The organism is Streptomyces sp. NPDC030814, from assembly GCF_055572155.1.
Genome location: NZ_JBVIDX010000008.1, coordinates 1 through 57,671 on the forward strand (window position 1 = coordinate 1; position 57,671 = coordinate 57,671).

General features: G+C 69.7%; 36 protein-coding genes and 2 pseudogenes (1 of these 38 running past the window's edge). 16 read left to right on the forward strand and 22 right to left on the reverse strand.

Going from position 1 to position 57,671, the window contains the following annotated elements; translation table 11 throughout:
* Nucleotides 1-4,771 (reverse strand): beta-ketoacyl synthase N-terminal-like domain-containing protein (locus ACZ43N_RS18535; RefSeq protein WP_468098652.1); only part of this gene is annotated, 4,771 nt, incomplete at its 3' end.
* 392 nt (nt 4,772-5,163) lie between these two features.
* On the opposite strand from ACZ43N_RS18535, the gene ACZ43N_RS18540 reads away from it, so the two are divergent.
* Nucleotides 5,164-5,451, forward strand: coding sequence for a hypothetical protein (locus ACZ43N_RS18540; RefSeq protein WP_468098653.1), 288 nt, complete (start codon nt 5,164-5,166; stop codon nt 5,449-5,451).
* Between the two features lie 104 nt (nt 5,452-5,555).
* Here the strand turns inward: ACZ43N_RS18540 and ACZ43N_RS18545 are convergent, their stop codons facing one another.
* The 12 genes and pseudogenes from ACZ43N_RS18545 to ACZ43N_RS18600 form a co-directional block, all read right to left on the reverse strand.
* On the reverse strand, nt 5,556-6,134 hold the full coding sequence (locus ACZ43N_RS18545) for a helix-turn-helix transcriptional regulator (protein ID WP_468098655.1): 579 nt from the start codon (nt 6,132-6,134) through the stop codon (nt 5,556-5,558).
* 1,481 nt (nt 6,135-7,615) lie between these two features.
* A pseudogene (locus tag ACZ43N_RS18550) lies at nt 7,616-8,237 on the reverse strand (pirin family protein); the annotation flags it as partial.
* A gap of 133 nt (nt 8,238-8,370) precedes the next feature.
* Nucleotides 8,371-9,696: a ricin-type beta-trefoil lectin domain protein gene (locus ACZ43N_RS18555; RefSeq protein ID WP_468098656.1), complete on the reverse strand. Its 1,326-nt coding sequence runs from the start codon at nt 9,694-9,696 to the stop codon at nt 8,371-8,373.
* Nucleotides 9,693-12,608 carry a glycosyl hydrolase family 95 catalytic domain-containing protein gene (locus ACZ43N_RS18560; protein WP_468098657.1) on the reverse strand — a complete coding sequence of 972 codons (2,916 nt, stop codon included), beginning with the start codon at nt 12,606-12,608 and terminating at the stop codon, nt 9,693-9,695. The genes ACZ43N_RS18555 and ACZ43N_RS18560 overlap by 4 nt, the downstream gene beginning before the upstream one ends.
* Nucleotides 12,609-13,462: 854 nt before the next feature.
* Nucleotides 13,463-13,711: pseudogene (locus ACZ43N_RS18565) on the reverse strand (non-reducing end alpha-L-arabinofuranosidase family hydrolase); the annotation flags it as partial.
* 117 nt (nt 13,712-13,828) lie between these two features.
* The gene (locus ACZ43N_RS18570; RefSeq protein WP_468098658.1) at nt 13,829-14,161 is read right to left on the reverse strand and encodes an endo-1,4-beta-xylanase; all 333 of its coding nucleotides are present in this window, start codon (nt 14,159-14,161) and stop codon (nt 13,829-13,831) included.
* Between the two features lie 372 nt (nt 14,162-14,533).
* Nucleotides 14,534-15,433 carry an RNA polymerase sigma factor gene (locus tag ACZ43N_RS18575; RefSeq protein WP_468098659.1) on the reverse strand — a complete coding sequence of 300 codons (900 nt, stop codon included), beginning with the start codon at nt 15,431-15,433 and terminating at the stop codon, nt 14,534-14,536.
* Nucleotides 15,434-15,477: 44 nt separating this feature from the next.
* Entirely contained in the window at nt 15,478-15,792 is a 315-nt protein-coding gene (locus ACZ43N_RS18580; RefSeq protein WP_468098660.1) for an SDR family oxidoreductase, read from the reverse strand.
* Nucleotides 15,789-16,991, reverse strand: a complete 1,203-nt coding sequence (locus ACZ43N_RS18585) for a mandelate racemase/muconate lactonizing enzyme family protein (RefSeq protein ID WP_468098661.1) — start codon at nt 16,989-16,991, stop codon at nt 15,789-15,791. The genes ACZ43N_RS18580 and ACZ43N_RS18585 overlap by 4 nt, the downstream gene beginning before the upstream one ends.
* Before the next feature lie 3 nt (nt 16,992-16,994).
* On the reverse strand, nt 16,995-17,822 hold the full coding sequence (locus ACZ43N_RS18590; RefSeq protein ID WP_468098663.1) for a carbohydrate ABC transporter permease: 828 nt from the start codon (nt 17,820-17,822) through the stop codon (nt 16,995-16,997).
* Nucleotides 17,822-18,622 (reverse strand): carbohydrate ABC transporter permease, encoded by an 801-nt coding sequence (locus ACZ43N_RS18595; protein WP_468099045.1) that lies wholly within the window; start codon nt 18,620-18,622, stop codon nt 17,822-17,824. Before ACZ43N_RS18595 ends, ACZ43N_RS18590 begins: the two co-directional genes overlap by 1 nt.
* Before the next feature lie 184 nt (nt 18,623-18,806).
* Nucleotides 18,807-20,078 carry an ABC transporter substrate-binding protein gene (locus ACZ43N_RS18600; protein WP_468098665.1) on the reverse strand — a complete coding sequence of 424 codons (1,272 nt, stop codon included), beginning with the start codon at nt 20,076-20,078 and terminating at the stop codon, nt 18,807-18,809.
* A gap of 159 nt (nt 20,079-20,237) precedes the next feature.
* On the opposite strand from ACZ43N_RS18600, the gene ACZ43N_RS18605 reads away from it, so the two are divergent.
* Complete coding sequence (locus tag ACZ43N_RS18605) at nt 20,238-21,008, forward strand: FadR/GntR family transcriptional regulator (protein ID WP_468098666.1); 771 nt, start codon at nt 20,238-20,240, stop codon at nt 21,006-21,008.
* A 682-nt stretch (nt 21,009-21,690) separates the two neighbouring features.
* On the opposite strand, the gene ACZ43N_RS18610 is transcribed toward ACZ43N_RS18605, so the two are convergent.
* Nucleotides 21,691-23,856 (reverse strand): RICIN domain-containing protein, encoded by a 2,166-nt coding sequence (locus ACZ43N_RS18610; protein ID WP_468098668.1) that lies wholly within the window; start codon nt 23,854-23,856, stop codon nt 21,691-21,693.
* Between ACZ43N_RS18610 and ACZ43N_RS18615 the strand changes: the two genes are divergently transcribed.
* Nucleotides 23,855-24,142 (forward strand): hypothetical protein, encoded by a 288-nt coding sequence (locus ACZ43N_RS18615; RefSeq protein WP_468098670.1) that lies wholly within the window; start codon nt 23,855-23,857, stop codon nt 24,140-24,142. The two genes, ACZ43N_RS18610 and ACZ43N_RS18615, sit on opposite strands and share 2 nt — an antisense overlap.
* Before the next feature lie 179 nt (nt 24,143-24,321).
* On the opposite strand, the gene ACZ43N_RS18620 is transcribed toward ACZ43N_RS18615, so the two are convergent.
* From ACZ43N_RS18620 to ACZ43N_RS18640, 5 genes are read right to left on the reverse strand one after another with little or no spacing between them, the layout of a single operon-like run.
* Entirely contained in the window at nt 24,322-25,200 is an 879-nt protein-coding gene (locus ACZ43N_RS18620) for a sugar phosphate isomerase/epimerase family protein (protein WP_468098672.1), read from the reverse strand.
* 4 nt (nt 25,201-25,204) lie between these two features.
* Nucleotides 25,205-26,377: a substrate-binding domain-containing protein gene (locus tag ACZ43N_RS18625; protein WP_468098673.1), complete on the reverse strand. Its 1,173-nt coding sequence runs from the start codon at nt 26,375-26,377 to the stop codon at nt 25,205-25,207.
* A gap of 22 nt (nt 26,378-26,399) precedes the next feature.
* Nucleotides 26,400-27,371, reverse strand: a complete 972-nt coding sequence (locus ACZ43N_RS18630) for an ABC transporter permease (RefSeq protein WP_468098675.1) — start codon at nt 27,369-27,371, stop codon at nt 26,400-26,402.
* A gap of 1 nt (nt 27,372) precedes the next feature.
* Nucleotides 27,373-28,344, reverse strand: coding sequence for an ABC transporter permease (locus ACZ43N_RS18635; protein ID WP_468098676.1), 972 nt, complete (start codon nt 28,342-28,344; stop codon nt 27,373-27,375).
* On the reverse strand, nt 28,341-29,852 hold the full coding sequence (locus tag ACZ43N_RS18640; RefSeq protein WP_468098678.1) for a sugar ABC transporter ATP-binding protein: 1,512 nt from the start codon (nt 29,850-29,852) through the stop codon (nt 28,341-28,343). Before ACZ43N_RS18640 ends, ACZ43N_RS18635 begins: the two co-directional genes overlap by 4 nt.
* 661 nt (nt 29,853-30,513) lie before the next feature.
* Between ACZ43N_RS18640 and ACZ43N_RS18645 the strand changes: the two genes are divergently transcribed.
* The 3 genes from ACZ43N_RS18645 to ACZ43N_RS18655 all read left to right on the forward strand — a co-directional run bounded on the left by ACZ43N_RS18645 (nt 30,514) and on the right by ACZ43N_RS18655 (nt 37,024).
* The gene (locus ACZ43N_RS18645; RefSeq protein ID WP_468098680.1) at nt 30,514-34,068 is read left to right on the forward strand and encodes a ThuA domain-containing protein; all 3,555 of its coding nucleotides are present in this window, start codon (nt 30,514-30,516) and stop codon (nt 34,066-34,068) included.
* Between the two features lie 75 nt (nt 34,069-34,143).
* Entirely contained in the window at nt 34,144-35,646 is a 1,503-nt protein-coding gene (locus tag ACZ43N_RS18650) for an arabinofuranosidase catalytic domain-containing protein (RefSeq protein WP_468098682.1), read from the forward strand.
* A 28-nt stretch (nt 35,647-35,674) separates the two neighbouring features.
* On the forward strand, nt 35,675-37,024 hold the full coding sequence (locus ACZ43N_RS18655) for a ricin-type beta-trefoil lectin domain protein (protein WP_468098684.1): 1,350 nt from the start codon (nt 35,675-35,677) through the stop codon (nt 37,022-37,024).
* A gap of 661 nt (nt 37,025-37,685) precedes the next feature.
* Here the strand turns inward: ACZ43N_RS18655 and ACZ43N_RS18660 are convergent.
* The gene (locus ACZ43N_RS18660) at nt 37,686-39,398 is read right to left on the reverse strand and encodes a lectin (RefSeq protein WP_468098685.1); all 1,713 of its coding nucleotides are present in this window, start codon (nt 39,396-39,398) and stop codon (nt 37,686-37,688) included.
* Nucleotides 39,399-39,427: 29 nt separating this feature from the next.
* Nucleotides 39,428-42,265: a carbohydrate-binding protein gene (locus tag ACZ43N_RS18665; RefSeq protein WP_468098686.1), complete on the reverse strand. Its 2,838-nt coding sequence runs from the start codon at nt 42,263-42,265 to the stop codon at nt 39,428-39,430.
* 1,068 nt (nt 42,266-43,333) lie between these two features.
* On the opposite strand from ACZ43N_RS18665, the gene ACZ43N_RS18670 reads away from it, so the two are divergent.
* From ACZ43N_RS18670 to ACZ43N_RS18700, 7 genes are all read left to right on the forward strand, one after another.
* Entirely contained in the window at nt 43,334-43,510 is a 177-nt protein-coding gene (locus ACZ43N_RS18670; RefSeq protein WP_468098687.1) for a hypothetical protein, read from the forward strand.
* 173 nt (nt 43,511-43,683) lie between these two features.
* Nucleotides 43,684-44,040, forward strand: a complete 357-nt coding sequence (locus tag ACZ43N_RS18675) for a hypothetical protein (protein WP_468098689.1) — start codon at nt 43,684-43,686, stop codon at nt 44,038-44,040.
* A complete protein-coding gene (locus tag ACZ43N_RS18680) occupies nt 44,034-45,542 on the forward strand; it encodes a hypothetical protein (protein WP_468098690.1) in 1,509 nt (502 codons plus the stop codon). Before ACZ43N_RS18675 ends, ACZ43N_RS18680 begins: the two co-directional genes overlap by 7 nt.
* Complete coding sequence (adfB, locus tag ACZ43N_RS18685) at nt 45,527-45,808, forward strand: actinodefensin-associated protein B (RefSeq protein ID WP_468098692.1); 282 nt, start codon at nt 45,527-45,529, stop codon at nt 45,806-45,808. Before ACZ43N_RS18680 ends, adfB begins: the two co-directional genes overlap by 16 nt.
* Before the next feature lie 6 nt (nt 45,809-45,814).
* On the forward strand, nt 45,815-46,603 hold the full coding sequence (locus ACZ43N_RS18690; RefSeq protein ID WP_468098694.1) for a hypothetical protein: 789 nt from the start codon (nt 45,815-45,817) through the stop codon (nt 46,601-46,603).
* Nucleotides 46,604-46,655: 52 nt separating this feature from the next.
* Nucleotides 46,656-48,803, forward strand: coding sequence for an alpha/beta hydrolase family protein (locus ACZ43N_RS18695; RefSeq protein WP_468098695.1), 2,148 nt, complete (start codon nt 46,656-46,658; stop codon nt 48,801-48,803).
* Between the two features lie 1,215 nt (nt 48,804-50,018).
* Nucleotides 50,019-50,858, forward strand: coding sequence for an ATP-binding cassette domain-containing protein (locus tag ACZ43N_RS18700; protein WP_468099046.1), 840 nt, complete (start codon nt 50,019-50,021; stop codon nt 50,856-50,858).
* A gap of 18 nt (nt 50,859-50,876) precedes the next feature.
* On the opposite strand, the gene ACZ43N_RS18705 is transcribed toward ACZ43N_RS18700, so the two are convergent.
* Nucleotides 50,877-51,815, reverse strand: a complete 939-nt coding sequence (locus ACZ43N_RS18705; protein WP_468098697.1) for an ArsR/SmtB family transcription factor — start codon at nt 51,813-51,815, stop codon at nt 50,877-50,879.
* A gap of 563 nt (nt 51,816-52,378) precedes the next feature.
* On the opposite strand from ACZ43N_RS18705, the gene ACZ43N_RS18710 reads away from it, so the two are divergent.
* The 3 genes from ACZ43N_RS18710 to ACZ43N_RS18720 all read left to right on the forward strand — a co-directional run.
* Complete coding sequence (locus ACZ43N_RS18710; protein ID WP_468098699.1) at nt 52,379-56,218, forward strand: nSTAND1 domain-containing NTPase; 3,840 nt, start codon at nt 52,379-52,381, stop codon at nt 56,216-56,218.
* A gap of 539 nt (nt 56,219-56,757) precedes the next feature.
* Entirely contained in the window at nt 56,758-57,114 is a 357-nt protein-coding gene (locus tag ACZ43N_RS18715; RefSeq protein ID WP_468098701.1) for a hypothetical protein, read from the forward strand.
* 437 nt (nt 57,115-57,551) lie between these two features.
* Nucleotides 57,552-57,671, forward strand: partial view of an FAD-dependent monooxygenase gene (locus ACZ43N_RS18720; protein ID WP_468098702.1) — the start only. It continues 1,038 nt past the right edge of the window; the window shows 120 of its 1,158 coding nt (coding positions 1-120); its start codon is at nt 57,552-57,554; the stop codon falls past the right edge of the window.

Consider the following 57,671-nt stretch of genomic DNA (forward strand, 5'->3'; position numbering starts at 1 on the left):
ACGCCTCCATCGACGCCGCGAACACCGGCGAGGCATCCCACAACTCACGCCCCATACCAACCCACTGCGCACCCTGACCCGGGAACACGAACACCGTGCCGTCGCCAGTGCGAGCAGCCCGTCCCCTCACCACGCACGACGGCGTCACACCGTCGTCCGCCGCCAGCGCGCCGGTCCCAAGGACCAGATCGTCCTGTTCCACTCCCAGGACCACAGCCCGGTTCTCCAACGCCGTACGCGTCGCCGCCAACGACCACGCCACATCCACCGGCCGGACATCCCCACCGACCGACTCCACGAACGACGCAAGACGCCCCGCCTGACCCGCGAGCGCGTCCCCACCACGACCCGAGACGACCCACGGCAACACACCGCCCGCCACGAACACCGGCGCCACATCCTCATGCCCGGGCTCAGCCTCCGGCACCACCACCGCCGGAGCCTCCTCCAACACCACATGCGCGTTCGTCCCACTGATCCCGAACGACGACACACCGGCCCGGCGCGGACGCCCCTCGGCCCGCGGCCACTCCGCCGCCTCCGTCAGCAACGACACCGACCCCGCCGACCAGTCGACATGCGGAGTCGGCTCGTCGACATGCAGCGTCCGCGGAAGGACGCCGTGCTGCATGGCCAGCACCATCTTCATCACGCCGACCACACCCGCGGCGGCCTGGGTGTGACCGATGTTGGACTTCAACGAGCCCAGCCGCAGAGGGCGTTCCGGGTCCCGGTCCTGTCCGTAGGTGGCGAGGAGCGCCTGCGCCTCGATCGGGTCGCCCAGCGTCGTCCCCGTTCCGTGCGCCTCCACCGCGTCCACGAGATCAGCACTCAGCCGGGCGTTGGCCAACGCCGCCCGGATCACCCGCTCCTGCGAAGGACCGTTGGGCGCGGTCAGACCATTGCTCGCACCGTCCTGGTTGATCGCCGACCCACGCACCACAGCCAACACCGGATGACCATTGCGCCGCGCGTCCGACAGCCGCTCCAGCAACAGCACACCCACACCCTCGCCCCAGCCGGTGCCGTCCGCACCCGCCGCGAACGGCTTGCAACGACCGTCCGGCGCAAGACCCCGCTGCCTGCTGAACTCCACGAAAATGCCGGGCTCTGCCATCACGGTCGCGCCTCCGGCCAGCGCGAACGAGCACTCACCGGAGCGCAGCGCCTGGACCGCCAGATGCAGCGCGACCAGCGATGACGAGCACGCCGTGTCCACCGTCACCGCCTGTCCGCGCAGGCCGAGGACGTAGGCGATCCGACCGCTGGCCACGCTGCAGGAGGTACCGGTCAGGAGATAGCCGTCGACGGACTCGGGGGCTCGGTGCAGTCCGGGACCGTACTCCTGCTGCATGAGTCCGACGAACACTCCGCCGTCGCGCTCACGGACCGTCTCAGGGTCGATTCCCGCTCGTTCCAATGCCTCCCAGGAGGCTTCCAGCAGCAGCCGCTGCTGCGGGTCCATGGCGACGGCCTCACGCGGCGAGATACCGAAGAACCCGGGGTCGAAGTCACCGGCGTCGTAGAGGAACGACCCGGAGCGCGCGTAGGTGGTCCCGTGCTGCTCAGGGTCGGGGTCGTACAGTTCGCCCAGGTCCCATCCCCGGTCGGCAGGGAAACCGGAGATCGTGTCACCACCGGCGGCGAGCAGTTCCCACAGCTCTTCCGGTGTGCGGATGTCACCAGGCAGACGGCAGGCCATGGCCACGATGGCGATGGGGTCGTCGTCCAAGGCCGGCACAGAGTCCGCAACAGGCCGCGGAGCCGATTCGCCGCCTCCGTGGAACTGTTCGCCCACATGGCGGGCGAGTGCCTGAGGAGTGGGGTGATCGAAGAGCACAGAGGCCGGCAGGGAGAGTCCCGTGTCCGCCACCAGCCGGTTGCGCAGCTCGACCGAGGTCGCGGAGTCGAAGCCGAGCGCCTTGAAAGTAAGGGCCGAGTCGACCTCACCGGCGGTGGCATGCCCGAGCACGGCGGCAGCGTGGGCACGGATCCGCTGCAACCAGTCATTGGGGCGCCCGGGCAGAGGTACGACGTTTTCGTTCGACTCGCCAAGTTCCCCGTGAGTATGAGTGGGACGACGGGTTGTACCACCGTCGAACCAGTAGCGCCGGCGCTGGAAGGCGTAGGTCGGCAGCGGGATGGTGCGGGCGTCCTGGCCGGCCAGGACCGCCGTCCAGTCGACCGGAACACCCCGCACCCACGCCTCCGCCAGCGAGGTCAGGAAACGGTGAGCGTCACCCTTGTCACGGCGCAGAGTGCCCGTCACGACCGCGTCCGGGGCGGCCTCCTGGACCGCCATCCCCAGCACCGGATGCGAACTGACCTCGACGAACGCCCCATAGCCCTGCTCCACCAGGCCCTTGACCGCGTCCGCGAAACGCACCCGCTGACGCAGATTCCGATACCAGTACCCCCCATCCAGACGCACCGTGTCCACGAACCCGGCCTCGGTCGTCGAGAAGAACGGCACCTCACCCGACCGCGGAACCACCGGCCCCAGAACCCGCGCCAACTCGTCCTCGATCGCCTCCACATGCCAGGTGTGCGAGGCGTAGTCCACCGGAACACGACGCGCCCGGATACCGCTGTCCTCGCAGTGCGCCACCAGCTCATCCAGCGCATCCGCGTCCCCGGCCACCACCACCGAACCCGGACCATTCACCGCAGCAACATCAACCCGACCCACCCACTCCCCGAGCAGCTCCTCAACCTCGGCGAGCGCCAGCGGCACCGAGACCATGCCGCCACGTCCGGCGATCGCCCTGATCGCCCGCGAACGCAACGCCACCACCCGCGCCCCGTCCTCCAACGACAGACCACCCGCCACCACCGCCGCAGCGATCTCCCCCTGCGAATGACCCACCACCACCGACGGCACCACACCACACGCACGCCACACCGCCGCCAACGACACCATCACCGCCCACGACACCGGCTGCACCACATCCACCTCAGCCAGCTCAGAACCACCCCGCACGACATCGCTCAACGACCACCCCACAAACGGAGCGAGCGCCGCCTCACACGCCTCCATCGACGCCGCGAACACCGGCGAGGCATCCCACAACTCACGCCCCATACCAACCCACTGCGCACCCTGACCCGGGAACACGAACACCACCCGGTCAGCCCCGACCGCCACCGAACCCCGCACCACACCGGAACCGGCCACCTCACCAGCGGCCACCACACCCAGCCCGGCAACAAGCTCGCCCGACTCACCACCCAGCACCACGGCCCGGTTCTCGAACGCCGTACGCGTCGCCGCCAACGACCACGCCACATCCACCGGCCGGACATCCCCACCGACCACGGTCAGACGACCGGCCTGACCCGCAAGCGCGTCCCCACCACGACCCGAGACCACCCACGGCACCACACCACCCGCCACGAACACCGGCGCCACATCCTCATGCCCGGACTCAGCCCCCGGCACCACCACCGCCGGAGCCTCCTCCACCACCACATGCGCGTTCGTGCCGCCCATCCCGAAGGCACTCACTCCTGCGATGAGGGGCAGGTCGGGGCGGGGCCACGGGCCGGTGCTGTCCTGAACGCGGAGCCGGAGAGCGTCGAGAGGGATGTTCGGGTTGGGTGTCCGGTAGTTCAGGCTGGGCGGAAGTTCGCGGTGCTGAAGTGCCAGTACGGTCTTGACCAGGCCGGCGATTCCGGCCGCGCCCTCGAGGTGGCCGACGTTCGTCTTCAGGGAGCCCACGCGCAGGGGCTCGTCGGAGGGCCGCCCCTCGCCGAGTGCCGCGCCGAGGGCGGCCGCCTCGACAGGGTCTCCGACCGGCGTCCCGGTGCCGTGGAGTTCAACGTACTGGATGTCGTACGCGGCCGTCCCTGCGTTGCGCAGGGCTCGACGGATGACGTCTTCCTGGGCTCGCGCGTCGGGAGCGGTGAGCGTGTCACCACCGCCGTCGTTGTTGACGGCGCTGCCGCGGATGACGGCGCGGATGGGGTCGCCGTCGGCGAGGGCCCGGTCGAGTGGCTTCAGTACGACGAGACCGCCGCCCTCGCCCCGGACGAACCCGTTGGCGCGGGCGTCGAAGGTGTAGCAACGGCCGTCGGGCGAGAGGGCGCCGAAGCGGTGAGGGTAGAGACTGCTCTCCGGGGCGAGTTGCAGGTTGACGCCGCCCGCGATGGCGATGTCGCTGTCACCGCTGCGCAGGCTTTCGCAGGCGAGGTGGACGGCCACGAGCGAGGACGACTGCGCCGAATCGAGTGTGAGACTGGGGCCGCGCAGGCCGAAGAGGTAGGAGAGCCGGTTGGCGACGAGGGCGCGGTGCGTGCCGGTGAAGGACTGGTGGGTGACCGCTTCGGGTCCGAGCGCGTGGAGCAGGGTGGCGTAGTCGTCGTGTGCTGCCCCGATGAACACGCCCGCGCTGGTGGAGCGGGCTTGTTCGGGCAGGATGCGGGCATCCTCCAGGGCTTCCCAGGCGAGTTCGAGGACGAGGCGCTGCTGGGGGTCCGTGGCGTCCGCCTCGCGTGGCGAGAGACCGAAGAAACCGGCGTCGAAGCAGTCGACCTCGTCGAGGAACCCGCCCCAGCGAGGTACGCCGTCCCCGGACGCGTCCTCGGTGGAGGCAGCGGCAAGGAGCGGGCGATCGGCGGGAGTCGGATGCACGGCGCTGTCGCCGTCGCGCAGCAGGCGCCACAAGCCGTCGGGGGAGGACGCGCCCGGCAGTCGGCAGGCCAGGCCGACGATGGCGATGGGCCGCTGGGGCGCGGCGTTGAGCCCGTACCGTGTGCGTTCTGACTCGCTCATTCCACTCCACCAGCTTGTTGGCCCAGCACGTGTGGACCGCAGTCGACGGGTACGGCATGCGTACGGCGCACGGCGTAGCCGGCGGCCCGCGCCGGCCGGTCAGGGGTCGGACGGCGGATCACGGAGCGCCGGGTTACTCACGCTAGGGGCGCATGGACTAGGGCGGCCCCTAGATTCATGCCCGACCGCGGGATGCGAGGGCCGCGCAGGGGCGGTGTGTTTCGGGAAACGCCCAGACATGGGCGGGGGTACGGCCTCCGGTGTTGCGCGCACCGGGGTTCTCCCCTCTGAATGGGCAGCACCGCCCGCAAGGGGGCGGCGGCGATGTGTCCGGTCTCGGGTCGGCGTACGCGACGGATCTTCGGCCGGTCCGGAGGAGGCGGAGGGATTTCATGACGAACGCGGAACTCGCGGACCTGCGTGACGCCCTGGTCAGGCTGCGTGGCAGCCTGGATTCGCTGCGGCTGGCGAACGGTGATTCACCGTACGTCCGCAGACTGATGAACGATCTCGACCGGTTCCAGCTGGACATGGAGGATGTCACCGGGGCCGGGGTTCGGTCGTCGGTGCTGCACGGGAGCAGGCGTGGGCGGGAGGTCGTGCAGATCAGCGACGGCCCGTATGTGCATATGGCGTGGCAGGACGCCGACGACGAGGGTGTCGGCGGTCACCGCCGCTGAGTGGGGCGGGCGCGCCGTCGGTGACCTCACCGGGGCCGCGGGCGCCAGGCTCCGGACTCCCCAGGCGGGCCTGGGGATCCGGTGGCGGCACGCGGCGCCGGGGGTCACTTCACGTAGTCGGGCACGACACGGGGCGGCCAACTACCGACCGTGAGGACGCCCGTGGAGTAGGCGCGGGAGACGAGCGCGGCGCGGTTGGGTGCCTTGAAACGGCGCAGCATCAGACCGACGTGGTACTCCACGCCCTGTCGGCTGAGGTAGAGGCGCGAGGCGAGCTGGATGGTCGAGGCGCCGGTGGCGACGCCCTCCAGGATGCAGGCGTCCAGGGCGGTGAGCACCGGCGTCGGTTTGGCGGGTCGCTCCGCGGCCTCGGCCGGCTCGTCCTCCGGACTCATCAGGACGACGACACCTGACAGGTCGTCCCCCTCTCCCTTGACGGCTATGCCGGTGATCTCCGCGGAGAAGACCCGGTCGTGCCCGCGCATGGCGACCACGCGCTCGACGAAGCGGCTGCCGTGGCCGTTCGAGAGGCGGGTGAAGTGCTTGGGCAGGACGTTGCGTGCGCTCGGGTGCAGGACGTCGTAGATGCTGCGTCCGCAGATCTCCGTGGAGGGCCGGGCGACGTGCCGGAAGAAGTCGGCGTTCGCCGCTTCGATCTTGAGGCCGGCGTCCAGACTCGCCATGCCGGTGACGTGAGGCGGGGCACTGTGCCGCCGGTCTCCTCCGCGTGTATTGCGCGATGCTTCGGGAAGGCCACTGACCATTGCCGACCTGTCGGCGTAGGGGAGCATGGAATTCCTCTCCTGAACGTCAACGGGAAATGCTTTTTAACAGCGGAAGGCAGAGCAGAAAGCCGCTGCGACGAATTTTCCATTCTTTTTCTGCACCGCTGCCGGTGACATTAGGTCGACCGTGTGTAAGGAGTCAACGATGGTCGGGGGCGACGGCGAAATACTGCGGTGCCCCCGTACGGCGGGTTCGGTCATCGCGCGTAGCTTCGTTCGGTGGACCGGTTCGGTACGGTCAAGCCCGCACCGCACGGGCGCAGCATGCACACCCGCAGCCCGTGTTGCGCGGGTGTGGCGGGGATGTGTCACGGACGGAAAGGGTGCGCCTGACGCAACACTGCCGTCTGCACTTTCAGCCGAAGAGTGGACAAGCGTAACGTGACCGCCCACATGCGACGACGTCGACCTGCGCCGGCCTCCGACGGCGAAGATAACGACCTGGTAACGACAAGACGCATATGGTTTGATGGCAAAGCATCGGGGAACCGCATCGCCCCACACGGGTCGGGGGCGGGGCTTCCACCCGACTCCAACGCCATTCCGGAAAACAGGAGACGCACGCTGCGTCAGCTCGTGCGAGGCGGCAACAAACACCACTGCGGGGACAAACACGGAGCAGACGAGTACGTCTTCGGTATCACCGTCACGGACCCCTGAAAATGTCTTTTACACGCACGCCTGCGCCCGGTTGACGCCCGGTCGGGCCGGCCAGGGTTGGGCGAACCGCTCCGTACGGACACCTGGGGCCGGGCAGTGAGTGAGGTTCGGACATCGACCGAGCGCAGGCCCTGCAGCACGACGAGACGGCCACGCGTGAGCTTCGCGGGCTGAGACTCGCCTCTTGACGACCCCAGCACACCCGAGCGACCCGGCGAGAAGATCGCCTCAGAGGGCATCTCAAGGACCCTGCCGCGTCTACGAGCACACCGCCCCGGCGCGGCAACCTCGATACGACCGACTCCTCACCACGCCGGGCATCGGCCTCGGACATCAGGTTGCGGGCGACCGCGACCGCGTTGATCGCTGCCGGCGGCGTGGGGACGCTGTCCTTCCGCAACGGCTGACTCGACCGACAGCCTGGCGGCCACCGGCCCCGAGACCACCGGACCTGCGAACATCCAGGCACGCACCGAAACCGGGAGGGGATCCCCGCACGCCGACCTGACGACGCGTCATCCAACGGCCAACTCGGCGCGGGGCGGGAAAGAGTTCTGCCGTGCCGCCCACGGACTGTCACACCGTGGGATCACCCAACCGCACCGCCTTGAGCCAACCGGACTGTTCGGACGCCTTCCGACAGACATCCGGAGGAGGGCAGGAATGACGACCCGACCGCCTTCCGCCGACGACCACCGACGCACGGGCGTTCCCGCGGGTCAGCGCACCCTTCCCCGCGCATTCAACGGCACCGGCGGCAGTTCCGGCGCGGGCAGTGGAGCCCCGTCGTAGCCCTTCACCTCCCCGAACCGGGAGCCCTCCATCCAGTCCCGGCGAGCCTGTTCGATCTCCTCCCGAGTTCGCCCGATCCGGTTCCAGAACATGATCAGCTCCTCCTCGAAGGGCTCGCCGCCGAGGAGCATGAGGGACGCGTCGGGGTCGGCGCGGAGGGGGAGTTCGGTGCCGCCGCAGCCGCCAGCCGAGGTAGAGCAGGGAGCCGCAGACGACGGGCACCCCGTCGACGTGGGCCTCGCCCGACATGGAGAGGACCGCGTACTCGAAGTCGGGTTCGGGGGGAGGCGGAGGTCGGCGCCCCGGGTGAGGGTGAGGTCGGCGCCGACGATCGGCGTGAACGTGGTGCCGGGTGACGTGGCGCCGTCGAGCGAGGCCCAGGGTGAGCGTGGCGCTCGGGCCGGGCGCGGTGACGACCGGCAGTTCGGCGTGGTGCTCGAAGCGCGGGTCGGCGTGCCGGTGCCCGTCCAGCAGGGCGACCCACAGCTGGGCACCGTGCAGGATGCGGGCGTGTGGCCCGGGGCTCTCCTCCGAGTGGCTGATTCGACGGCACCCGCCACCCCCACGACATCTCCGCCGGCACCGGACCGGGCTCCCGCGACGACCGCCATCCCCGGCGAAAGGCCGGGCCCACTGGAGATGAAGGCGGCCGCGACCACTGCGGCCGCCTTCACACCTCCGCTTACGCTCGGGCCCAGCGTTGGTTGACACCGGTGTGGCAGCTCCACACGATCACCGCAGCGCCGTTGGCGGTGCTGCCGCCGTTGACGTCCAGGCAGAGTCCGGTCTGGACGTTGCTGACGGTTCCGTCGAGGTTCACATTCCATTGCTGGTTCGCGCCGCCGGTGCAGTCCCAGATCCGTGCTCGGGCGCCGGAGGCGGCGTTGCTCGGCACATCCAGGCATCTGCCCATCACCCGCAGGGTCTGTCCGGTCCGGGTGAAATGCTGGTTGGTGCCGGTGTGGCAGTCCCAGATGATCATCTGGGCGCCGTTGAACGAGTCGGCACCGCTGACGTCCAGGCATCGGTCCGCGGACTGGCTCCGCAGCCGGAATGTGCTCGGGTCGGGCGGGGTGGGAGTCGGGTCCGGGACAGCACCCGTGAAGAAGCTCCAGACTTCTTGCTTGACCCAGCTCCTGGCGCCGCTCTCACAGCCGGCGCACCCGTCCACGGGGCCTTGCTGGTGACCTCCGTCGAACGCGGCCCAGACGACCGGATACCCCTCTCGGCAGCCCGAGTAGGCGGTGGTGATGTGGGTGCGGCTGCCCGGCGCGGGCTCCGACGGGTTCTGGGGAGTACAGCCGTTGTTCCTGACGAACCTGTCCCGCATCCCGCGTCCGGCGCCGATGTTGTCATTGATGCCGTGGATTCCCATGTACGCGAAGGGCTGGGTGCCCCCGCTGCACCCGCTGATCCCCCCAGGCGCGGCAATCGCGGCGACCGCACGGAAAACGTTCGGCCTGGCACATGCGAGTGCGTAACTCATGGCTCCGCCGTAGCTGAACCCGAGGGCGAAGCGCTGCGCGGTGTCGACACAGAGGTCGTTGTCGATACGCCTGATCATGTCGTCGACGAAGGTCACGTCCTCGCCGCCGGAGTTGCCCCAGCCGTTGTTGATGCCCTGCGGAGCAACGAAGATCGCGCTGTTGTTCGCCAGTCGTCGGAGTCCGTAGTGGGCATAGACATCGCCATCGCTTCCGCCGCCGGCGACTTGCCCGGCGGTGCCACCCAACCAGTGGAATCCGAAGATTAATCGATGTTGGCGGGTGTTGTCGTAGTTCTCAGGGATGCTCAGGATGAAGGAGCGATTCTTACCGCTGCTCTGAATCGTGTGCGTACCGTTCGTCAGTGTGGGGGCACGTCCGCATCCGGCAGTCCCCGCAAGTGTCGCCCGGGCGGTGGGCGACGTGCTGGCCGCAGCACTGACTCCTGCCATGCCGGCCATGGCAAGAACGAGCAATGCCGCTACCACTGCTCGTCCAAAGAACCATCTATGGATCGACATCATGCGACTCCCTCGCTGCTCGGTGACATGGCTCTCGCTGGTTGGTCGCGCCGCAGTTCGCCCTGGATGCGGTGGAGCTGGAATCGCTGGTTGGTGCTGCCAGTGGCTGCCCACTGGGAGATGCGGGCTCCGTCGGCGGTGGAGGACTCCCACACGTCCAGGGCGAGGCCGCTGTGCCGGTTGACCAGACTGATCACGCCATCGCCGTGGTCGACCAACCGCCACTGCTGGCCGGCGGCGTCGGTATCCGGCTGCTGGGTGACGTCGGCGCCGCTGCTGCTACTGGCGACGTGCAGGACCAGACCACTGTGCCCAACCCGGATCTTGTAGTGCCCGTCGTCGGAGGGCAGGAACTCGAAGTGCTGGTTGGCACCGGCACTGATCTGCCACTGGATCAGCCGCGCACCGGCAGCCGTGGAGGCGCCGTTGATGTCGGCAGCCTTGCCACTGTGCTGGGCCACCAGCCGGTAGGCCACGCCGGCCTCCACGGGCCCCGACCTGCGTGCGGACGCACGGTAGGTGTGGCCGGCCTGGCCGGTGAACTCGATGAGATCGACCTCGAGCCGCTTCGGCTGGACCGGCTCGCCGCTCGAGTCGTCCTTCAGCGTGAAGTCGCCGGCGAATATCCGACTGCGCACCCGGACGGCACCGTTTCGGTCGGGTGTGACAACCAACTCGATCCGGCCGCTGCTCCACTCGGCGCCGACGGTGTATCCACCGCGGCCGCGCAGTCCGCTCACGCGCCCGGTGGGCCAGGCGGCCGGCAGCGCCGGCAGCACGTGCAGTTCGCCGTTGTGGCTCTGCAACAGCATCTCCGCGATACCCGAGGTGGCGCCGAAGTTGCCGTCGATCTGGAACGGTGGGTGCAGGTCGAACATGTTGGGCGCGAGCCGGTCCGTGCGCACCAGGTCCCGGATCAGCTTGTGGGCCCGGGCGCCGTCCTCCAACCTGGCCCAGAAGTTGATCTTCCATGCGAGTGACCATCCCGTCCCGTCGTCACCGCGCAGCTCCAGCGTCCGCCGCGCGGCCTCGTGCAACTGGGGTGTCCCGCGCTTGGTGATCTGGTTGCTCGGATGCAGACCGTACAGGTGGGAGACGTGCCGGTGAGTCCGCTCGGTCTCCACCCAGTCGGCGAGCCACTCCTGGACATTGCCCCTGGAGCCGACCCGCATCGGCGCCAGCCGGTCCCGGGCCGCCACTGCCTTGGCGCGGAAGGCGGCGTCCACACCGAGGATTTCGCCGGCGCGGGCGACGCTGTTGAACAGGTCGCGCAGGATCTGGTTGTCCATGGTGGGCCCCGCGCAGACGGTGGCGTTCGCATGGTGAGGGAGCTCAGGAGAGTTCGACGGGTTGGTGACCAGGTGTCCGAGCGTCGGGTGGGCGACCAGGGTGTCGAGGAAGAACTGGGCGGCGCCCTTCAGGGCCGGGTAGTTCGAGCGGAGGAAGTCGAGGTCACCGGTGAACAGGTAGTGGTCCCAGATCAGGGTGGCCAGCCACGCGCCACCGGTCTGCCACATCCCCCACTGCGCTCCGTCGACGACCGAGGCGCCCCGCCACGCGTCGGTGTTGTGATGGGTCACCCAGCCGCCGGCGCCGTACTGCGCCTGGGCCACCCGGGCGCCGGTCACGGTCAGGTCGTTGATCATGTCGAAGACCGGGAGGAAGCACTCGGACAGGTTCGTCGTATCGGCGGGCCAGTAGTTCATCGGCAGGTTGGCGTTGATGGTGAACTTCGAGTCCCAGGACGGAGCCATCTGGTCGTTCCAGATGCCCTGCAGGTTCGCCGGCTGGCTGCCCGGTCGCGAGGATGAGATGAGCAGATACCGGCCGAACTGGAACAACAGGGCGGAAAACTGCGGATCGTTCACTTGCGCGTGCTGTGCGATCCGCACGTCGGTCGGCTGGTCGGCCGCCGTCGTACGTCCCAGATCGACCGACACCCGGTTGAACAATGCCCGATAGTCGGCGAGATGCCGGCTGCGCAGTTCACCGATATCGACCTTGCGGGCAGCGTTGAGGCGGCTTCGCGCGATCCCCTGGTAGTCGCCGTCGACGTTCCGGAAGTTGATGTAGCTGGAGCCGATCGACACCAGCACCGTCACGCTGGTGGCACCGGAGACCCGCAGCGTGCCGCCCGAGCTGCTGACCGTGCCGCCCGTCACGGCGGCGTTGGCCAGGGCGAGGAACCGGACCCGCCCGGCGATGCCCTCCATGGTGCCGGAGGTGCCGTCGAGGGCGATCGTGGCCCCGTCCGGGCTGGACGTCGCAGTCCGTTGTGGACTGTCGAATGTGGCGGTGAAGGCGATGGAGTTGGCCCGGTCGGCCGTCAGCCGGACCACGATCACCTGGTCAGGTGCGCTGGCGAACACCTCACGCTGGTACCGCACCCCGTTCAGCACGTAGGTCGTGGTGGCCGTGGCGGTGGTGAGGTCGAGCGTCCGGTTGTACTGCGACGCACCGGTAGCGCTGCCGAAGGAGAGCCGAAGGTTTCCGACCGGCTGGTAGGCCAGCTGTCCGGCCGGACTGCCCAGCATCGTCTGATTGATCAGGTCCTGCGCCGGCCCCCACTGATCCGCAAAGACTCGCCGCCGGATCTCCGCGATGTTGGCCGCGCCGCGGGTGTTGGCGGAGTCGTACGGACCGCCGGCCCAGACGGTGTCCTCGTTGAGCTGCAGGCGTTCGGTGTCGACGTTGCCGAACACCATCGCGCCGAGGCGCCCGTTGCCGATCGGCAGTGCCCGCAGCCAGTCCGTGCCGGCCGGCTTGTCATACCAAAGGGAGAGGTCGTCGGCGGCCAGCACCTTTGGCGGCGGGGCCGAGCCGGCCCTGGCAGTGGCAGTCCACCCACCCGGCACGATCCCTGCTCCGGCCGCCGCCCCGGCGGCGAGAAACCGTCTGCGTGTCACCTCGGACATGTCGTTCTCCCTTCACGGACTGGAGCAGGTCACTGACTTCGGTGATGACAAACCGCCGGTGCGAAACCGACGGCCGTACGCCGTCTTCTCCGACGAGCCGCAGGCCGGCCACCGGCTGCGAGATCTGCCCGTCGCAGCCGATCGCGTTCAACGCCCGGAAGCAGTCCTCCCGGGGCACGTCGCCGTGGCCGGTGGAGCCGAAGTCCCAGCCGCGCCGCGGGTCGACCCCGGGGCAGATCGGAACGGTCCCCGACGGACAGCGCGGCGAGCAGGACGGCCCGCGCCGCGTCGTCGGCCGTCCAGCCGGGGGCATCCGGTGGCTCGGCTCTGCCGCACCGACGCCCGGCGGCGGCGAACAGGTCAGCGCCCCCCGACGGTCGCTCCGCGACCCGCCCGCTCCACTCGTCCGCGACCCGCCCGCTCGCGTCGTCCGTGCCGGTCGGCCTCACGGCCTCGCATCCCCCGCAGACACGCAAGGCCGTGCAGTCGCGCCGACCTCTGTCCGTGTCCGCGCCGTCGACGGGCATGGCCGCGCCTTCCCGGTTGGCGGTGTGGTCACGTCTGCGGTGTGCAGGATCGGTCGAAGTCGGCCGTCTGCGGCAGCCGGCCGAGCCGGCGCGGAGTTTGCCCTCTCCGCGCCGGCCCCCTCCCAGATCGCTCACGTAGCGGGCACGTCAGCGTCATGCCCCCCGACGTGGCGCCTGGAAAGCCTCGCTCCCCGGCTTCGCCCGGATCTCCGGTCAGCAGGTGGAGTCGGTCTGGGTGAGCAGCCCCACCCGCCACGGCAGGGACACGCAGCCGCCGTCGGCGTTCGGGTCCATGCCCTGGCACAGGAACTGCCACGTACACGGGCTTCAACGGCAGGGTCTGGTCGTCACCGCCCCGGCCAACTCCCCGTGGTTGAAGTCCTGAGCCCACGCCGGGCCCGAGCACGTCACGTTGTTGGAGCAGGCGAACGGGCTCGACTCCGTCGCCAGGTGTGGCGTCCACGAACCGCCGAGGCTGCCCGAGGTGAACGACCGGTACCAGCGGCGACCATCCGAGCCGATCGCCTCCTGCACCAGCAGGTACCGCTCCTGGCCCTGGATCCTGTGCACCGCCCCGCCTTCGAACCACCTGCGTCACGTGGTTGATGGCGGCGTTGCGCAGATCGCCGTCGGACAGGCCCCGCGCCCGGCCGAGCTGCTGGGCGTGCCGGAGCAGCGTGTGGCCGCACACGCTCATGCCGTTGGCCCGGGCATGCCGATGCGGTCTCCGCCGCTGTGGTGGACGACACCCCGCTGCGGCTCGGTGGCGTCCCACTTCATCTCGTTCTCGGCGACGACGCTGTTGAAATCGTGGTTGAGAACCGACATGCAGGTGCTGTCGGAGCACTTGTACGTTCCGACCGCGGCGCCACAGCGGCGGCCCTTCTCCGCCGCCGAGGCGCCCCATGTGGACGCCGCGAGTGCACGAATTCGTTCATCGTCGGCACCTTTCGAAGTCGGAGGCACCTCACTGTGCTGGCGCCAGCAATCCGTGGATTCCTTTTGGCTTCCGCTTTCACAGGTCATGAATGCGGAACGTTGCGCGTCGACGACTAGAAGATTGACAGATTGTCATGGTCCATTCAAGAGGGAGCCGTCGATATATGTGGGCCTGATCCGTCGTGCGACCGACCGGAGAAGCGAGACTATTGACGGCCACGCCTCATAACCTTTTCAGGCGGCGAATCGGAGTGACAGGCGCGTGTAAATCGCGGCAGTTTTCGTTATCGGCGGCCGGCTTGAACAGTCGCAGTCGCCATAGTGCCGAGAAGCACTGCGCCGTCGCCGAACGCGAAGACGTGGGTTTCGACTCTCGCGTCCCTCGGACGAGTTTGCCGGGCAACCCGGCCTTGAACGCGGCAACCGGCTCGGAGCCCGCCTCGGCCGACTCGGCTCCCGTCACGACGGCATTCTCGGCCGCCCCGGCGAGCGCCTGTTTGTCGAGCACCATGGCCGACCACGCCAGCGGGAGGGGAGCAGCGCCAAGTCGACGCTCAGCCGCTCCAGGGGTACCAGTTCGTCGGCGGCCCGGCCGCACTCCGCGCAGGATCGGGTGTGCCGGGTGATGCGCTTACGCCACAGTGTGCTCGGTACTCCGTCCCAGCCCCCCAGCGCGGCGGTCAGCTGTGGGCACCGAGGGCTGGCTTCCAGCGCGGCGACGAGTGACCGGCTCAGCTCCAGCTGGTTGCGCATCCGCTGGACGCGCACACCCGCGTGAGCCACGCTCGTTCCCAGCGCCGCCGCGAGCTCCGCCCTCGTCAGCCGGCCCGCGGTCTCCAGCCACCACAGCGACAGCAGTGCCCGGGCGTCCGGGTCGAGCCATCGGCTGGCGCGTACGGTCTTTCGGCGATGACCTGACAGCTCGACGTGAATCAGGGCCAGGTTCTCGGCGTCGGCGTCCGGCGGATCCGTCATCTCGTCCAGGGGGGCGGTCCGTTCGGCGTCCGCCTGCCGCCGGTGCAGATGGGTGCTGATCTGTCGTGTCGCGATGGTGGCCAGCCAGGGCCGGAAGCACACCGGGGCGCGCAACGTGCGCAGCTCGGGAAGGGCCCGCAGCATCGTCTCCTGCACCACGTCGTCGACGTCCGCGAGCTCACCCAGCGCCCTGCGCACGATCGCGTACACCAGCGGCAGGTACGTCGCGGCCAGGTCGTCGAGCGCTCGTGGATCGCCGGCCTGTGCGGCGACGACCAGGCTCGTCTCGTCGGCTCGGCCGGCTCGCGTCACGAGCCCGTACACGTTGCCTCGGGCAAGGCCGCCCCAGGTGCCGCGCACGTCGCCGCCCTCGGGTTCACGCATACGATCGACTCGGGCGCGGCTGGCTGGTAATGCTGGACGGCCCATCATCGCCCCAGCCATCCGTCATCGACGACAACGATGCCGTGGACACAGTCCGACGCCGGGGAGGCGAGGAACACCGCGGCGCCGGCGAGATCGTCGGCGCGTCTCCCGTGGCCGGCCGGGATCCGGCCGGGGATCACCTGGTTGCGCTGGGGGTCCGCGCGTAACACCTCGGTGTTGTCGGTGGCGATGTAGCCCGGTGCGATGGTGTTGACGTCGGCGCCGCACTCGCCCCGCTCCTTCACCAGGGCCGACGCCCCGGCGACCCGGCTCCCGATCTCGAGGGTGCGGACCCCGCGGTGGACAACCGCCTTCATCGATCCTCCATCCCCATGGTGTCCAATGTCCCTTCCGCGGTGGATCGGCATGGTCCAGGGGTGACCGCGAGCAGCCGCCGGCCGGCCTGCTCCGGCCGTATGTGCGGTCCCTCGGGTGCGTGTGCCGTTCGCTGACGGGCCGCGGTCATCTCCGTTTCGTCGATCCGGATGCCCAGGCCCGGCGTGTCGCCGAGCACAAAGGCGCCGTCCTCGACGTGCAGGTCCATCGCGACGCCGATCGGCGGCTGCAGGCCCTGCAGTTCGCTGACGAGGTGGTTGGGCACCGACGTCGCGGCGTGCAGCAGCGCGACAGGCGTGTTGCCGATCGGGCTGACCGGCAGGTCATAGGCGTGCGCCAGCGCGGCGACGCGCAGGAAGTGGGTGACTCCCCAGACCGCGGCCGTCTGGACGATGTCGACGCCGCCCGCCGCGATCAGCGGGCGGAACTGCTCGAGGCCGGTGAGGTTCTCCCCACTGGCGACCGCCGTCCGTACGCCACGGCTGACAGCGGCCAGGCCGTCGGCGTCCCAGCGCCGGACCGGCTCCTCGATCCAGGTCAGGTCGAGTGTGCGTTCCAGTTCACCGACGTGGCGTACCGCCTGCTTGCGGCTCCAGGACTCGTTCGCATCCAGCATGAGCCCTGGCCGGGTCCCGTGCGCGGCCTCGGTCAACACCTCGCGTACGAGCAGCAGCCGGTGCCGGTCACGCTCGATGTCCAGGCCTCCCTTGAGCTTCGCCGCCCTCAGGCCGCGTTCGGCATAGACCTGGTAGGTAGCGACGAGTTCGTCGTCGGTGAGGCCGATGTCCAGGCCGGAGGCGTAGGCGTGGACCATGCGGTCGTTGCCGCCGAGCAACCGCCACAGCGGCTCACCCACGGCCTGTGCCTTGATGTCCCACAACGCCGTGTCGAACGCACCGATCGTGCCGAACACCACGCCGGCGTGCCCGGCTTTGAAGGTGTGCCGCAGCATGCGGTCGTAGAGAGCAGTCACCGCGCGCGGGTCCTGCCCGTCGATGGCGGCGAAAATCACCTCGGCTTCCACGTGCGGTCCCAGGCCGACTCCGGTGATCCCCTCATCGGTCTCGACGATGACGACCGGCACGGGCACCAGGCCGTCGGCGTAGACGCCGTTGGCGTCACCGACAGGACGGCCCCACTCCTGCGCCGTGGTCAGGGTTCTGTACCCGGTGATGCGCATGCGTCAGCCTTTCGTGGCGCCGGCCGTCACGCCGTCGGCGATCTGGCGCTGCAGGAACAGGTAGGTCACCAACACGGGTAGCCCGGCGATCAGGACACCGGCTGCGAAGGTGGGGATGTCGGCTGAGTACTGGCCGCGCAGTGAGGTGATGCCCACCATCAGGGTGCGATGGTCGGCCGACGGCATCATCAGCAGTGAGATGAGCACGTCGTTCCAGCAGAACAGCGCGTCGAGGATGCCCACCGACAGCAGTGCCGGAGCACCCATCGGCAGCATGATGCGCCGGTAGACGCCGTACAGGGTGTTTCCGTCGATGCGTGCGGCGTCGACGAGCTCGCTGGGCACCGCTCGGTAGTAGCTCGTCATCAAGAAGACGGTGAACGGCAGGAACTGCGCGACGTAGGCGAGGATCAGCCCCGGATAGGTGTCGATGAGACCGCCGTCGGCCATGATCCTGGCCAGCGGCACCATGATCACCTGGAACGGGATGAACAGTGCCGCGAGGCAGACCAGAGCCAGCGCGGACGAGCCACGGAACCGCATCTGGGCCAGCGCGAACCCGGCCATGGACCCGATGAGCAGCAACAGCGCCACGGCGCAGGCCACCACCAGCACGGAGTTGAGGAAGTACCGCCCCATGCCGACGCTGTTCCACGCGGTGCCGAGGTTGTCCCACTGGAGCGTGCTTGCCAGGGAGAACCGGTCGAGGATGTACTCCCGGCGGGTCTTCATCGCGACGTTGGCGGTGAACAGCAGCGGGTAGACCGTCGCCAGGGCGAGGAGCACCATCGGCACGGCGACCAGCCATCTGCTCGGCCCCAGGCGGGACATCAGTCCTCCCTCCCTGCCCGGCGCAGCAGGCCGACCTGCAGCAGGCCCACGACCAGCATGATGAGGAAGAGGACTGTGGACGCGGCCGATGCGAGCGCCGGGCGGCTCATCTGCCCCTGTTGGACCCAGATGTAGTACTCCGGCAGGTAGGTGGACCCTTCCGGGCCGCCACTGGTCATGACGTAGAGCAGTCCGAACATCGAGGTCAGCATCCCGATCATCGTGGTGACGACGACGAACTGGATGGTGCGGGACAGCCCCGGGATGATGACGTGCCAGATCATCCGCGCGAGCGAGGCGCCGTCGACCCGGGCGGCGTCCAGGAGTGCGGAGTCCAGGGTCGAGAACCCGGCCAGGAACACCACCAGCGCCATCCCTGACGTCGCCCAGATGTGCACGCCGACGACGGCGAAGATGGCTACGTCGGGATCGCCCAGCCAGTCCACCGGGCCGACCCCTGAGCCGCCGAGTACTGCGTTCAGCGGACCGTCGACGGCCAGGAGCAGGTTGAAGATCGCGCCGACGATCACCGGTGAGAGCACAGCCGGGAAGAAGTAGACGCTCCGGAAGAACGGGTGTCCTGGCACCCTCAGGTGGATGAAGGTGGCGAGCAGTCCCGGGATCGCGACCGCGACCGGCAGCAGCAGCACCAGCAGTCCGACGTTGCTCAACGCGGTGCGGAACAGCGGGTCGTCGATGAGCTCCGCGTAGTTGTCGAGCCCCACCGTGGCGCCGTTGCGTTCGCCGTCACCGGTGAAGGAGAAGCTGACACCCAATCCCAGTGGCCACAGCCGGAGCACCACGATGACCAGGGCAGCGGGAGCGACCAGGACGTAGGGGGCGAAGCGTTCGGCGCGCCGGCCGTTTCGGACTCGCGGAGATTTCGACGCAGGGCCGCGGCCACCTGCCGCCCCACCTGCTGGCGCCCCGTCGGTCCGTCCTCCTTGAGCAGCGCGGACCGACGCATCCATGGGTGACATGGCCTCAGCCCGCCTGCTCGGACGCCGACAGCTGCTTGACCGCCGCGTCGACCGTGACCGATCCGCTCAGCAGTTGCTGAGACAGCCGCCCCATCAGGTCCACGGTCCTGGACGGCAGGGCCACGTGCAGGGCGGGCTTGCCACGGTCGATCTCGGACACGATGGTGGCGACGGCTGGGCCACCGCTCGAGACGTCCACGGTGCGGTCGGCCGCGATGGCTCCCGCGTCGGCGTAGAACGACTTCAGTGCGTCGGTCGACGTCAGGGAGCGCACCAGGTCGGCGGCGACCTCGGGGTCCTTGGTCCACTTCGCGACGGCGTAGCCGATGCCGCCGTCGTAGGGCAGGCTCGGTGTGGCGCCGGCCGTGACGACCGGCGACTTCATGACGCCGACATCGCCGGCGTCGAGGAACTCGGCGAAGTCCTTCCAGTGCCCGATGTCCGACATCAACCCGATGACGTGGGCGGACTTCTTGGACTGGAACACCGCGAACGCGTCGTTGAACATCGCCGTCGAGTTCGCCCCGTCGTTGTTCAGGCCTTTGTCGTTGGCCTCCTTCCAGAGCGAGAAGACCCGCTTGACCGCCGGCGAGGACCAGTCTCGTCTGCCGGCGATCCAGTCGTCGTACTCCGTGGGCGACAGGATGCCCGAGCCGAACGCGGACAGGAAGAACTGGATACCGATGCCTTCCTTGTTGCCCTGGGCGAAGCACCTGGCACCGGTCGCCTCGGTGATGGTCCGGCAGTTGGCGACGAACTCGTCCCAGCCGGTGGCCGGCCGCTCCGGGTCCAGCCCTGCCTTCCGGTAGAGCGACTTGTTGTAGTAGATCGGGTGACCCTGCAATGTCACCGGAGCGGCGTAGGTCTTGCTGTCCTTGGTGAAGGCCTCCCACCCGGCCAGCCGCTTCCTGTCGTCACGGACGTACTCGTCCAACGGCAGAAGGGAGTCCGCGCGGTCACGGATCTGCCCGCCGCCGTTGAAGAGCATGACGTCCGGCCCCTTGCCGGCCTGGATGGCGGCTCCGAGCAGGGTGTAGTACTGATCGAACGGTTGCGCGACGAATTCGACCGTCACGTCGGGATGCTGCTTGGCGAAGTCGGCCTTGGCCTTCTTGACGTACGAGGACGCTGTGGCGTCGCCGGACTTCCAGTCCCAGACGACGAGCTTGCCCTTCGAACCACCGGACGCCGAATCCGGGTCGGAGGCGCTTCCGCAGCCGGCTAAGACGACGAGCCCGGCAACCAGGATCGCCGACCACGGTGTTCGCTGCTTCATTGCTGCCCCACTCTCCTGAGGAGGCCGGCTGTCCGGCGATTGAGGTTGAGGAGGAACGCAACTCGTATGACGTATGTAACTCGTATGACGTATGACGTCAACAGGGATGCCGTATAGTAGGCGAGCATCCGTGGTATGGCACGGGTCCTGGGGGGTGTCATGACGGCAGTACCGCAGTCATCCGCAGAGGCCTCCGAGGCCCCCGCCTGGAGCCGGCGCCCGGCGAACCTCGCCGCCGCGGTCACCGCCGAACTGGTGGATCGGATCGTCCGTGGAGTCCATCCGTCCGGTTCGCCGCTACCGCCCGAGCCCGTGCTCTGCGCGACCTTCTCGGTCAGCCGCACCGTGGTCCGCGAGGCGGTGAAGATACTTCAGGAGAAGGGGCTGGTGCAGGTCCGCCAGGGCGCCGGCACGATGGTCACCCCGCCGGCGATGTGGAACATGCTTGACGAGCTGGTCCTCGGCGCGACCATCGCCGAGGACGAGAGCCTGGCCATCCTCGATCACCTCGTCGCGACCCGCCGCGTGCTGGAGTCCGACATGGCCAACGTCGCCGCCCGCCTGGCGGACGCCGAGGTGATCGACCAACTGCGCGGTCTGGTGGAGCGGATGGATGAGCTCGTCGACGACCCCGCTTCCTACCACGAACAGGACCGTGCGTTCCACGACACCGTCATGCAGGCGTCGGGGAACCGCATCGGACGTGCCGTGGTCCGTTCGCTGGAGCGCCAGGTCATCGACTCCGCCCGTTACGTGGGGCGAACCGGCCGCGCCTTCTGCGTCGCGTCCAACAACGGCCATCGGCGCATCTACGAGCGGATCGCCGGGCACGACCCCAAGGGTGCGGCCGAGGCGATGTTCACCCACATCACCGAGGCGTGGGTGGTGCGCCGCAGCGGGCCGGGCGAGCCGACCCGGCTGCGGCGTTAGAGGTCCTTTCACTATGCCCGCCCGGGTCGGACACTCCTGGTGAAAGGACCCCCTGGAGGCGACTGACCCGCCGGCGGGATCGGCAGGGCAGGATCAAGCTGGTGGCCGAAGGGGCCCGGGCCTTGACACACTCCGCTGAACGACCGGAAAGAGCCGGAGTCACCGGCACCGCGTCCAGCGGCTCGCGCTACGAGGGGGAGGGGTCGGTGTGAGCGTTCATGCAATTCCCCATCAGAGGCACCTTCAGCTCCACGCAATTCCCCAGTTGGTTGCGGCCGGTGACGGGCCGCCCGACTGCTGAGTGTGGGGCTGGACAGTGCCCTCAAGGGCGCCTTCGGCGGCGCTCCGCGCTGGGCATTCGCCCACCCTTGACCGCCCTGACCAGCCCTGATGATCGGCGGCTATCAGGCGGCCCGGAAACCCTGGCGACCGTGGGGAACGAGGAGCAGCTCCGGCGTCCGCATGGGGACGAAGGCGTCGGCGCCGAGATGCCTCTGGCCCATTCCGTGAAGTTCCGGCTGGGGAATTACGCGACGTTCCACAGTCGGCAGGGCTCCGCGGCGGCGTGCCGTATACAGCAGGGGTCCACGGATCCACCGAGGTGCGGTGGGGCCCGCGCCCACTCGGGCCCCACCGCCGGCATCCGCTCCTGTCCCGAAGGAGCGGAGAGGCGTTGATTCCGCTATCGCAGTGCCCACTGCTGGTTGCTGCCGCCGTGGCAGGACCAGAGGGTGATCCTGGTGCCGTTGGCGGTGCCGCCGGCGTTGGCGTCGAGGCACAGTCCGGACTGGACGCCGGTGATGGTGCCGTTGGGGTTGACGTTCCACTGCTGGTTGTTCTGGCCGTTGCAGTCCCAGATGATGACCGGGGTGCCGTTGGTGGTGCCGCCTCCGCTGGCGTCGAGGCACTTGCCGCCGTGGACGGTCAGTTGTCTGCCGGCGGTGTAGGTCCAGGTCTGGCCGGCTGCGCCGGTGCAGTCCTGGAGTTGGGTCTGGGTGCCGTTGGTGGTGCCGGCGCCGGGGACGGTCAGGCAGCGGCCGGACTGCGCGCCCACGATCTGCTGGGCCGTTGTCGGCGGTGGGGTGGTGTCCCGCGGTCCGGCGGACGCCATCACGTCCTGGGCACCGGAAGGCCAGTTGCCGTTGGTCACCGTGACATTGCCGGAGACCACGTTGCCGCGGTCCCCGTTGGTCACGTTCGTGCTGCCGTTGGTGGACCAGTTGTCGGTGACGGTCCAGTTCCCCATGTTCTCGCCACCCCAGTAGTTGGCCGTCGCCCACGTACCGGTGCTCGAGAAGACATTGTTGGTGGCCGTGTAGTACTTCGAGCCCTCGTCGAAGTACACCCCGAAGTATCCGTTGGTCCGCAGGCAGTGGTTCCGGCTGATCAGCGCGCTCGGGTTCCATCCGAGCGTGTAGATGCAGCCACCGTCGTTCATCTGCTGCATGACATCGTGGATGTAGTTGCCGATGAGCCGGTTGTTGGACGCGGTGGTCGGCGTCGTGTAGCGCGGCTGGTAGTTGTACAGGCCGCGGTTGGCATAGTGGTTGCTGCCGCCCGCGTCGTTGGCGCCCCAGCCGTACCCGATCGACATGCCGGAGTAGGGCATGTTGTAGACCTCGTTCTGGGCGACGGTGCTGTTGGTGACGTACGTGGTCAGGACAGAGACGATGCCCCGGTAGTCCGCCCCGAGGTCGTGGATGCGGTTGTTGCTGATCGTGATGTCCCTGTTGACCATGCGCTGGTCGCTGGGATGGTGGGCGTCGGCGCGTACACCGCCCACGAGGATGCCACCGGCTGAGCTCCGGGCGATCTCCGACCGGGTCACCGTGATGTTGCGAGCGCCCAGGCCGACGCCGCTGGCGTGCGCGTTGGCGTCGTTGCCGATACCGATGGCCGTCTGGCCCAGGTTGACGAACCGGGAGTCACTGAAGGTGACGGTGTCGGCGGCGGAGATCTGCACGGCGGCCGGCATCTGCGACCAGTGTGGCCGGGCGGCCTCGAACTGCGTGCAGCCGTTGTGGCAGGAGTCGAAGCCCGGCCAGCTCCAGTTGCCGGCCATGTAGGCGCCGGTCTGCTGGTCCGCGTAACCCTGGTTGCTGCTGGGGCCCAGCCAGCTCGTACCGGTGAAGGTGATCCCGCTGAACGTGATGTGGTGCGCCGGCTCGCTGTACGTGCCCCCGACGTCCACCAGCGACTGCAGCGTCGGCAGTTCCACGCTGACGGTGCTCATGTTCTGTCCGGCCAGGGGGATGTAGTACAAGGCTCCGGCCGTGGGGTTGAGATACCACTCACCGGGCGAGTCCAGGAACTCGTACGCGTTGGACAGGTAGAACGGACCGGCCCGGTGCGGCCGCATGAGGGTGTCGTAGCCGAAGTTGTTGTTGTTCCACGCCGGCTGTTGCATCGTGATGAAGTTCGCGCTGATGCTCTGCACCGGCGAGTACCGGTCGGTGAAGGAGTTGACGCTCTCCACCTCGATCCGGCTCTGGTTGGCCAGGTTGTTCAGATAGCTCAGCGCACCGCTCGAGAACCTCATTCCGGCGTTGGACGCCGTGAAGTCGGCCCTGTTCACCTGTGTGCGTGCCCGGGTGGCGACGGTGCCGTTGACATAGAGCTGCCGGGCGTCGAGACCGGCGGGCACGTCGGCCTTCCAGATGTTCTTGGCTGTGTCGGCCACCGACCAGCCGGTGACCGCCCGGGCACCGGTGATCACCGGACGCGCCGAGGGGGCGGCCTGCCACACGACCGTGTGGCCGCCTGAGCCGGAGTCCTCCGCCGTCAGCCGCAAGGGTTGGGCCAGCCGGTACACACCGTCGGCCAACTGCACCACGATGTCGTCCGACATGGTGTCGTTGAGCGATCGCACCGCCGCCTGCGCGGCCGTCAGTGAACACGGCTGCGTGCTGGAACAGTCGGTGCCGGTGCCGGACGGCGAGACGTACACGGTGCGGGGAGCTGCGGATGCGGGCGCGGGGAACGCCATCACGGCGGTCGCGGCCAAACCGACTGTGGCGGCTCCTGCCAGAAGCCGCGTTCGTGTCGAGCGAGTGGTGAACACGTTTTCTCCTTATGCCGGTTCCCGGGCGGAAGGGGATGACCGCGCGACCTGGCTACTCGGCGTGCGGGAATGAGGGCTCGCGGAGGGAACACGATGTTCGGGCGTGGGCGTTGCGCTTCGCTCGGCGCCGACCGCCGTACTGTCGGAGAGTTGTACGGCGGCCGGTGCACAGACCGGTCGGACCGTAGTGCTGTTCCCGTGGGCCAATTCGTATGACGTGTGGCGTCGTTGGGAAACCAAAGCGACCCCCCTTCACCCGGTCAAGGGAGCGTTTTCCAGTCCGCGGAGGACGGTTCGGAGGTAGGACAGCCCGTCGCGGGCGAGGTTGTCCTGCGACGGGGCGAGCGGCCGCCAGATCGAGGCCGCGGTGGCGATGGCCTCGTTCTGCGCGGTGAACGACTCGATGCACACCGCCCCGCCGTAGCCGGTCGCGGCCAGGCCGGCGAGGAAGCGCGGCCAGTCGAAGTGGTCGGCGCCCGGGGCGCCGCGGTCGGTGCCGCTGACCTGGACGTGCTTGATGTACGGACCCGCCGTGACGAGCGCCTCGTAGGGGTCAGCCTCCTCGATGTTCATGTGATAGGTGTCGATCATGAGACCGACGTTCGCGGGCAGGCCGTCGATCAGCTCCACCGTCTGCTCGACCGTGTTGACGACGCTCGTCTCATAGCGGTTGAGGGCTTCCACGCCGATGCTCACGCCCCGCTCCCCCGCGTAGTCGGCCACTGGCCGCAGGGCGCGGCGGACGTCCGTGTAGCAGTCCGCGCGCTCCACCGGTGACATGCGCCAGGTCCGCCCCACCGCGGCGTAGACGGGGCCGCCGACGCAGGGCGCGCCGACGGCCACCGCACTGTCCACACACGTTTTCAGATACGCCACGGTGGAGGCGACGACCTCCGGCGGGGCGTTCACGAGGTCACGTCCGGGCGAGGTGACCGCACAGACGCCGACCGCACGCAGGCCGTACGCCGCCAGCAGGTCCCGGGTGCGGGCCGGGTCCCAGTCGCCGGGTTGCTCGATCGGCAGCTCGACCGCGTCGAAACCGAACCCGGCGATCCGCGGCACCAGCTCGGCCATGGCCTCGTCGTCGACCGGCGAGGCCCAGACCCACGGGTTGACACCGATCCTGTACACCGGACTACTTCCAGCGCCGCGGGTAACCGGGCAGGTCGGTGCAGCCGCACATCGCGTAGTGCAGCGGCGGCATGGTGGGGTCGACGTACTCGTCCAGGTTGTCCTGGGTGATGGTCGGCTGTGGCAGCTTCCACGGGTTCGGCACCTGCTCGCCGTCAAGGATCTTCAGCGCGGCGATGATCGGGGTGCGCCACTGGTAGGTCGGGTAGGTCGGGGCGATCGCCGTGAGCTTCTTGTCCTTCCACAGCTTCAGGAAGTCGAGCTGGTCCTCGCCGTTGATCGGCGGCACGGGTTTGCCGGCGTCCTCGAACGCCTCGACCGCCGCGCCCGCGACCGCCCCGGCGTCCATCCAGACGCCGTCGATCGTGCCGTACCGCTGGATGTAGTCGTTGACGATCTTCTTCGTCCTGGCCGGGTCGCCGTCGGTGAACTCGACGCCGACGACGTCGACGCCCGCCTTGTCGAAGGCGAGCTTCGCCGCGGACCAACGGGTCTCCAGCACGTCGACGCCGGGCAGGATGCGCAGCGCGAGCACCTTGCCCCCTCGCTTCATCTTCTGGGTGACGAACTCCGCCGCGACGTGGCCGAATCCGTAGCCGCCGATCGGGTTGATGAACGTCACCGGGCAGGTCGTGTCGACGCCGCGGTCGAAGACGATGACCGGCAGGCCCTTCTGGCAGGCGGCTTCCACGGCCGGGGTGAGCGTCGCGGTGGTGTTCGGTGAGACGATGAGCGCGTGGCAGCCCTTGCCGAGCAGGTCGTTGATGTCGGCGATCTGTTTCTGGTCCTTGCCTTCGGCGTCGACGTGGACGAACTCGGAGATCCGGCCGCGGTGCGTGTCGACCTCGGCCTGCATGGTCTTGAAACCGACCTGGCGCCAGGGGTTGTTCAGCCCCGCGTTGGAGAAGCAGATCTTGTACGGTCCGGGCTTCTTGAACTTCGCGGTCTCCACCATCGACGGGTTGAGCGCCTGCTCCCAGGGCTTGCCGGCCGGCCCGGTGGGTGCGGCGTCCAGGAGCGCGAGCTGCTTGTCGTAGTCGGCCTGCACGAAGAACTTCGACTGCTTCCCGGTGCCCGACCCGGTGCTCGCGGAGGGCGAACCCGACGCACCGGTGGTGGGCTCGTCGGTGGCGCAGCCGGCCAGCACCAGTAAGGTGCTCACGGCCAGCACCGTCATGGAATGCCTCACTGAATCCCCTTCATCCGGACGGGAATCGGAAGGACGCCGCTGCCACGGCGAACAGAATGATCCCGCCCTGCACGGTCGGTTCGAGGGCGCCGGAGACGCCGTAGAAGTTCATGAGCGTGAAGAGCGTCTCGAGGGTCAGCGCGCCCAGCATCGCGCCGACGACCGAACCGCGGCCCCCGCCCAGAGCGACACCGCCGAGGACCGCCGCGGTGATCGCGCCGAACTCGAGGCCGGCACCGGCCTGGAACGACACTCCGCTGTACCCGCCGATAAGGACAGCCGCGAGCGTGGCGGCGAGTCCGCTGAGGACGAACGCCATGGTCTTGGCGCGCCACACGCGCACGCCGCTCAGCTCGGCGGTCCGCGGGTTGCCGCCGACGGCGACCAGGGTGCGGCCGAAGTCCGAACGCGTCAGCACCAGCGCCAGAGCGGCCGCCGCCAGCAGGATGACCAGGGCGTACGGGATCCGGCCCAGCGCGGGCACGTCCTCGAACGCCGACCGGCCGAGCCGGCGGAACCCCTCGGAGAGGCCGCCCTTCGGGGCACCGTCGGACCACAGGTACACGGCACCGACGAGGATCAGGAACATCCCGAGGGTCGTGATGAACGACGGCACCCGCAGCCGCGTGGTGACGAGGCCGTTGACGAGGCCGACGGCGATGCCGAACGCGAGCAGGAGCACGACGACAGGCCAGCCGGCCGACGGATCGCCGTCGATCAGCCGGGCGGCGATGACCACCTGCGCGGTGACCAGAGAGCCGACGGACAGGTCCAGCTCGCCGGAGACGATCACGAAGTACTGGCCGGCGGCGAGCAGGATGACCGGCGCGGAGCGGCCGAGGAACGACATCAGCGACGGCGGCGAGAGGAAGTCCGGTTGGCGGGCGGTCAGCAGAACCAGCAGCACCGCCAGGATCACGATGATCGGTGCGAGGCTGCCGGAGCGGAACGTGAGGAGCCGCAGTGGGCGGGCGATCCGCATGCTATGACGCCTTTCGCATCGCCCGGCGGGCGTGGACGGCGACCGCCGCGATGATGATCACGCCACGGATCACCTGCTTGAAGAACACGTCGACCTCGAGCTGGTTGAAGATGGCGTCGATGCTCGCGAGCAGCAGCACCCCGCCGACCGTGCCGACGACGCCGCCGCGCCCGCCGGCCAGGGCGGTGCCGCCGAGCACCACTGCGGCGATCGACTCCAGGTCGTACAGTCCCTCGGTGCCTACCCTGGGTGCGCCGGCGCCGAGCCGACTGGCGAGGTAGACCCCGGCGAGGCCGGCGCAGAGGGCGCACAGCACATGGGCGGTGACGAGGACCCGGCTGCCCCGCACGCCGGAGAGCCGGGCGACCTCCGGGTCACCGCCCACGGCGATCAGGTGGTGGCCGAAGCGGGTGCGCGCCAGCACGAACCAGGCCGCGGCGGCGACGGCGAGCAGGAGCAGGAACGACAGCGGCACCGGCCCGATGCGCTGGTACCCCAGGCCCTGCACCAGGGCGGGTGCGGTCTTGCCGGCCGGGCCGTCGTATCCGTTGTCGAGGTATCCCTTCAGCAGCAGGCCGACGCCGACGGTCGCGATGAAGGGGTTGATCCGCGCTGTGGTGACGAGCAGGCCGTTGACGAGGCCGATCGTGGCGCTGACGGCGAGCGTCAGGCCGATCGCCGGCAGCAGCGCACCGTCGTCGCCGGCCATGGTCTCGGCGGCGACGAGGGTGCTCAGGCTGACCACGTACGCCACGGACAGGTCCAGCGAGCCCCCGACGACGACCAGCGTCTGGCCGACCGCGACGAGGCCCAGACCGGCGGCGACGTGCAGCAGGCTCACCGTCGTCGGCAGGCTGAACAGCCGGCCGCCGTCGACCGTGACGACGATCCAGCCGATCGCCAGGGTGAGGACCAGGGCGACGAACACGCCGGGCGGGGTCCGCCGGGCCGGCAGGGACAGCGCGCCGCTCATCCGGCAGCCTCCCGTCCGGTGCCGACCGCCAGGGCGACGACGTCCTCCTCCGTCGCGCCGGCGGGTAGCTCGCCGGCGATCCGGCCGTCGCGCATGACGATGATCCGGTCGCTCATGCCGAGCAGCTCGGGCAGCTCGGACGAGACCATCAGCACGGCGGCGCCGTCGCGGGCCAGCCGACGGACGAGATCGTGGATCGCTGACTTGGCGCCCACGTCGATGCCCCGGGTCGGCTCGTCGAAGAGCAGGATCCTCGGGGCGAGCGCGAGCCACCTGGCCAACACGACCTTCTGCTGGTTGCCCCCGGACAGGAAACGGATCTCCTGGTCCTCCCCCGCGGCGCGAAGCTCGACGGCCGCGAGCAGCTCCCGGATCCGCGCGGTCCGGGCACCGCGGCCGAGCCGGCCCGGGCGGACGGCGCGGCCGGCCAACAGCGCGTTGTCGAGCACCGACTGCTCGGCGACGATCCCCTCGCCCTTGCGGTCCTCGGAGACGTAGGCGATACCGGCCCGCATCGCGGCGCGGGGCGAGCGCAGCCGGACCGGCGCTCCGTCGACGGTCACCTGGCCGGTGCTGAACGGTGAGGCGCCGAACAGTGCGCGGGCCAACGCCGACCGGCCGGAGCCCTGCAGGCCGCCGACGCCGAGCACCTCGCCGGCGCGCAGCCGTAGGTCGATGCCGCGCAGCTTCCGGTTGCCTCCGCCCCGGACAGTCAGCCGCACCGGGCCCAGCTCCTGCGGCTTCGCCGGGTCCGGGTAGTAGCTCGGCAGCTCGCGGCCGACCATGTGGCGCACCAGCTGATCGGCGCTGGTGTCCGCGGTGTCCAAGGTGGCCACCGCACGGCCGTCCTTGAGCACGGTGATCCGGCTGGACAGGTCGAAGACCTCCTTGAGGCGGTGCGAGACGTACAGCACGCCTATCCCCTGCTCCTGCAGCCGCCGTACGAGCGTGTAGAGCTGGTCGACCTCGTGGTCGGCGAGCGCCGCGGTGGGCTCGTCCATGATGAGCAGCCGCGCGTCGAGGGCGAGCGCCTTGACGATCTCGACCACCTGTTGTTGCGCCACGCCGAGTCGTCCCACGCGCGTGTCGGGCGGTAAGGAGCCCTCCCCGATCGAGTCGAGGAGGCCCGCGGTACGGCTGAGCATCGCCCTGCGGTCGACGAGCCCGCGGCGCAGGGGCTCGCGCCCCAGCCAGACGTTCTCCGCGACGGTGCGCTCGGGCAGCAGGGTCAGTTCCTGGTAGACGATGCCGATACCGGCCTGTCGGGCCTCACGAGGGCTGCGGAACGTCCGCGGTGCGCCGGCGAACTCAACCGTTCCCTCGTCGGGCTGGTGGACGCCGGACACCACCTTCATGAGCGTGGACTTGCCTGCGCCGTTCTCGCCGACGACCGCGTGCACCTCGCCCGGCCGGACCTGGAGGTCGACACCGTCGAGCACCCGCACGCCGAGGAACGACTTGCCGATGCCTCGCAGAGCGAGCAGCGGTGACGGCAGCAGGCCAGACATCGTGGGAACCCTCTACATTCGCGTCGTCAGCAGGTTCGAGTCGCCTATAGGTGAATCGTTTGGGTACGGCCGGCATGGAATGACAGCTCCCGTCCGCGAACTGTCGTCGAATAGCCGCGAACTTTCGCCGGACGCGATGGTGACATCGCGGCCCCGAGGGTAAATGCCTCGATGAGCGCCTGGCAATACCACCGGACATCGCAGTGGGACGTTCGCCGTTCGAACTGCTCAATGTGGACCGGCGATCAGTCGACAGCGATTGATTCGCCAAAAACTGTTATCGAATCGGCCTGTGCACAGTCGCGCGCCGAACCACGACGGCTGATGCGCAAAAAGTGTTATGGAATCGGCCCGACGACAGTCGCGCGCCGAACCACGACGATTGATGCGCAAAATGTGTTATGGAATCGGCCGCACCCGATCCATATTGACTGTTGCGATACGCCGCTGCATGCTGGCCGGCAGACCACGGGAGACGGTCGCATCTGGTGTGACGCCCCCTTTCTTCCGTAGGGACTTGACTGCCCGTCACGGCGGACGGGATGACGAGCTGACGGCACACGCGTGCCTACGACGCGCTCAGGCACTCCGGCGCATCGGAGGTGCGGCCGACGCGTGCCCGTGGTCATGCCATCGTTGCTCCGCCGAAATAGGAGACGGCATGCGTCGCATCACATTAATCTTCGGGGCGATCGCGAGCGTGCTCCTGTCGCTCGTCATCGCCCAACCGGCGTCAGCGGCGCCGGCCTTCCGAGCCCTGGTCTTCACGAAGACGGCCGGTTACCGGCACGATTCCATCCCTGCCGGCCTCGCGATGTTCCGGGAGCAGGCGGCGGCCAACAACTTCGAGTTGGTCCACAGCGAGGACTCGAGCGTTTTCACCCCGGCGAACCTCGCCACCTTCGATGTGCTCATCATGTTCCAGACCTCGGGAATGGTGTGGACCACGGCGGCCCAACGTCAGGCGGTGGAGGGCTACCTCGCCAGCGGCAAGGGCATCGTCGCGATCCACAACGCCACGGACATGGGCATCGAGAACGAGTACCCGTGGTGGGACCAGACCATCAACGGCGGCGCACACATGCCGGAGCACTCCCCCGGCGTGCTGGGCGGCACCGCCATCGTCGCGGACAAGAAGCACCCGTCGACGGCCGGCCTGCCGGACCGTTGGAACCGCAGCGAGGAGTGGTACAACTTCGACCGCAACCCCCGCGGCGACGTCCACGTCCTGGTCACCGCGGACGAGCGCACGTACAACCCGGGCCCCCGCGCCATGGGGCCGGACCACCCCATCTCCTGGTGCCGCAACACCGGCGGCGGACGCGTGTGGGCCACCGCCATGGGGCACTCCAGCGCGGCCTACAGCGAGACGCATTTCCGGAACCACGTCCTCGGGGGCGTCAAGTGGGCGGCCGGCAAGGAGCCCGGCGACTGCGGCGGCACCGTGTGGGGCAACTTCGAGAAGCGCACCCTCGACGACAACACCGCGGACCCGATGGCCCTCGCGGTCGCCCCGGACGGGCGGGTGCTCTACGTCCAGCGGGGCGGGCAGCTGAAGATCTTCAAACCGACCACCAACAGGACCGTGACAGCCGCCACGCTCAGCGTCTACACCGGCGGCGAGGACGGCCTCACCGGGCTGGCGCTCGATCCCGACTTCGCCGACAACGGCTACGTGTACCTGTATCACTCCCCGGCCGGAGTCCCGAACGACATCAACCGGGTCTCCCGGTTCACGCTCACCGGCGACACCCTGAACATGTCGAGCCAAAAGACGATCATCGACATCCCCGCGACCCGTGACCGCACGTTCGCCGAGCCCGGGCACACGGGCGGCTACATCGAGTTCGGCCCCGACAAGAACCTCTACATCGGCACCGGGGACGACGTCCCACCGAACCTCGACCCCGCCTGGCAGGGCTACGCCCCGCTGGACTGGCGGCAGGGCAAGGCCAACCTCGACGCCGCCCGCACCGCCGGCAACACCAACGACCTGCGGGGCAAGCTCCTGCGCATCCGGCCGTCGGCCGACGGCGGCTACACCGTCCCGGCCGGCAACCTCTACCCGCAGGGCACGGCGCAGACCCGGCCGGAGATCTACGCGATGGGCTTCCGCAACCCGTTCCGCTTCTCGATCGACCCGGAGAACGGGTGGGTGTACCTCGCCGACTACGGCCCGGACCGGAACCCGCCCACCACCAACCGCGGCCCCGAAGGGCTCGTCGAGCTCAATGTCATCAAGACCCCGGGCAACTACGGCTGGCCGTTCTGCCACGGCGACAACCAGGCCTACGCGCCCTACAACCCGAGCACCGGCGCCGTCGGCGCCAAGTTCAACTGCAACGCGCCGGTCAACAACTCGCCGAACAACACCGGCCTGACCAACCTCAAGCCGATCGTCGCGCCGAACATGTGGTACGGCTACGGAGTCTCACCGAACTTCCCCGAACTCGGCTCCGGCGGCTCGGGGCCGATGGGCGGACCGGTCTACCGCTACGACGCCGCGAACCCGTCCGAGACGAAGTTCCCGCCCTACTACGACGGGGTCCACTTCTTCTACGAGTGGTCGCGCCACACCGTCAAGGAGGTCCACTTCGACTCCGCGACCGCGGTCACCCGGACCAACCCCTTCATGCCCGCCGCCAAGTTCCTCAAGCCGATGGACATGGAGTTCGGACCCGACGGCTCGTTGTACCTGCTCGAATGGGGCAACAACTTCTCCGGTGGCAACAACGACTCGGGGCTCTACCGCATCGACTACAACCACGGCGGACGGTCGCCGATCGCCAAAGCCACCGGAACGCCCACCAACGGGGACGCGCCGCTGGACGTGCAGTTCAGCAGCGCGGGGTCCACGGACCCGGATCCCGGCAGCACGCTCGCCTACCACTGGACATTCGGCGACGGCACCACGTCCACGGCGGCCAACCCGTCACACACCTACACCGCCAACGGCAACTACACCGCCCAGCTCAAGGTCACCGACAACACCGGCAGGACGGCCTTCGCCAACGTGCCGATCACCGTGGGCAACACCGCGCCGACCGTCACCCTCACCATTCCGTCCAACGGCGGCATGCTGGACTTCGGCGACCGTGTCCCGTACAATGTGTCGGTCTCGGACCCCGGCGGCGCGCCCGTCGACTGCGACAAGGTGTTCGTCAACCCCGCCCTCGGCCACGACGACCACCAGCACGAGACCACGGATCATCCAGGGTGCTCGGGCACCATCGACACGACGCTGCTGGGTGGGCACCCAGACGGCGCCAACCTGTACTACGTCCTCAACGCCCGCTACACCGACAACGGCGGCCCCGGCGGCGCGAACCCGCTCACCGGCTACGCCCAGGTGATCCTCCAGCCCAAGCACAAGCAGGCCGAGTTCTACACGGACCAGTCGGGTGTGCAGATCGTCGAGCAGGCCGGCGCGGAGAGCGGCAAGCGGGTCGGCAACATCTCCGACGGCGACTGGATCGCGTTCAAACCGATGAGCCTGTCGGGCGTCACGAGCGTGAAGTACCGCCTGTCGTCGCCGAGCGGCGGCGGATCGATCGAACTGCGCGCCGACTCCCCGACCGGCACGCTCCTGGCCACGACACCGGTGCCCAGCACCGGCGGCTGGAACACCTACCAGTCAACGTCGGCGGTGAACACCGCCGATCTCTCCGGCTCGCACCCGCTCTACCTGGTGTTCAAGGGCACCTCGAACAACTGGTTCGACCTCGACTCGCTCACCTTCGGCGGCAACGGGGTCGGCGAACCGGGCAGCGGCGGCGGTGGCGGCGTGGCCGGAAGGACCTGGACGGTCGCGGCGCAGCACAGCGGCAAGTTCATGGACGTCAGCGAGGCCTCGACCGCTGACGGCGCCCAGGTCGTCCAGTGGCCGTCCACCGGCGGCAACAACCAGAAGTGGCAGGCCGTCGACGCCGGCGGCGGCGCCGTCCACATGAAGGCGGTGCACAGCGGCAAGTGCCTCGCCGTCACGGGCGGGTCCACCTCCCAGGGCGCGTTCCTGCAGCAGTCCACCTGCGACAACGGCAACGCACAGAAGTTCCTTGTCACACCGACCAGCACGGCGGGTGTGTACACCGTGAAAAGCGTGCCCAGTGGACTGTGCGTGGACGTCAACGGCGGCTCGACGGCCGACGGCGCACGACTCCTGCAATGGAGCTGCCACAGCGGCACCAACCAACAGTGGCGGTTCACCGCCGTCTAGGTGCTGTGACCGGACGGGATGCCCGGCGCGGTTGCGCGCCGGGCATCCCACCCTACGAACAGGTGAGGAATCGCCATGGTGTTTCGGATACCTCGGCCCCGCCGGTACGGACGGCTGTCCGCGCTGGGCGCCGCCCTGGTGCTCGTTGCCGTCGGCGCCACCGCGGTGGCGGCACCGATCGAGCCCGGGCAGAGCGCCCCGATCGTGGGCGCGCAGTCCGGCCGCTGCCTGACCGTCCCCGGCGCCGCCACCACCAACGGCACCCAGACCCAACTCCAGGACTGCACCGGCGCAGCCGGCCAGACCTGGACCTACACCGCCGGCAGACAACTGACCGTCCACGGCGACAAGTGCCTCGACGCCAGCGGAGGCGGCACCACCAACGGCACCCCGGTCATCATCTGGGACTGCAACGGCCAGAACAACCAGCAGTGGAACGTCAACCCCAACGGCACCATCACCGGCGTCCAGTCCGGACTGTGCCTCGACGCCAACGCCGGCGGCACCGCCAACGGCACCAGGACCATTCTCTGGTCCTGCCACGGCGGCACCAACCAGCAGTGGAGCTCGCCGACCCCGCCGCCGGACCCGCCGGACCCGCCGGTGCCGGGCGGCGCGGGCACGTGCGACATCTACGCCTCAGGCGGCACACCCTGCATCGCCGCCCACAGCACCGTACGAGCGCTCTACGGCACCTACAACGGCAACCTCTACCAGGTCCGGCGCTCGTCCGACAGCACGACCCGGAACATCGGCGTCCTGAGCGCGGGTGGTGCCGCCGACGCCACGACGCAGGACTCGTTCTGCGCGGGGACCACCTGCGTCGTCACCGTCATCTACGACCAGTCCGGCCGCGGGAACGACCTGTGGTACCAGGGATCGAGTGTGGTTCCCGGCTCCAGCCAGAGCCGCCCGGCGATCGCGACGTCGGAGTCGCTGGCGGTCGGCGGCAGCAAGGCCTACTCGCTCTACATCAACCCCGGCAACAGCTACTGGCGGGACGGCCACCTGACCGGCGTGCCGACCGGCAGCGCCCCTGAAGGCATGTACATGGTGACCAGCGGCACCCATGTCAACGGCGGCTGCTGCTTCGACTACGGCAACAGTGAGACGACCCGAGCGGCCGACGCGGCCGGGGCGATGGACGCGATCAATTTCAGCACCCAGTGCTGGTTCGGCGGGTGCGCCGGCAGGGGCCCATGGGTCCAGGCCGACCTCGAATGGGGGCTCTACTCCGGTGGCAGTCAGACCTGGAACACGAACCAGCGGGCCTTCACCAGCAAGTTCGTGACGGCGATGTTGAAGAACAACGGGACGAGCCGTTTCGCGCTCAAGGGTGGCAACGCCCAGACCGGAAGCCTGACGACGCTCTGGGACGGCGCGCTTCCGCCCGGCTACAGCCCCATGAAGAAGCAGGGCGCCATCATCCTCGGCAGCGGTGGTGACTGCTGCAAGCCCGGCGGCGGCGCGAACCTCAGCGCAGGCACCTTCTACGAGGGCGCGATGGTGTCCGGATACCCGTCCGACGCAACCGAGAACGCGGTGCAGGCCAACATCGTCGCCGCCGGCTACCGCTGAGTCGCTCATCCATGAAGGGAGAAACGTGATGCGACAAGGCAACAACCGTCACCGATGGCGCACACCGATCTGGCGCACACCGATCGCCGTGGCCATCACCCTCTTGCTCGCCGCCGCCGGCATCAGCGGCATCGGACTGACGTCCGCCGCCGCTGCCGAGGCCCCCTCCGCCGCCCCGAGCGCCGGATGCGGCAAGCCGCCCACGCTGTCGAGTGGTCCGCGCTCGATTCAGAGCAGCGGCAGGACGCGGAACTACATCCTGCGAGTGCCCGCCACCTACGACAACAACCGCCCGTACCGAGTGGTCTTCGGTTTCCACTGGAACGGCGGCACCGCCAATGACGTCGACTCGGGCGGAACCAGCGGATACTCCTGGTCGTACTACGGCCTGCGGGCGATCTCCAACGACAGCGCGATCTTCGTCGCGCCCCAGGGCCTCGGGAACGGCTGGGCCAATTCCAATGGCGAGGATCTGACCTTCGTGGACGACATGGTCAGGCAGATCGACGCCGGCCTGTGTGTCGACACGAACCAGCGCTTCGCCGGGGGTTTCAGCTACGGAGGCGGCATGAGTTTCGCACTCGCGTGCGCCCGGCCGACAGTGTTCCGCGCGGTCGCCGTCTACGCGGGCGGCCAGTTGAGCGGGTGCAACGGCGGTACCCAGCCGGTCGCGTACATCGGACTGCACGGCTTGCGGGACCCGGTGCTCCCGATCGCCACGGGACGTTCACTGCGTGACCGGTTCGTGCGGAACAACGGCTGCACTCCCCAGAACCCGCCGGAACCGGCACGGGGCAGCCTCACGCATGTCGTCACGACCTACTCGGGGTGCCGCGCCGGCTACCCCGTGGCATGGGCCGCGTTCGACGCGGGCCATACGCCGGGTCCTGTCGATGGATCACCCGGCGACTACGAACCGGGTGAGAGGTCGTGGACCCGGACGGTTGTGTGGAACTTCTTCACGCAGCTCGACGGCTCGACGCCCACCCCACCGAACCCCACCACGTTCCGGCTGCGCAACGAGGGTTCGGGCCGGTGCCTGGACGTCAACGGCGCGAACTCGGCCAACGGCACACCCATGATCATCTGGGACTGCCACAGCAACGCCAACCAGCAGTTCACCCAGAACGGTCAGGCGCTGCAGGTGCTGGGCAAGTGCCTGAACGTTCCGCCCGACGCCGCCGCCGGCACGCGGGTCCAGATCCAGGACTGCAACGGTGGCACCAACCAGCAGTGGGCCCTCAACAGCAACGGCACGATCCGCAACGCTCAGAACGGGTTGTGCCTGGACGTCAACGGCGCGAGCACCGCCAACGGCTCCGCGGTCGTCGTGTGGAGCTGCCACGACGGCGCCAACCAGCGCTGGACGCGAGCATAGGCGCACGGGTGAAGGGGGTACGTGACATCACGTACCCCCTTCACTCCCTCCGCGGCCACCCGACGTGGTCGCCGCGCACCACTGCGGGGGAAGTGGCCCGGCTTACCACAACGGAAGGCCGACGCCTCGCCAGGAAGTGCTGGGACGTCGCGTCGCCACAGGAGCTGCGGCGCGGCGGAGGCAGCGACCTGGTCGGGATCGTGCCGATGGTCGACCATATGAAGCAGCGGTACCCCGTGGGTCCCGCCAGGATCTTCGCCGTCGGTGAGTCGTCCGGGGCGGTCCCCCGCAGCAGTGGGTGACCTGGTGACACACGCGCACGCGGTCGTGCCCGCACGACAACGCGGCACAGCCTGACGTCCGCCGCACCCGGCCTGGGAACTCGGAAGGGCCACCGCGTCCGCGGGGTGTGCTTGGGTTCTGGGAGTCGTTGCAACACCCCAGTTCAAGGGGTGGCATGGACGTCGAGATCCGCAAGGTCCGGACACCTGGCCGCAGTCGCCGACCAGCTCAACCGACGCCCACGCAAAACGCTCGGCTGGGAAACCCCAGCCGAGCGCCTGCATGCACTGCCCGCGGCCTGGACAACCAACCATGTGTTGCAACGACCGCCAGAGACCGCCCCCCGGCGGGGGCCGCCCTTCCAGCGTGCCGCGTCAGCTCAGGGCAGGGTCCATTTCTGGTTGGTTCCGCCGTGGCAGGTCCACAGGTGCACGAGGGTTCCGTCCGACGAGTTGGCACCCGACACGTCCAGGCACTTGCCCGACTGCGGGTTCCGCAGCGACCCGTCCGGGTACGCCTGCCAGTTCTGGTTGGCACCACCGTTGCAGGACCACAGCACGACTCTCGCGCCGTCCGCCGTGCCGCCACCGCTGACGTCCAGGCACTTGCCCAACGCCTTGATCGTCGACCCCGGCGTCACCGTCCACTGCTGCCTCGCCGAGCCCGTACAGGACGAGATCTGCACCGCCGTCCCATCCGCCGAACCGCCGTCACGGACATCCAGACACTTGCCCGCGACCCCCACGATCGGACCCGCGCCGGGGGTGGGGGGCGGGCTGCCGCCCAGCTCCTTGATCCGGACATTGCGGAACGACACGTCGTCCCCCGTGCCGTGATTCTGGATGCCGACGTGGCCGGCGAGCGAGCGGGCGGGGTTGGTGTTGGTGAAGTCATTGATCTTCACGCCGTTGAGCCAGACCTGGAGCCGCTCGCCCTCCACCAGCACCTCGAAGGTGTTCCACTCGCCCGGTGGATTGAGCGCCGCGTCCCGGGCAGCCGTGTCCGGGGCCTTGACGGCGTAGATCGAGCCGGTCGTGCGGTCGGACGCGTCGGTGGCGTCGATCTGGACCTCGTATCCGTTGTCCATTGCCGACTGCGGGTCGTTCGTCGGTGGGAAGCCCACGATCACGCCGGAGTTGTCGTCGCCGGACATCTTCCAGTCCAGCTTCAACGAGTAGTTGGTGAACTGCTTGGCGCTGTACCAGAGCATGCCGAGGCCGCCGTACGAGGCGAGGGTGGCGTCCGCGTTGGTGAAGCCGCCCGGGCCGGCCTGCGACCAGCCGGTGGTCGAGCCGTTGTAGAGGGTGGTGTAGCCGGTCTCGGGCCGGCAGTCGGCCTTGGTCCGGCCTGCCGCGTACCGGATGCCGCCGAGCAGGTGCGCCCGGAACGCGGGCTCCGTGTACGACGCCTGGCTGTGCCCGCCGCCGGTGTAGAAGGCCCGTCCCCCCGAGTAGGTCTTGCACCAGCTGTGCGGGTGGTCGGCGCCCATCGTGCCGCCCGAGTACGACGACTCGTCCAGTGTGGTGAGCACACGCGCGGTGGTACGGGGGTTGGTCCGGAAGTTGTACCACTCATCGGTGCGGGTCCAGGTCTGCGGCAGGTGGGCGGTCGCCGCGTGCGCCCGCCCCTCCACCTTGACGTTGGCCTGCTGGACAGCGGGGTGCGAGGCGAAGTAGGCGCCGACCAGATCGCCGTAGAACGGCCAGTTGTACTCCGTGTCCGCGGCCGAGTGGACGCCGACGAAGCCGCCGCCCGATCCGATGTACGACTGGAACGCCGACTGCTGGGCGTCGTTCAGGACGTCACCGGTGGTGTTGAGGAAGACCACCGCCTCGTAGCGGCTCAGGTTGCCTGTCGTGAACTGGCTGCCGTCCTCCGTTGCCGTCACCGTGAAACTGTTCGCCGCGCCGAGGTCGCGGATGGCCTGGATCCCCGCCGGGATCGAGTCGTGCCGGAAACCGGCCGTCCTGGAGAACACGAGGACGTCGTAGGCCGTGTCCGCGGCATGAACGGGGTGGGGCTGTCCGAGGAGGACCAGGGTGGCGAGTGCCGTGGCCGCCCCACCGAGCAGGGTTCGGGGTCGTCTGCGCATGTGCGTCGCTCCCTTCTTGGTGACCGACATCAGGGCAGGGTCCACTTCTGGTTGGCGCCGCCGTGGCAGGTCCACAGGTGCACGAGGGTGCCGTCCGCGGAGTTGGCGCCCGAGACGTCCAGGCACTTGCCCGACTGCGGGTTCCGCAGCGATCCGTCCTGGGACGCCTGCCAGTTCTGGTTGGCACCACCGTTGCAGGACCACAGCTGGACCTTCGTCCCGTCCGCCGTGCTGTTGCCATTGATGTCCAGGCACTTGCCCAACGCCTTGATCGTCGACCCCGGCGCCACCGTCCACTGCTGCCTCGCCGACCCCGTACAGGACGAGATCTGCACCGCCGTCCCGTCCGCCGAACCGCCGTCACGGACATCCAGACACTTGCCCGCGACCCCCACGATCGGACCCGCGGACGGCCCTCCCCCGGTGTCGAAGGTGAACGCGTCGACGTCGAAGAGGAATCCGGAGCCGCCGGAGAAGGTCAGGTAGAGCGTGGTGGTGCCGGCCGGCGCACCGGAGATCGAGCCGGTGACAGTGGTGAAGTTCGTCCACGACCCGGTGACCGGGACGGTGGCGGAGCCGAGGACGGTGCCGGTCGGCGAGCCGGCCCGAACCTGCACCGTGCCACCCGCGCCGGCTGACGACACCCGGGCAGTGAACGACGTGGCGTTGCTCAGCTTGTACGGCTCGAACGCGATCCAGTCGCCGTTCTCGATGTCGCCGACGGACTTGCCGCCCTCGGCGGTCGACTTGTCCAGGACGGTGACGCCGGACGACGTCTTGTAGTGCTCGGCCTGCCGGTGCTTCGGCTGCAGGATGTGCTGCGTGTGCGTGGTGAGCCCGGCACTGTCGGTGTACTCGGCGTCGAATACCCCGAAGATGTTCGCCGCGTCGTCGTGCTCACCGTCGACCGGGATGGTGATCGTGCCGGTGCACCCGGTCTTCGAGGTGACCGGGTGGCCATGACTGTCGTGCCCGACGATGTACGTCATCTTGACCTTGGCGCAGTCGACCGTGCCGTCCTCCGGATCCGTCACGGTGACACTGAACGGCACGGTGTCGCCGAATGCGAAGATCTGCCCCGCGGCAGGGCTGTCGATGGTCACGGTCGGCGCGGTGTTGCCGACGGTGATCCGCACGTCGGCGGTGCCGGTGGCACCCTGCGGGTCGCGTACGGTCAGCCTGGCCGTGTAGTCGCCGTTCGTGGTGTACGTCTTCGTCGGGTTGGCGGCGGTGGAGCTGGTGCCGTCACCGAAGTTCCAGGCATAGGTCAGTGCCCCGCCCTCGGGATCGGACGATCCGGCCGAGGAGAATGTCACGGTCAGCGGTGCCGTGCCGGAGGTCCGGTTGGCGCCGGCCACCGCCGTGGGCGCGCGGTTGCCGCCGCCGACGTAGTCGAAGCGGTATAGGGCGGAGTTCTGGTCGCCCTGGTAATACCCGGTGCCGTAGTCCAGCACGTAGTAGGAGCCGTCCGGGCCGAAGGCCGAGTCGATCACCTGCTTGCCGGTCCAAGGGAAGCTGTCGATGGTGCCCGGGGAGCCGTCGGCGTTGAGGTGGATCGGCTTGATCCAGCCGCGGCCGAACTCCGTGGCGAAGAACTGCCCGTCGAAGGACTGCGGGAACTTCGTGGGCGAGCCGAGATCGGGGTCGTACCGGTACACCGGGCCCGCCATCGGCGACTCCGAGCCGCCGCCGAACGCCGGCGGGCTGCCGGCGTCGCCGCCGTAGCGGATCCAGGCGGGCTTCGCGGGCGGCAGCGTGCTCAGGCCGGTGTTACGGAACGAGTTGTTCGTCGCTCCGCCCGAGCAGTTGTACTTCGCGCCCGCCGTGTTCGTGGCGAAGTCCCATTCGGCGAACGTCTCGGCGTTGGTGTTCGTGCCGTTGCAGTACGGCCAGCCGTAGAAACCCGGGCCCGTTACGCGGTTGAACTCGACCTGGCCCTGCGGCCCGCGCGCCGAGGTGGCCCCGGCGTCGGGGCCGTAGTCGCCGACGTAGACGACGCCGGTGGCCTTGTCCACGCTCATCCGGAACGGGTTGCGCAGGCCCATCGCGTAGATCTCCGGCCGGGTTTTGGCCGTGCCGGGCGGGAACAGGTTGCCTGCCGGGATCGAGTACGACCCGTTGTCGTTCACCTTGATCCGCAGGATCTTGCCGCGCAGGTCGTTGGTGTTGGCGGCGGTGCGCTGCGCGTCGAACGCCGGGTTGCGGTTGGTCCGTTCGTCGAGCGGGGCGTATCCGGCGGACTCGAACGGGTTGGTGTCGTCGCCGGTGGACAGGTACAGGTTGCCCGCCGCGTCGAAGTCGATGTCTCCCCCGGCGTGGCAGCAGATACCGCGGTCGGCCGGCACGTCGAGGACATCCACTTTGCTGGACTGGTTGATCGTGAAGTCGGCGTTGAGCGTGAACCGGGAGAGCCGGTTGACGCCCTGCCACGTCGACCAGTTGCCGCCGGTGGTCGGTGCGTCGCCTCCCGGCGTGGACAGCGGCGGGGCGTAGTAGAGGTAGATGTGCCGGTTGGTGACGAAACCCGGGTCGATGCCGATGCCCTGGAGGCCGTCCTCGTCGTGCACGTAGACGGGGATGGTGCCGATGACCGTGGTGGTGCCGTTGGCGTCGGTCCGGCGCACGGTCCCGTTGCGAGCGGTGTGCAGCACCGACCGGTCGGCCAGCACCGCCAGCGACATCGGCTCACCGACCTCCGCGACTCCCCGGGCCAGTTGGACCTGCTGGAAGTCGGCGGCGTTGATGGGGTGCGCCGCGGCCGGGGTCGCAGTGGACAAGGTCGCGATGAGAGCGGCCGCGACCAGGAGCAGAGCCGAACCGATGGCCGGCCAACGCGCGGCCACAGCCCTCTTGGTCAGCATGAACATGACAACGCAGTCCCCTTCCCGAACAGGTGGTTGCCAGGCTTGGGGCGCGCGCTGCCGCGCCGATGCCGTAGCGGGATGTCGCCGCTTCGGCCCGCCAGTGCTGTGACCGGAAAGGTTCACCGGCTCGCGACGCCCGGCACGACACCGCGCCGCGTTGTCGTATCACGGCGTACATCCAGTACGCGGTGATACTCCGCCTTGCGATGCTCCCTCACTGCCTGAACGGCGTGGGAGGTGCCTTCGGCACCGGGCAGCCGCGAGCGGTCCGGTGAACCTTTCCGGTCACAGCACTGGGTGTGCTTCAGCAGGCCACTACGCCGAGCAGGGGCAACGGCTCGGAAACAGTAGAAGTCGATGGCTACCGCGCTGTCGGGTCACATCGACGACCGTGATGGTCTGCCGACAGGCTAGAAGACTTCAGCCCGATGTGTCCACAGTTCCCTCAGGACCATCCAGCTTCGGGTCCGTTGCGAACGAGGTTGAGAAGGGCCCGAGCCCGAAGGCACCCTGCGCACCGCAGCCGAGGCCGCGGGGGAGGCACCACGTGCTGCAGATGGCGGCCGTCAGCCGCCCCCGGCGAAGGCGACCATTTTCTTTGCCACGTCGGCCCGGCCGAAGTCAGCGACGCGGCCAACGGGTCCGCGACCACACCGGGCCGGCAAGTCCTGCACACCGGTGGGAGCGCCCGGAGCCCCGCGAGGAAGGAGCAGGGCAAGGGCGAACGAGTTGGAGGCCGATGAGCGGCGGTCGCCGGACCGTGAGGCCTGACCTGGAGAGGTGGTAGTCGGATCTCTCATCAGCGGCCCCGCTGGAGCGGCCGCTGCCCCTCCTCGGACCCCGATCGGCCAACACCGGCGCCAGGTCGGCCGTCGGACCCCGCAAGCGCTCTGGGGGGCGAAACCGCGTCGGGCGTCTTTCCAAGTCCTTTGAAATGCTTGAGAAAAAAGCCTTTCTCTGCAGCTCCGAAGAATCCCCAAAAGGGACTTGAAGGCTTTCCGGGAGCATGATTTCGTCAATTTCAGTAGGTCGTCCGAATGGTCGGCCGATGATCCGGAGTTGGGGGATGTCATGCCTGTGACGTCACTGTCCGAGCGGCTCGCCGGGAATGGGCTTCAGCAGCACTTGCACGCAGAGGCGACGGCGGTCGAAGAGGCCTGCGTTCCGCGGTACGGGGACTGCCTGTGGGACTCCCAGTGCTGCCACGGTCTGATCTGCGAGTGGTTCCACTGCTACCTGCAGAGCTGACAACCGGCAGGTGAGTGAAGCCCGTCGGGGCGATGGGTGTGCACAACCGGCGCCCCCACGCCCCGACGGAGCGGGTCGATCCGAGGGACGACAACCCTCCTCGAACAGCGCGGCAGTCTGGGGGCAACGAAATGCTGAGACTCTGGAGAGCGGCTCGCACGGCACAGGAATTCGTGGAGTCCGCCCGGAGGGACGGCGGCACATACGAACTCGAATGGCCGCCTGTGCGCAAGAAGTTCGGTGATCCATCACGCGGTGCGCCGTTCGCGGTGGCCAGGTTGCGAGTGGCCGAGAGACTGTTCATGGGTTTTCTCGACCCGGTCGAGGACGCGTTGTTCGTCACTGCCGGTCTGAACGTTCTCGGGTACCCGGCCTCGTTCCACCTCGGACGGGAAACGGCCCCGGTCGTGGCGGCCGGGGGCTTCTACGCCTGGGTGCAGTGCGGTGGGGCCGTGGTGAGCACCTCACTGCCCGTCCGAGAGGAGTACACCGAGGTGCTGCGGACCGGGGGAAGGGGACTGCCGTGCTGAACGTCGTCACCTCGGACGGGCACGGCGCCGTCCGTTGCGCCCCGCCCCGGCAGACCCCTGCGGCGGCCGGTGTGACCGCGGTCGTGAGCCCCGAGGGCTTCACCCTGGGACGGGCCGGGCTCGGGGCCGGAGACGTGTACTACCGCGTCGGCCTGGGACGGCTGGAGTGGAGCGAGAATCCGGTCGATCTCGCCGATGGATCCGACCGGAACCTGCCTGCACCGGCTTCCGGCCGGCTCCTGCCCGAACCGGGCACGCTCCTCGCGCTGATCCACGGACTGGCCCCGCCGCCGGACGCCACTCCCCTGCCGGGGGTACGCCGACTCGCGTTGGGCACAACCGTGCGCGTAGGCCCGGGGGGTGTCGTCGTCTCCCGCCGGCGCCCCACTCTGCCCGACGGACCGGCCGACTTGCTCGGGGCGGTCGCGGACTCCTTGAGCGCCGCACCCGACGACTACGCCATCGCCTACGGCGGAGGCCTGTCCTCTGCCTTCCTCGCGGTCGCCGCCCTGGCCGCCGGCCACCGACCACGACTGCTCCACGCGGACCTGGGCCTACCCGGCCACCGCCCGGCCCCGGCCGCCATACCCGGGCTGTCCGTCTCGCGCACAGCGGTCGACGTGTTCGACCTGCTGGACCACCACCGGGCTCCCCTGGGCGGACTGACGCCCACGCTGCCCGACGTGGAATTGCCCCGCAGGCTGGCCGTCGCTCTGACCGAGGCGGCGGGGCGGCCCCTGGCGTCGGCCGTGCTCCTGGAAGACCTCGCCGGCGCCAAGCTGCCCGACGTCGGCCGGGGCACCCGCGACTGGCGGCTGCTGACCTGCGAACCCTTCCATCTCTCCGGCGTCCTGCCTTCCCTGCGGGAGGCGGCGGACCTGCTGGAGCAGGGCGTGGTGCGCAGCGACCGGCCCGGCCAGGGCCCCCCTGACGACCACCAGGCTCCCGACGGGCCTCCGCCGCCGCCTCCGCTGGGGAGGCGGGACCTCCCCGTGCTGACCCAGAAGGGCCGGGTCGCCCTGCAGACGGTCCAGCAGGCATCGCTGTCCGTCTGGAAGGACCATCTGGATCTGCTGGGCCCTCTTCTGGGCCGCGCCGACGCCGGCCTGGCCGAACGGGTGCCCCGGGGCGGTCCGTTCCTTCCCGCTCTCGACCCGGCCGTGCTGGGTGCGGTTCAGGCCCTGTCGCCCGAACGACTCGGCCGTATCTCCCGGGGGCTGTTGCGCAACAACCGGCCGATGGCCGCGGCGGTCGCCCGCCACCGGGTCCGCGGACTGCGGCGCGCCTCGTCCTCGTTCGACCTCAGGCTCGCGGCGGCGGCCTATCTGCACAGCGAGAGCGCCAAGATCGTCATCGAACTGCAGCGGGAAAGCGCCCTCGCGGACATGGGACTGATCGACGCCGACGCGGTGATCGGACTCCTCAACGGGGGCCCCGATCGCGCGGACCACGCCCTGCCGCTGCTGCGACTGCTGTGGATCGACCGATGGCTGAAGGGCTGACCACGATGACCACCTCCGCCAATGCTCCCTCCTCCAGCCGTATCGCCCTCGGTCCCGGAGTACGGCTCACCCAACTGCCGTTCGGGGGCGCCGTCCTGATGAACGAGAAGACCTTGGCTCTCGTCGAGTGCACCGAGCAGGACGCGACGGTGATCAAGCGCCTGCTGTCCGGGGAACACCCCGGCCCCGACGACACGGACGTACACCGGGTGGCCTCTGACCTTCTGCGATCCCAATGGCTCGTCGTCACAGACGAAGTGAAGTGAGGTTCCATGTCCTCCCGACTCCCGCAGGCGGCGCTGGCCGCGCTGGCCGGACCGCTGCTCGTCGGCGGCGCCGCGAAACTCCTCACACCCGCGTCCCGGCTGGCATGGCCCTACCGGACCGGGCCCCTGCGCGCCCCGCACGGGCCCCGTCTCACAGGCGGCGCCGAACTGGCGGCGGCGACCGCGCTCGTCCTGCTGCCCGGCCGCGCGGCCCCCGCCGCCGCCGTGCTCACCTACGGCACGCTGACCGCTGTGGCGCAGTCCCTGGCCGGACAGCGCTGCGCCTGCTTCGGCGCCGCCCGGCTGGCGACCGTGGGCCGAGCACATGTCGGCGCCAACGCCCTGGGCGGTACGGTGGCGGCGGCTCTGCTCACCGCTGACCTGCCCGCCCGCCCGCGCCTGCGCGGGGCAGCCGCGGCACTGGCGGCCGTGACGACGGCGGCCGCCGTGCTCCTGACCGACCGGCGGCGGGCCAGAGCGGAAGAGATCATGGAGCACTGCGGGGAAGCGGTGGCCGGCGTACAGCTCTACGTGTCGGACGACTGCCCCGCGTGCCGGGCGCTCAAGCAGCTGATCGGTGCGATGGAGCCGGTGCGCCAGGACCGCGTGAGCATGACCGTGGTCAGCAGTGGCAGCGAACTTCCGCCCGGGATGACGGACATGTCGGTGCCGTGCGCGATGCCGGTCGACGCGACGGGCGGCCCCGTCTGCGCACCCGTCTCCGGGATCGGGGCGGTCAAGGCCCTGATCGACACCGTCGTCATCACCGGACCGGACGTACCACATGCCGCCTGAACCCCCCGGGGCCGCCGTGTCCGCCGGGCCCCGCACATCCGAACGGGAAACCGTGCACTTCCGGCCCGACCTGTCCGCCTGGGCCGTGCTCAGCGCCGCCGAGCTGCCCTCCGTGGCCGACCACAACCCACGGACCGTCTACTGGCGGGACCTGCCGGTCGACCCCGCTCTGACCGGTGTCGCACCGGCCCGCGCCCGGCACGCGGGCGTGGTGCTCGGCGGCTCCGCGCTGTCCCACCCGTGGCGGCTGCCGCTGCGCCCCCTCCTGTCGGCGGGGATCACCTGGCACCCGGAACTGCCCCTCGTAGCAGGCCTCGCCCAACGGGACGACCACCTGCACCCGTGGATCGCCGACTACACCGCCCGTCGCCTGACCGTCCACCGGCGGGTACGGGCCGCGCTCTCCCTGGCCTGCCGCCGACCGGGCCGGCCGGCCCTCTCGTGGTGCCAGGACGGACGGCTGACCCTGCTGACGCGTCCCGCCCCCGTGGCGAGCGGACCCGAGCGGGCGGCCGAGGGCAACCATGACGAGGTGGGGAGACCGGTGGTGTTCGAGGCCACCGGGCCGGGACATGTCGCTTTCGTCCCCGGCCTGGCCGAACTCCTGCGCCTGGCCGGTGCCTCGGTGTCCGTCCTCGACCCGGTCACCGGAGCACTGCGTTCGCTGACCCCACCGCTGCTCGTGGGCGTCCTCGACCCCGCGCCTGGTGGACGGGCGGTTCTGGTGGAGCACGCCACCGCGGCCGATGACGGGGCGGCTGAGCACTCACCGGGATCCGGCGACGGACTCGACTGGTCCCGCGCCGTGCTGCGGACCGACAGCGGTTCATGGTCGCCGGTACCGGCCACCGCACGCTGGGTCACCGGGGTCGGCGAAACCACCGCGTCGAGCAGAACCGTCGAGGGCGGCACCGCTGTCGAGTTGCGCCCACCGCACGATGCCGAGGGACAACACCCGGCCACCGGGCCGGGGATCACCCACGAGGAGGACGACCCGCCCCTTTGGTGGCACTGCCTGACGGTGGGCACCGAGACGGCCGTCGTGAGCCGCCACCGCACTTCGCTGCGGCTGCGCAGCGGTGAGGACGATCTCCGAGTGGCGCTGCCCGGAGCACTCGACAGACTTGGCACGCCGACCGCCGCACGCGACGCCGCAGGCGTCGTCCTCACCTGTGTCCAGGGCGGCCGGGCCGGATTCCTCCGGCTGGCTCACGGTGAGCCGGAGGCCGTCGTCACCGTCCAACCACCGCCCGCAGGTGAGGACGGTCCCCTCGATTCCGTCTGGACGACAACCGAGGACGGCGTTTCCCACCTCTTGACGCACCGGGCGGGGCGCTTCGACCACCACGAACTGCGCGGAGATCGCCTCCGTCCGGTGAGCGGAACCATCCTGCCCCGGCTGTGTGTGCCTCCTCCCCGCACGCGCGCGCGAACGGTGTCCCCCACTCTCGTCCTGTCCCCGCCGCCGGGCGGGCACGCTGCCCGGCTGACCCGCGTCGACGACCCGGCCCGGAACGCCGGCGCGGCAGCGCGACTGCTGTGGATCCAGGTACGCCGGAGCACAGTCGATCCGGCGGGCACGAATCCGCACGCCGACGTCTCCGCGCTGCGGACGTCCGGCTGGTTACTGGATCTCCCCCTCACCTGGCCGTCCGACGCCGTGCCCGCCGATGTCCGGCAGCAGATCGTTCACGCGGTCGACCAGTCGATGACGAAGATACGAGAACAGACCTCGCCGGAGGAGCCCGTCGTGGTCGGCGGCCACAGCTTCGCCGCCACGGTCGCCCTGTACGCGCTCGGCCACTGCCCGGGGCTGGCGGGCGCCATAGCCCACAGCGGCTGCTACAACCGCACGCTGACTCCGGAGGGCTTCCAGTACGAGAGGCGGACCTACTGGCAGGTCCCCGAGCTCTACCGCGCGTTCAGCGCTCTCGACTTCGCCGACCGCCTGAAGCGGCCGGTCCTGCTCGTGCACGGCCTCGACGACACCAACCTGGCCACTCCGCCGGATCAGGCGGTGGCCCTGTACCGGGCCGTCGTCGCCAACGGCGGGCGGGCCCGGCTCGCTCTCCTGCCGCACGAGGGACACAACTTCCGTCACCGCGAAAGCCTCCAGACCGTGACACGGGAGCACGAGGCGTGGCTGGCGGCCTGCGCCACGTCCTCCGCCCCGCGGGCGGCCGGCTCGGAAAGGACCTGACCGATGGCAGAAGCCGGCCCGGAGCGCCATGAGGGAGCACCGGTAGGGCCACAGGAGGGAGCCGACGACGAGCCCGGAGACACCGTACGGATCAGCGCCGCCGACCTGATGCGGGCCAGCGCGTACATGGTGCGTATGGCATGGCAGGCGGACCGCCGCCGGCTGACGGGCATCATCGCCGTACAACTGCTGACAGCGGCGGGACTGGCCGCGCTGGTACTGGTCCTACGGAGCACGCTGGGAGCGGCTTCCCTGTCCGCGGGTTCGGGCGGGCCGTCCGGGGACGGACTGGTCCTCGCCCTCTGCGGGTTGGTGGCCCTCACGTCCGTCGGCGGCGTCCTGCGTACGGTCGCGAGCGGCTGGCAGCGGGTGCTGACGGTGAAGGTCGACCGGCACATCATGTCCGCGGTGCTGAAAAGCGCGGCACGGTCGGACCTCGCCCGGTTCGAGGAGCCCGCGTTCCACGACGGCCTGAAGCGGGCTGTCTTCGCGTCCCGGTTCCAGCCGGTGATGGTGGTGACGGCCCTCATCGGCGCGTTACAGGCGCTGCTGAGCATGGCCGCCGTGGGAGCCGCGTTCGCCGTGATGACCTGGTGGCTGCTCCCGTTCACGTTCCTGGCCGTGCTGCCCGTGCTCAGGGCTGCCCGCGACGAACGCGACGCCGACCACCGCCTGCACGGACGGCTCGCGGAAGGCCGCCGGGCGCGTGAGTACCTCGAACAGCTCCTGGTCGGACAGGACGCGGCCAAGGAGATCCGTGCCCTGAATCTCGGGGACACCCTGCGCGGACGCTGGGACAGCCGATACGCCGAGGAGATTGCCGGCACCACCGAGGTGCAGCGTCGTCACACTCGTCGAAAGGTGCTCGCTCGGCTCATCGGCGATGTCGTCTTCGTCGCCGTCATCGGCACCATGTGGTGGACGGTGCGCAGTGGCGGCATGGCCGTTCCCACCGCGCTGGCCGCCCTGGCGGCGTTGCTCATGCTCGCCACCCGCGTGCAGATGCTCGGCTACCTCTTCAACAACATCGGTGCCGCCGCAGTGTATGTGCAGGACATCCGCACCTTCACGCGGGATGGCGTCCGCACCCCCACAAGAGACAGGACGTACCCACGGGACCAGGACGACACCGGCCGTGAGCACACCGTCGTGGCGGGCGGGAGCCGCTGCTCTGCGATCATCCCCGCGGAGCGGCCCGGGGCGGAGACAGCGGAGATGTCGGGGACGCCGGAGAGGCCGGCCTTCTTCTCCGTGAGCGCCCAGAAGCTCTCCTTCACCTACCCCGGCTCCACCGGAGCGGCGCTGCACGACGTGTCGATCGAGCTGGCCGCCGGTGAATTGGTCGCCGTCGTGGGCGCGAACGGCTCAGGCAAGACGACCCTGGCGAAAATCCTCGCCGGGCTCTACGCCCCCGACGGCGGATCCCTGCTGTGGAACGGACGTGGCGCATCCCGGCCCGGGGAGCGGCTGGCCGCGACCGCGATGGTCTTCCAGGACTTCGTCCGCTTCAAACTTCCCGCACGGGACAACATCGCCTTCGGCCGCCCCGACGTGCCCGTCGATCCGGACGCCGTAGACCGTGCGGCGGCCGACGCCGGGGCGGGCGGCATCATCCAGGGGCTGCCGTCGGGTTACGACACCGTCCTGAGCAAGGAGTTCAGCGGCGGGGCCGATCTTTCGCTGGGCCAGTGGCAACGGCTGGCGCTGGCTCGCGCCTTCTACCGGGACTCGCCCCTCCTCATCCTGGACGAACCGACGGCCTCCCTCGACCCACAGGCGGAAGCCGACCTCTTCGGCCGTATCCGCAGCCTGTTCGCCGGCCGGGCGGTGCTGGTGATCTCCCACCGGTTCTCCAACGTCCGGGACGCCGACCGTATCTACGTCATGGAGTCCGGCCGGGTCATCGAGCACGGCAACCACGACGAGCTGACGGCGGCGGGCGGCACCTACGCCCGGCTGTTCCGGCTCCAGGCGGAGGCATACCAGCACGGCCGCCGTGGGCGGGGCCGCACCGGGCAGGGGCACCGCGGCGGAACGGCGGCCACGTTGTCATGAGCGTCATCACTGGGCAACTCATGACGCGAGGACGCCGAGCAGACGTTCACCGCGCCGTGTCAGCAGCAGCCGCACCTGCTGCCCCTGGCGCTTGCGCCGGACGAGCCCCGCCGCTTCGAGCACCTTGCAGTGATGCGTCGTCGCTCCCGGCGCACAGCACAGCAGGGAGCTCAACTCCCCCATGGTCATGCCCCGGTGTGCGAGACGCATGAGCCTGGCGCGCATGCCGCCGAGAACCTCCTCCAGAGGGTCGAGAGTACGGCGGTTCGTGGTGACGGCACCGGAGGCCAGCTCCCGCAGCCCCGGTAAGGGATAGCCGATCCAGCTCGGGCCCTGCCGGCCCAGGGCGATCACGGAGGCCGTGGTACCGGACACCAGGGGAACGAGCAGAAGCCTGTGGTCGGGCAGTTCCATCGTGTCCCGGCCCGTGCCGCGGCCCGGCAGGGACAGCCCCTCACGGGTGCGGCGGACGCCCGGCCCCAGCGTCGCGAGTGCGGGGTCCAGCGCTCCTGTGACCGTGGCGACGCCGATGCGTTCCGCCTCGAGGTCGAGAAGGTGCCGCGCCCGTCGCCACACCGGCGCGAACGCCGCCCAGATTCTCGCCGTCGCCTCGATATAGCAGTGGACGAACGGCGCGGGCTTTTCGAGTACGCGCCGCCAAGCGGGCGGAACACCGTCCGGAAAGCGCTCGGTCACCTCAGCGGCCAATTGCGCCGGTGTGGCCGCGGCCATCCGGTCGAGCTGCTCGGGCACGGTGTTCGTGTCGAGCGGGAGTGGCGACATACAGTCCGGCAGCCACAGCCCATCGCTCTCGCACGCCGGGCCGAGCGCCTGCGCCGTGTTGCTCGGACACGCGACCCGTGCCGCCGACCGCCACCCCGGCGGCACGCCCTGGTCCGCCGCGCCGAGGGCGTCGGCCAAGAGCGAGATCACCGTGGGCAGAGGCTGTCGGCCCACGGAAACTCTCAGATCCTCCATCGACCCCAGGCGCAACACCGACCTGTTCACCACGCGATCCCCCGCTTCCGCCCAAAAACCCTTCCCCTGAATCGCTTTGCTCACTTCTTTCCCCCTCAGGAACCGGGTCGGCAAGCGGCGTACTCGCTGTGGTCCATCCCGGTACGACCTCTGATGCGCGGGGCGTGTCGGACGGTGTCCGGTCGTCACACGTGCGGCCCCCATCGGCTTCAGGTTTAGCGGGTTCGGGGTTGTTCGAGTTCGAAGCCTGGTGCCGAACAAACAAGTCCTGAAAAAATGCGATGCCGCAGTACAGGGTGTGGCACGGGGGTATCGGGGAGCCGCGGGGAGCTGCGGGGGGCCATCGGGGAGGTGCGGCGATGCCGCGCAGGGAACGACCGCTGATCACTGGGGACGGTCCGCTGTTCGAATTTGCGTCGGGGTTACGGCAGTTGAGGCAGAAGGCGGGGAATCCGCCGTACCGGAGGCTGGCGGAGCAGGCTCACTATTCGATTTCGACCCTGTCCTCCGCCGCCTCCGGGCAGCGGCTGCCGACACTGGCGGTGACTCTGGCTTACGTGCGCGCCTGTGACGGGGACGTCGACGAGTGGCGGAAACGCTGGCAGGAGGCCGCGGAGCTTCTGGGCGAGGCGTATCCGGAGTCCGGGCCGGGGGTCGAGGACGGCCTGGTTCCGCCGTACACGGGGCTGCGGTCCTTCCGGGAGCAGGACACCGCATGGTTCTTCGGGCGGGAACGGCTGCTGGAGGAACTGGTCGGGCGGCTGGAGCGGCAGCGGTTCGTGATGGTGATCGGGGCGTCGGGGTCGGGCAAGTCGTCGCTGTTGCGGGCTGGGCTGGTGCCGCGCCTTGAGGCCGCCGCGTCGAGGACGGTGATCGTACTGACGCCGGGGGCACGACCCTTGGAAGAGTGCGCCGTGCGGCTGGGCGCGATGGCGGGCCTCAGCCCCGGTGCCCTGTACAGGGAGTTGAGGGAGGACCCGAGGAACCTGGGCCGCGTGATGCGACAGGTCACCGCCCGCTCCGGCTCGGCACGCGGCGAACGCGACGGCGACCGCGACGGCGACCGCGACCGCGACCGCGACCGCGAACTGGTCCTGGTCGTCGACCAGTTCGAGGAAACCTTCACGCTCTGCCAGGACCCGGCCGAGCGGGACCTCTTCATCGAGGCCCTCGTCTCCGTCACCTCGGACGCCGACGTCCGAGGTCGCGTCGCCTTGGGCGTACGCGCCGACTTCTACGCGCACTGCACCCGCCACGCGTCCCTGGTGGAGGCGATCCGCGACGCACAGGTGCCCGTCGGGCCGATGAGCCTGGACGAACTGCGCCGTGCCGTGGTGCAGCCCGCGCAGCGGGCCGGGCTGACCGTCGAGGGTGCGCTGCTGGCGACGCTCATCGCGCAGGCGCGCGGCCAGGCGGGCGTGCTGCCGCTGCTGTCGCACGCGCTGCTGCAGACCTGGCGGCGTCGACGGGGCAACGCGCTGACACTGGACGCGTTCGAGGCGGCGGGCGGCCTGGAGGGCGCCCTCGCGCGCACCGCCGAGGAGTTCTACCAGGGGCTGGACGCGGGACGGCAGAAGCTGGCCCGGCAGGTGTTCGTACGGCTGACCGCACTCGGGGACGGCACGGAGGACACCCGGCGACCGGCCCGCCTGGAGGAGCTGGCCGGGCTGGCCGGGCCCGACGACAGCGACGACGGCGTCGGCGAAGTCCGTGTCGTACTGGAAGCGGCGGCGGGCGCACGGCTGCTGACCCTGGACCACGAGCGGGTGGAGCTGGCCCATGAGGCGCTGATCCGATGCTGGCCCCGCCTGCACGGCTGGCTCACCGAGGACCGCGACGCCACCCGGACCGCACGCCGCCTCACCGACGCCGCCCAGACCTGGGAGGCGCTGGGACGGGAACCAGGCGCGCTCTACCGCGGCACCCGCCTCGCCCTGGCCGCCGGGCTCGACCGAACGACGTTGTCCGTGCCGGAGCGGGAGTTCCTGGACGCCGGGTTGGCCGCCCAGGCGGCGGAACACACGGCGGTGCGGCGCCGGGCCCGGCTCCGGCGCCTGGGCCTGGGGCTGCTGAGCGTCCTGCTCGTACTGACCACCACGACCGCGGTTCTCGCCGTACGGGCGCAGCGGGCGGCGGACCAGCAGCGCGACGTCGCCGGTTCCCAACGGGTCGCGGAACGGGCCGCGGCGCTGCGGACGGTCAACCCGGCGCTGGCCGCTCAGTTGAGCCTGGCCGCTTACCGTCTGTCGCCCACCCCCGAGGCCCGCGGCAGCGTGCTCAGCTCCTTCGCCACTCCTTACGCCACCCAGCTGACCGGCGAACAGGGCGCCGTCACCGCGGTGGCGTTCAGCGCCGACGGCCGCGTCCTTGTCACCGGCGACGCCAACCGGACCGTGCGACTGCGGCGGGTGCCTGATCCGCACCGGCCGGCCCGGCCGGTCACGCTGGGGCGCATCGGCGGCACCGTACGCACGGTTGCCGTCAGCCTCGACGGGCGACTTCTGGCTGCCGGGGACGAACACGGGACGGTGACCGTGTGGGACATCGGTGACGCACGACGGCCTCGACTCGCGGCGCGGCTGCCGGGCGGCGCCGGTCCGGTTGTCGGGTTGGGCTTCGGATTCGGGGCGGCGCTCGCAGCCGGCTCCGGCGGGCGCACCCTCGCGGTAGCCGCCCGTGACGGAATCCGGATGTGGCGGCTGTCGGACCCGCGTCAGCCGCACCGCCTCGCCACGCTGGACCCGGGCGCCGACGTCACCGCGGTGGCGTTCCACCACGACGGGCGGACACTGTCCACGGGGCATGCTGACGGCGCGACGCGGCTGTGGGAGATGGCGATGTCGGGCGAGCGACTGCGTCGCCTGTCGACCGTACATGGCCGGAGAAGCGAGGCCGACGGGCCTGGCGGGACGGGTGAGGCCGACGGGAACGGCGAGACTGACCGGACGGGCCCCCTCAGCCACCTTGGCCGCGCAGGCCACACAGGCCGGGTGAACGCGGTGGCGTTCGCCCCACACGGGCGTCAACTGGTGACCGGGGGCGCCGACTTCACCGTACGGCTGTGGGACGTGACCCGGCCGCGCAAGCCCCGACAGACGCAGACGCTCGCCACGCACACCGACGCGGTCAACGCCGTTGCCTTCAGTCCCGACGGGCGCCAACTGGCCACAGCCGGCACCGACGCGACGGTACGCCGGTGGAATGTGGGCCGCTCCGGTTCCGTGCGTGCGGCGGCTGTGCTCTCGGGGCACACCGGCGGCGTCGGTTCGCTGGCCTTCGGCCCCGGGGGCCGCACGCTGGCCAGTGGCAGCGAGGACCAGAGCACCCGCCTGTGGGACCTGCCCGGCCCGGCTCTGACCGGCCACACCAGTTCGCTCTGCTCCCTCGCCTTCAGCCCCGACGGCCGGCTGCTCGCCAGCGCCAGCTACGACCGCACCGTGCGACTGTGGAACCTCGGGGACACGCGCCGCCCACGCGAGCTGCCCCCGCTCCTCGGCCACACCGGGCCCGTCCAGTCGGTCGTCTTCAGCCACGACGGCCGCACCCTGGCCAGCGCCGGTGCCGACGGCACCCTGCGGCTGTGGGCCGTGGAAGCGGCAGACGGCAGCCGCGCCCGCCCGGTGCACGCGGTCCCCGCCCGGGTCGGCGCCGTCAACACGCTCGCGTTCAGCCCCGACGGACGCATCCTGGCCACCGGCGGCGAGCAGGGCACCGTACGCCTCTGGGACGCGGCGGACGTACGCCGTCCCCGCCCGCTGTCCGTTCTGCGCGCAACCGGTGCGGTCGACTCCGTGGCGTTCGCCCCCGACGGCCGCACCCTGGCCGTGGCCGGCCGGGACGGGACCGCCACCCTCTGGGACGTCACCGGCCGACGGCACCCGTCCCGCCTGACGGTTCTCACCGGACACACCGGCGCGGTGAAGTCGGTCGCCTTCGCCCCCGACGGCCGCACCCTGGCCACCGGCAGCGAGGATCGCACCGTACGCGTCTGGAACCTCACCGACCCCCGCCACCCAGTGTCCCGCAACCGCCTCACCGGCTACACCGACGGCGTCATGTCCGTCGCCTTCGCCCCGGACGGCCGGACACTGGCCGCCGCCAGCTCCGACAAGAAGGTGCGGCTGTACGGTCTGGCAGCCCGCGGCGAGGTCCGGGAACCGGTGCTGCTGAACGCGCACACCAAGCCGGTGGACGCCCTCGCCTTCAGCCCCGACGGCCGCACCCTGGCCACCGGCAGCCAGGACTGGACCGTGCTGTTCTGGGACCCCGACACCGAACGCACCGCCTCCCGGATCTGTGCCACGGTGTTCCCGACGATCACCCGCGCCGAATGGCGTCAGTACTTCCCCCAGTGGAAGTACCGCCCACCCTGCGGGAGTTGAGGAACGACACCGGGGAGTCGGACGTGCGACGATCCGCCGGTTGCTCGGGCCGTAACCGCTGGCGACCGGTGTCCGCCCGGGGACGACTCACCCATCGATGCCGAAACTCCGGCCGGCAATTCCGCCTTGGCCTCGGCTGCCGGCGTGGCAGCGGTGCCCGGGTCACCGCGCCCCATGCCGCGACTGCGCGGTCCGGTACAGCAGGACGTGGGGCAGCTCACCGGCCGTGCTCCAGCCTCCCTGGTCGGCACCGGACCGACCGGGTCACATTTTTCAGGAGTTGTTGTTCGGTACGAGTGCGTCGAAGGCGAACAACGCGCGGGCCGCTACACCTGAAACCACCGGTCGCGCACTTGGAGCGCAGCGTGTGAGCCCGGCTGGCCGACGCCTGCCCGACGAACGGGGCAGAGCCGGCCGGGACCGCAACGCGACCTGAGCTCTGGATGTCCTGCGAACGCAGCGCATGGACACCCACCAAGTCACCGACGGTTTCCATCTGTTCCACCGCCACGAATGGGGAATACCAGTTGAAGACTCGCATGAAGTGGACCCTGGGAGTGATGGGCGCAGCCTCGCTCGTCAGCTCCGTGCTCGCTGCCCCGGCGTCCGCAGGAGAGGCAACCGTACTGGTGTCCAGGAACTGCCCGCCCGCGCCGACCTGCTCGTTCCAGGTAACCGGCTTCCCGGGCGGCACCATCTCAATCGATGTGGACGAGTACGGCAGCAGCGGGGTCGTACACCGCTGGGACCTCATCAACGGGGCAGGCAACTACCAGTGCTACGGCACCTACCGGCAGGTTGATCCGCCCCGGTCGTGGACCTGCAGCGGAGTCGTCGGGGGTACCGTCACCGTGATCGCCCAGATGGACGGCGGCGGATACATCGGTATTCGCTGATTCCCGCTCCCACCCTCCGGCCGCTTCGACGTACGACCGGCTCGCGGCGCCCGGCACGTCACCTCGCCGCGTTGTCGCATCACCCGCGTACATCCAGTACGCGGGTGACACTCCGCCTTGCGATGCTCCCCCACTGCCTGAACGGCGTGGGGGTACCCCCAGCACCGGACGCCACGAGCTGTCCGGCAATCCTTCCGGTCACAGCACCAGGTGCGGACGAGCAGGACGACACCTGCCGTCGCGGCACCGAGAACCACCGCGGCGACTCCGTACACGAGCCGGTGGGCGCGCGGTAAGGACTCGCGCCGCGTTGTCCGATGCCGGGGTCGTGGGCGGAAGGATGCCGCGGCGACGAGGAGGGGCGCGGGCCATGCGAACTGGCCGTGCACTCCGGCCGCGTAGGGTCTGCACACAGGGGCGGAGCGGGAGGACCGGACGTGGGTGGCAGGGCGATGGTGGTCGGCGGGGGAATCGGCGGGCTGGCCGCCGCGATCGGCCTACGGCTCGTGGGCTGGGAGGTGACGGTCCTTGAACGCGCCCCCGTCCTGGCCGATGTG

Excerpts from the sequence above, each read along its gene's own strand:
- ACZ43N_RS18540 (WP_468098653.1), top strand. The coding sequence starts at position 5,164 with ATGACGAACGCGGAACTCGCGGACCTGCGTGACGCCCTGGTCAGGCTG.
- ACZ43N_RS18545 (WP_468098655.1), bottom strand. The coding sequence starts at position 6,134 with ATGGCGAGTCTGGACGCCGGCCTCAAGATCGAAGCGGCGAACGCCGAC.
- ACZ43N_RS18555 (WP_468098656.1), bottom strand. The coding sequence starts at position 9,696 with ATGATGTCGATCCATAGATGGTTCTTTGGACGAGCAGTGGTAGCGGCA.
- ACZ43N_RS18560 (WP_468098657.1), bottom strand. The coding sequence starts at position 12,608 with ATGTCCGAGGTGACACGCAGACGGTTTCTCGCCGCCGGGGCGGCGGCC.
- ACZ43N_RS18570 (WP_468098658.1), bottom strand. The coding sequence starts at position 14,161 with ATGACCTGTGAAAGCGGAAGCCAAAAGGAATCCACGGATTGCTGGCGC.
- ACZ43N_RS18575 (WP_468098659.1), bottom strand. The coding sequence starts at position 15,433 with ATGCGTGAACCCGAGGGCGGCGACGTGCGCGGCACCTGGGGCGGCCTT.
- ACZ43N_RS18580 (WP_468098660.1), bottom strand. The coding sequence starts at position 15,792 with ATGAAGGCGGTTGTCCACCGCGGGGTCCGCACCCTCGAGATCGGGAGC.
- ACZ43N_RS18585 (WP_468098661.1), bottom strand. The coding sequence starts at position 16,991 with ATGCGCATCACCGGGTACAGAACCCTGACCACGGCGCAGGAGTGGGGC.
- ACZ43N_RS18590 (WP_468098663.1), bottom strand. The coding sequence starts at position 17,822 with ATGTCCCGCCTGGGGCCGAGCAGATGGCTGGTCGCCGTGCCGATGGTG.
- ACZ43N_RS18600 (WP_468098665.1), bottom strand. The coding sequence starts at position 20,078 with ATGAAGCAGCGAACACCGTGGTCGGCGATCCTGGTTGCCGGGCTCGTC.
- ACZ43N_RS18605 (WP_468098666.1), top strand. The coding sequence starts at position 20,238 with ATGACGGCAGTACCGCAGTCATCCGCAGAGGCCTCCGAGGCCCCCGCC.
- ACZ43N_RS18615 (WP_468098670.1), top strand. The coding sequence starts at position 23,855 with ATGGTGTCGTTGAGCGATCGCACCGCCGCCTGCGCGGCCGTCAGTGAA.
- ACZ43N_RS18610 (WP_468098668.1), bottom strand. The coding sequence starts at position 23,856 with ATGTCGGACGACATCGTGGTGCAGTTGGCCGACGGTGTGTACCGGCTG.
- ACZ43N_RS18625 (WP_468098673.1), bottom strand. The coding sequence starts at position 26,377 with ATGACGGTGCTGGCCGTGAGCACCTTACTGGTGCTGGCCGGCTGCGCC.
- ACZ43N_RS18630 (WP_468098675.1), bottom strand. The coding sequence starts at position 27,371 with ATGCGGATCGCCCGCCCACTGCGGCTCCTCACGTTCCGCTCCGGCAGC.
- ACZ43N_RS18635 (WP_468098676.1), bottom strand. The coding sequence starts at position 28,344 with ATGAGCGGCGCGCTGTCCCTGCCGGCCCGGCGGACCCCGCCCGGCGTG.
- ACZ43N_RS18640 (WP_468098678.1), bottom strand. The coding sequence starts at position 29,852 with ATGTCTGGCCTGCTGCCGTCACCGCTGCTCGCTCTGCGAGGCATCGGC.
- ACZ43N_RS18645 (WP_468098680.1), top strand. The coding sequence starts at position 30,514 with ATGCGTCGCATCACATTAATCTTCGGGGCGATCGCGAGCGTGCTCCTG.
- ACZ43N_RS18650 (WP_468098682.1), top strand. The coding sequence starts at position 34,144 with ATGGTGTTTCGGATACCTCGGCCCCGCCGGTACGGACGGCTGTCCGCG.
- ACZ43N_RS18655 (WP_468098684.1), top strand. The coding sequence starts at position 35,675 with ATGCGACAAGGCAACAACCGTCACCGATGGCGCACACCGATCTGGCGC.
- ACZ43N_RS18660 (WP_468098685.1), bottom strand. The coding sequence starts at position 39,398 with ATGCGCAGACGACCCCGAACCCTGCTCGGTGGGGCGGCCACGGCACTC.
- ACZ43N_RS18665 (WP_468098686.1), bottom strand. The coding sequence starts at position 42,265 with ATGTTCATGCTGACCAAGAGGGCTGTGGCCGCGCGTTGGCCGGCCATC.
- ACZ43N_RS18670 (WP_468098687.1), top strand. The coding sequence starts at position 43,334 with ATGCCTGTGACGTCACTGTCCGAGCGGCTCGCCGGGAATGGGCTTCAG.
- adfB (WP_468098692.1), top strand. The coding sequence starts at position 45,527 with ATGGCTGAAGGGCTGACCACGATGACCACCTCCGCCAATGCTCCCTCC.
- ACZ43N_RS18690 (WP_468098694.1), top strand. The coding sequence starts at position 45,815 with ATGTCCTCCCGACTCCCGCAGGCGGCGCTGGCCGCGCTGGCCGGACCG.
- ACZ43N_RS18700 (WP_468099046.1), top strand. The coding sequence starts at position 50,019 with ATGTCGGGGACGCCGGAGAGGCCGGCCTTCTTCTCCGTGAGCGCCCAG.
- ACZ43N_RS18715 (WP_468098701.1), top strand. The coding sequence starts at position 56,758 with ATGAAGTGGACCCTGGGAGTGATGGGCGCAGCCTCGCTCGTCAGCTCC.